This window comes from Mycobacteroides sp. H001, assembly GCF_001440005.1.
Taxonomy (GTDB): Bacteria; Actinomycetota; Actinomycetes; order Mycobacteriales; family Mycobacteriaceae; genus Mycobacterium; species Mycobacterium gwanakae.
Genome location: NZ_LJYH01000047.1, coordinates 1 through 57671 on the forward strand (window position 1 = coordinate 1; position 57671 = coordinate 57671).

Annotated in this window: 52 protein-coding genes, 3 tRNA genes and 1 pseudogene (1 of these 56 running past the window's edge); 23 read left to right on the forward strand and 33 right to left on the reverse strand. The window is 64.6% G+C overall.

Annotation, left to right across the window (positions count from 1 at the left end; translation table 11 throughout):
• Nucleotides 1-93: 93 nt before the first annotated feature.
• The 5 genes from AOT83_RS23370 to gyrA all read right to left on the reverse strand — a co-directional run bounded on the left by AOT83_RS23370 (nucleotide 94) and on the right by gyrA (nucleotide 4026).
• Nucleotides 94-164 (reverse strand) — tRNA-Ala (locus tag AOT83_RS23370).
• A 57-nt stretch (nucleotides 165-221) separates the two neighbouring features.
• Nucleotides 222-290 (reverse strand) — tRNA-Ala (locus tag AOT83_RS27955).
• A gap of 130 nt (nucleotides 291-420) precedes the next feature.
• Nucleotides 421-497: transfer RNA gene (locus tag AOT83_RS23375), tRNA-Ile, on the reverse strand.
• A gap of 48 nt (nucleotides 498-545) precedes the next feature.
• The gene (locus AOT83_RS23380) at nucleotides 546-1502 is read right to left on the reverse strand and encodes a DUF3566 domain-containing protein (RefSeq protein ID WP_057963586.1); all 957 of its coding nucleotides are present in this window, start codon (nucleotides 1500-1502) and stop codon (nucleotides 546-548) included.
• A gap of 10 nt (nucleotides 1503-1512) precedes the next feature.
• Complete coding sequence (gyrA, locus tag AOT83_RS23385; RefSeq protein WP_030098132.1) at nucleotides 1513-4026, reverse strand: DNA gyrase subunit A; 2514 nt, start codon at nucleotides 4024-4026, stop codon at nucleotides 1513-1515.
• Nucleotides 4027-4180: 154 nt separating this feature from the next.
• Here gyrA and AOT83_RS23390 point away from each other — a divergent pair, with 154 nt between their 5' ends.
• Complete coding sequence (locus tag AOT83_RS23390; RefSeq protein ID WP_057963587.1) at nucleotides 4181-5146, forward strand: class I SAM-dependent methyltransferase; 966 nt, start codon at nucleotides 4181-4183, stop codon at nucleotides 5144-5146.
• A 3-nt stretch (nucleotides 5147-5149) separates the two neighbouring features.
• Here the strand turns inward: AOT83_RS23390 and AOT83_RS23395 are convergent, their stop codons facing one another.
• Nucleotides 5150-5722: a YdeI/OmpD-associated family protein gene (locus tag AOT83_RS23395; RefSeq protein WP_057963588.1), complete on the reverse strand. Its 573-nt coding sequence runs from the start codon at nucleotides 5720-5722 to the stop codon at nucleotides 5150-5152.
• A 171-nt stretch (nucleotides 5723-5893) separates the two neighbouring features.
• On the opposite strand from AOT83_RS23395, the gene AOT83_RS23400 reads away from it, so the two are divergent.
• Complete coding sequence (locus tag AOT83_RS23400; protein WP_057963589.1) at nucleotides 5894-6730, forward strand: arylamine N-acetyltransferase; 837 nt, start codon at nucleotides 5894-5896, stop codon at nucleotides 6728-6730.
• A gap of 68 nt (nucleotides 6731-6798) precedes the next feature.
• On the opposite strand, the gene gyrB is transcribed toward AOT83_RS23400, so the two are convergent.
• The 7 genes and pseudogenes from gyrB to AOT83_RS27100 all read right to left on the reverse strand — a co-directional run bounded on the left by gyrB (nucleotide 6799) and on the right by AOT83_RS27100 (nucleotide 15587).
• Nucleotides 6799-8826 carry a DNA topoisomerase (ATP-hydrolyzing) subunit B gene (gene gyrB / locus AOT83_RS23405; RefSeq protein ID WP_030097703.1) on the reverse strand — a complete coding sequence of 676 codons (2028 nt, stop codon included), beginning with the start codon at nucleotides 8824-8826 and terminating at the stop codon, nucleotides 6799-6801.
• Nucleotides 8827-9039: 213 nt separating this feature from the next.
• Nucleotides 9040-9591 (reverse strand): DUF721 family protein, encoded by a 552-nt coding sequence (locus AOT83_RS23410; protein ID WP_046251969.1) that lies wholly within the window; start codon nucleotides 9589-9591, stop codon nucleotides 9040-9042.
• Complete coding sequence (recF, locus tag AOT83_RS23415) at nucleotides 9584-10732, reverse strand: DNA replication/repair protein RecF (protein WP_057963590.1); 1149 nt, start codon at nucleotides 10730-10732, stop codon at nucleotides 9584-9586. Before recF ends, AOT83_RS23410 begins: the two co-directional genes overlap by 8 nt.
• Nucleotides 10733-10750: 18 nt before the next feature.
• Nucleotides 10751-11644, reverse strand: a complete 894-nt coding sequence (gnd, locus tag AOT83_RS23420) for a phosphogluconate dehydrogenase (NAD(+)-dependent, decarboxylating) (protein ID WP_030097700.1) — start codon at nucleotides 11642-11644, stop codon at nucleotides 10751-10753.
• Nucleotides 11645-11693: 49 nt separating this feature from the next.
• Nucleotides 11694-12893 (reverse strand): DNA polymerase III subunit beta, encoded by a 1200-nt coding sequence (gene dnaN, locus AOT83_RS23425; RefSeq protein WP_057963591.1) that lies wholly within the window; start codon nucleotides 12891-12893, stop codon nucleotides 11694-11696.
• Nucleotides 12894-13584: 691 nt separating this feature from the next.
• Entirely contained in the window at nucleotides 13585-15060 is a 1476-nt protein-coding gene (gene dnaA, locus AOT83_RS23430) for a chromosomal replication initiator protein DnaA (RefSeq protein ID WP_030097698.1), read from the reverse strand.
• Between the two features lie 122 nt (nucleotides 15061-15182).
• Nucleotides 15183-15587, reverse strand: a pseudogene (locus AOT83_RS27100) (hypothetical protein).
• Nucleotides 15588-15660: 73 nt separating this feature from the next.
• Between AOT83_RS27100 and rpmH the strand changes: the two are divergent.
• From rpmH to AOT83_RS23475, 9 genes are all read left to right on the forward strand, one after another.
• Nucleotides 15661-15804 carry a 50S ribosomal protein L34 gene (rpmH, locus tag AOT83_RS27105; protein WP_030097696.1) on the forward strand — a complete coding sequence of 48 codons (144 nt, stop codon included), beginning with the start codon at nucleotides 15661-15663 and terminating at the stop codon, nucleotides 15802-15804.
• A gap of 24 nt (nucleotides 15805-15828) precedes the next feature.
• A complete protein-coding gene (gene rnpA / locus AOT83_RS27110; protein ID WP_079378704.1) occupies nucleotides 15829-16212 on the forward strand; it encodes a ribonuclease P protein component in 384 nt (127 codons plus the stop codon).
• Nucleotides 16209-16493, forward strand: coding sequence for a membrane protein insertion efficiency factor YidD (gene yidD / locus AOT83_RS23445; RefSeq protein WP_057980052.1), 285 nt, complete (start codon nucleotides 16209-16211; stop codon nucleotides 16491-16493). The genes rnpA and yidD overlap by 4 nt, the downstream gene beginning before the upstream one ends.
• Entirely contained in the window at nucleotides 16486-17571 is a 1086-nt protein-coding gene (yidC, locus tag AOT83_RS23450) for a membrane protein insertase YidC (RefSeq protein WP_030097693.1), read from the forward strand. Before yidD ends, yidC begins: the two co-directional genes overlap by 8 nt.
• Before the next feature lie 42 nt (nucleotides 17572-17613).
• Nucleotides 17614-18159, forward strand: a complete 546-nt coding sequence (locus AOT83_RS23455) for a protein jag (protein ID WP_030097692.1) — start codon at nucleotides 17614-17616, stop codon at nucleotides 18157-18159.
• 49 nt (nucleotides 18160-18208) lie between these two features.
• Nucleotides 18209-18922: a 16S rRNA (guanine(527)-N(7))-methyltransferase RsmG gene (gene rsmG / locus AOT83_RS23460; RefSeq protein ID WP_057963594.1), complete on the forward strand. Its 714-nt coding sequence runs from the start codon at nucleotides 18209-18211 to the stop codon at nucleotides 18920-18922.
• A gap of 22 nt (nucleotides 18923-18944) precedes the next feature.
• Complete coding sequence (locus AOT83_RS23465) at nucleotides 18945-19889, forward strand: ParA family protein (protein WP_030097690.1); 945 nt, start codon at nucleotides 18945-18947, stop codon at nucleotides 19887-19889.
• Between the two features lie 64 nt (nucleotides 19890-19953).
• A complete protein-coding gene (locus tag AOT83_RS23470; RefSeq protein ID WP_057963595.1) occupies nucleotides 19954-20937 on the forward strand; it encodes a ParB/RepB/Spo0J family partition protein in 984 nt (327 codons plus the stop codon).
• A 254-nt stretch (nucleotides 20938-21191) separates the two neighbouring features.
• On the forward strand, nucleotides 21192-21908 hold the full coding sequence (locus AOT83_RS23475) for a hypothetical protein (protein ID WP_057963596.1): 717 nt from the start codon (nucleotides 21192-21194) through the stop codon (nucleotides 21906-21908).
• A gap of 9 nt (nucleotides 21909-21917) precedes the next feature.
• Here the strand turns inward: AOT83_RS23475 and AOT83_RS23480 are convergent, their stop codons facing one another.
• Both AOT83_RS23480 and AOT83_RS23485 read right to left on the reverse strand, forming a co-directional pair.
• Nucleotides 21918-22829 carry an MBL fold metallo-hydrolase gene (locus AOT83_RS23480; protein ID WP_030097687.1) on the reverse strand — a complete coding sequence of 304 codons (912 nt, stop codon included), beginning with the start codon at nucleotides 22827-22829 and terminating at the stop codon, nucleotides 21918-21920.
• 38 nt (nucleotides 22830-22867) lie between these two features.
• Nucleotides 22868-23509, reverse strand: coding sequence for a TetR/AcrR family transcriptional regulator (locus AOT83_RS23485; RefSeq protein WP_030097686.1), 642 nt, complete (start codon nucleotides 23507-23509; stop codon nucleotides 22868-22870).
• A gap of 140 nt (nucleotides 23510-23649) precedes the next feature.
• On the opposite strand from AOT83_RS23485, the gene AOT83_RS23490 reads away from it, so the two are divergent.
• Genes AOT83_RS23490 through AOT83_RS23500 form a run of 3 tightly spaced genes read left to right on the forward strand, consistent with a single transcriptional unit; the run spans nucleotide 23650 to nucleotide 26356 of the window.
• Nucleotides 23650-24498: a hypothetical protein gene (locus AOT83_RS23490; protein ID WP_030097685.1), complete on the forward strand. Its 849-nt coding sequence runs from the start codon at nucleotides 23650-23652 to the stop codon at nucleotides 24496-24498.
• A 29-nt stretch (nucleotides 24499-24527) separates the two neighbouring features.
• A complete protein-coding gene (locus AOT83_RS23495) occupies nucleotides 24528-26132 on the forward strand; it encodes a cytochrome P450 (RefSeq protein ID WP_078285144.1) in 1605 nt (534 codons plus the stop codon).
• Between the two features lie 2 nt (nucleotides 26133-26134).
• Nucleotides 26135-26356, forward strand: coding sequence for a ferredoxin (locus AOT83_RS23500; protein WP_030097683.1), 222 nt, complete (start codon nucleotides 26135-26137; stop codon nucleotides 26354-26356).
• On the opposite strand, the gene AOT83_RS23505 is transcribed toward AOT83_RS23500, so the two are convergent.
• The 8 genes from AOT83_RS23505 to AOT83_RS23540 form a co-directional block, all read right to left on the reverse strand.
• Complete coding sequence (locus AOT83_RS23505) at nucleotides 26353-27540, reverse strand: N-acetylmuramoyl-L-alanine amidase (protein ID WP_030097682.1); 1188 nt, start codon at nucleotides 27538-27540, stop codon at nucleotides 26353-26355. The genes AOT83_RS23500 and AOT83_RS23505 overlap by 4 nt on opposite strands.
• A 135-nt stretch (nucleotides 27541-27675) precedes the next feature.
• Nucleotides 27676-28005, reverse strand: a complete 330-nt coding sequence (gene trxA, locus AOT83_RS23510; protein ID WP_030097681.1) for a thioredoxin — start codon at nucleotides 28003-28005, stop codon at nucleotides 27676-27678.
• Nucleotides 28006-28035: 30 nt separating this feature from the next.
• A complete protein-coding gene (gene trxB / locus AOT83_RS23515; RefSeq protein WP_030097680.1) occupies nucleotides 28036-29013 on the reverse strand; it encodes a thioredoxin-disulfide reductase in 978 nt (325 codons plus the stop codon).
• A gap of 128 nt (nucleotides 29014-29141) precedes the next feature.
• Nucleotides 29142-30041 carry a hypothetical protein gene (locus AOT83_RS23520; protein WP_057963598.1) on the reverse strand — a complete coding sequence of 300 codons (900 nt, stop codon included), beginning with the start codon at nucleotides 30039-30041 and terminating at the stop codon, nucleotides 29142-29144.
• Nucleotides 30042-30126: 85 nt separating this feature from the next.
• Entirely contained in the window at nucleotides 30127-30711 is a 585-nt protein-coding gene (sigM, locus tag AOT83_RS23525) for an RNA polymerase sigma factor SigM (protein WP_057963662.1), read from the reverse strand.
• 247 nt (nucleotides 30712-30958) lie between these two features.
• Nucleotides 30959-34396: a murein biosynthesis integral membrane protein MurJ gene (locus AOT83_RS23530; protein ID WP_081343829.1), complete on the reverse strand. Its 3438-nt coding sequence runs from the start codon at nucleotides 34394-34396 to the stop codon at nucleotides 30959-30961.
• Nucleotides 34384-36699, reverse strand: a complete 2316-nt coding sequence (locus AOT83_RS23535) for a DUF6049 family protein (protein ID WP_057963599.1) — start codon at nucleotides 36697-36699, stop codon at nucleotides 34384-34386. The genes AOT83_RS23530 and AOT83_RS23535 overlap by 13 nt, the downstream gene beginning before the upstream one ends.
• Nucleotides 36696-37505 carry an NUDIX hydrolase gene (locus AOT83_RS23540; protein ID WP_075908450.1) on the reverse strand — a complete coding sequence of 270 codons (810 nt, stop codon included), beginning with the start codon at nucleotides 37503-37505 and terminating at the stop codon, nucleotides 36696-36698. The genes AOT83_RS23535 and AOT83_RS23540 overlap by 4 nt, the downstream gene beginning before the upstream one ends.
• Nucleotides 37506-37567: 62 nt before the next feature.
• Here AOT83_RS23540 and AOT83_RS23545 point away from each other — a divergent pair, with 62 nt between their 5' ends.
• On the forward strand, nucleotides 37568-39004 hold the full coding sequence (locus AOT83_RS23545) for a CCA tRNA nucleotidyltransferase (RefSeq protein WP_057963664.1): 1437 nt from the start codon (nucleotides 37568-37570) through the stop codon (nucleotides 39002-39004).
• Nucleotides 39005-39010: 6 nt separating this feature from the next.
• Here the strand turns inward: AOT83_RS23545 and AOT83_RS23550 are convergent, their stop codons facing one another.
• A complete protein-coding gene (locus AOT83_RS23550; RefSeq protein WP_030097673.1) occupies nucleotides 39011-39757 on the reverse strand; it encodes a TSUP family transporter in 747 nt (248 codons plus the stop codon).
• A gap of 168 nt (nucleotides 39758-39925) precedes the next feature.
• On the opposite strand from AOT83_RS23550, the gene AOT83_RS23555 reads away from it, so the two are divergent.
• Complete coding sequence (locus tag AOT83_RS23555) at nucleotides 39926-40474, forward strand: hypothetical protein (protein ID WP_057963600.1); 549 nt, start codon at nucleotides 39926-39928, stop codon at nucleotides 40472-40474.
• On the opposite strand, the gene AOT83_RS23560 is transcribed toward AOT83_RS23555, so the two are convergent.
• The 3 genes from AOT83_RS23560 to AOT83_RS23570 are packed head-to-tail and all read right to left on the reverse strand — an operon-like array spanning nucleotide 40442 to nucleotide 43717.
• Nucleotides 40442-41596, reverse strand: coding sequence for an acyltransferase (locus tag AOT83_RS23560; RefSeq protein ID WP_057963665.1), 1155 nt, complete (start codon nucleotides 41594-41596; stop codon nucleotides 40442-40444). The genes AOT83_RS23555 and AOT83_RS23560 overlap by 33 nt on opposite strands.
• A gap of 41 nt (nucleotides 41597-41637) precedes the next feature.
• Nucleotides 41638-42417, reverse strand: a complete 780-nt coding sequence (locus tag AOT83_RS23565) for a TIGR03084 family metal-binding protein (protein ID WP_030097670.1) — start codon at nucleotides 42415-42417, stop codon at nucleotides 41638-41640.
• A complete protein-coding gene (locus AOT83_RS23570; RefSeq protein ID WP_030097669.1) occupies nucleotides 42401-43717 on the reverse strand; it encodes an MFS transporter in 1317 nt (438 codons plus the stop codon). Before AOT83_RS23570 ends, AOT83_RS23565 begins: the two co-directional genes overlap by 17 nt.
• A 126-nt stretch (nucleotides 43718-43843) precedes the next feature.
• Between AOT83_RS23570 and AOT83_RS23575 the strand changes: the two genes are divergently transcribed.
• Nucleotides 43844-44470, forward strand: coding sequence for a YqgE/AlgH family protein (locus AOT83_RS23575; RefSeq protein ID WP_057963601.1), 627 nt, complete (start codon nucleotides 43844-43846; stop codon nucleotides 44468-44470).
• Between the two features lie 2 nt (nucleotides 44471-44472).
• Here the strand turns inward: AOT83_RS23575 and AOT83_RS23580 are convergent, their stop codons facing one another.
• The 4 genes from AOT83_RS23580 to AOT83_RS23595 form a co-directional block, all read right to left on the reverse strand.
• Nucleotides 44473-45309 (reverse strand): DUF4393 domain-containing protein, encoded by an 837-nt coding sequence (locus AOT83_RS23580; protein WP_030097667.1) that lies wholly within the window; start codon nucleotides 45307-45309, stop codon nucleotides 44473-44475.
• 36 nt (nucleotides 45310-45345) lie between these two features.
• Nucleotides 45346-46722, reverse strand: a complete 1377-nt coding sequence (locus AOT83_RS23585; protein WP_030097666.1) for a hypothetical protein — start codon at nucleotides 46720-46722, stop codon at nucleotides 45346-45348.
• 126 nt (nucleotides 46723-46848) lie between these two features.
• Nucleotides 46849-47214 (reverse strand): hypothetical protein, encoded by a 366-nt coding sequence (locus tag AOT83_RS23590; protein WP_057963602.1) that lies wholly within the window; start codon nucleotides 47212-47214, stop codon nucleotides 46849-46851.
• Nucleotides 47215-47244: 30 nt separating this feature from the next.
• Nucleotides 47245-48225: an LpqN/LpqT family lipoprotein gene (locus AOT83_RS23595; RefSeq protein WP_030097664.1), complete on the reverse strand. Its 981-nt coding sequence runs from the start codon at nucleotides 48223-48225 to the stop codon at nucleotides 47245-47247.
• Nucleotides 48226-48472: 247 nt separating this feature from the next.
• Here AOT83_RS23595 and leuS point away from each other — a divergent pair, with 247 nt between their 5' ends.
• Complete coding sequence (gene leuS, locus AOT83_RS23600; RefSeq protein WP_057963603.1) at nucleotides 48473-51331, forward strand: leucine--tRNA ligase; 2859 nt, start codon at nucleotides 48473-48475, stop codon at nucleotides 51329-51331.
• Here leuS and AOT83_RS23605 read toward each other — a convergent pair.
• The gene (locus AOT83_RS23605; RefSeq protein WP_030097662.1) at nucleotides 51328-51993 is read right to left on the reverse strand and encodes an SDR family oxidoreductase; all 666 of its coding nucleotides are present in this window, start codon (nucleotides 51991-51993) and stop codon (nucleotides 51328-51330) included. The two genes, leuS and AOT83_RS23605, sit on opposite strands and share 4 nt — an antisense overlap.
• A 120-nt stretch (nucleotides 51994-52113) precedes the next feature.
• Here AOT83_RS23605 and AOT83_RS23610 point away from each other — a divergent pair, with 120 nt between their 5' ends.
• A complete protein-coding gene (locus tag AOT83_RS23610) occupies nucleotides 52114-53454 on the forward strand; it encodes a hypothetical protein (protein WP_057963604.1) in 1341 nt (446 codons plus the stop codon).
• Nucleotides 53455-53458: 4 nt separating this feature from the next.
• Here the strand turns inward: AOT83_RS23610 and AOT83_RS23615 are convergent, their stop codons facing one another.
• A complete protein-coding gene (locus tag AOT83_RS23615; protein ID WP_030097660.1) occupies nucleotides 53459-53932 on the reverse strand; it encodes an Lrp/AsnC family transcriptional regulator in 474 nt (157 codons plus the stop codon).
• Between the two features lie 163 nt (nucleotides 53933-54095).
• Here AOT83_RS23615 and pdhA point away from each other — a divergent pair, with 163 nt between their 5' ends.
• The 4 genes in view from pdhA to AOT83_RS23635 are tightly spaced (at most 51 nt apart) and all read left to right on the forward strand, a layout consistent with a single transcriptional unit that may run on beyond the window.
• Entirely contained in the window at nucleotides 54096-55175 is a 1080-nt protein-coding gene (gene pdhA / locus AOT83_RS23620) for a pyruvate dehydrogenase (acetyl-transferring) E1 component subunit alpha (RefSeq protein WP_057963605.1), read from the forward strand.
• Between the two features lie 11 nt (nucleotides 55176-55186).
• The gene (locus AOT83_RS23625; RefSeq protein ID WP_078284748.1) at nucleotides 55187-56155 is read left to right on the forward strand and encodes an alpha-ketoacid dehydrogenase subunit beta; all 969 of its coding nucleotides are present in this window, start codon (nucleotides 55187-55189) and stop codon (nucleotides 56153-56155) included.
• A gap of 16 nt (nucleotides 56156-56171) precedes the next feature.
• Nucleotides 56172-57422 carry a dihydrolipoamide acetyltransferase family protein gene (locus AOT83_RS23630; protein WP_057963607.1) on the forward strand — a complete coding sequence of 417 codons (1251 nt, stop codon included), beginning with the start codon at nucleotides 56172-56174 and terminating at the stop codon, nucleotides 57420-57422.
• Between the two features lie 51 nt (nucleotides 57423-57473).
• Nucleotides 57474-57671: the 5' portion of a sensor domain-containing protein gene (locus tag AOT83_RS23635; RefSeq protein WP_057963608.1), read on the forward strand. It continues 489 nt past the right edge of the window; only the first 198 of its 687 coding nucleotides appear in the window; it begins with the start codon at nucleotides 57474-57476; the stop codon falls past the right edge of the window.

Here is a 57671-nt window from a genome sequence, read left to right on the forward strand (position 1 = left end):
TACCGCCTGTGCATCCAGTCGTACCGCAGGGGTATGACACTTTTGCTCGTCGGCAAGGAGGTCTCGAATATGAAGTTATCTGTGTTCTATCGGTGGAGCCACGGGGAATCGAACCCCGATCTGAGCCTTGCAAAGGCCCCGTTCTACCGTTGAACTATGGCCCCGTCGTGGACATATCCGCGACAATAGCGTCGCAGGTCATCCCCTTTTTCCTCTCCCTCTCCTGCAGATAACAAACGAACTCCTGACATCTACCTTGCAAAGGTAGCGCTCTACCAACTGAGCTAAGGCCCCTCACCTGCTGCTGTGTGCCACACTTCCATGTTGTTGCGCGCCACGGTGATTGCTGTCGCGTAGGCCACGCCCAGCAATGTGAGCACCAGCAGCAGCACTCTCATGTGGTCGACCTCCCAACGAGTGTGGTGGGGCTAGGAGGACTCGAACCTCCGACCTCTTCGTTATCAGCGAAGCGCTCTAACCGCCTGAGCTATAGCCCCTGAACCGAAGGCAGAGATTACCGCACGGATGGGTTGCATCCCAAACCGTTAGTCGCGATCGGCCAGTGTGACCTCGATACCGCCGACTAGATCGGTGGTCAGGTTGTAGATGAACGCACCGATGGTGGCGGCCGCGGTCATCAGCACGATGTTCACCAAACCGATCAGTAGCGCGGTGCCGAAGATGGTGCCACTGGACACCAGCTCACCGCCGCCGCTGTTGGTGATGAGCTCACCGACGTTCTCGTTGAGCTTCGACCACACACCCATCGCGCCGAGCACCAGGTACAGCATCGCGACGGCGATCATCCAGACGAAGAAGAACACCACCGACAACACCAGCGACACCTTCAGGGTCGCCCATGGATCCACGCGCCTGATCTGCATGGCCGCCCGCAGCGGGCCGCGGCGCGAGGGGCCCACCGTCACTGCCGAACTACCTTGTGCCGCATCACTTCTGCGTGGAGGGCGGGGGACCGGGCCAGACAGGTCTGGCAGGTCATTGTTCTTGGGGGCGCGCACCGGCTCCTGCGCGCTCGCCTCGCCCCACGGGGTGCCCGAACGCACCGGCTCGGGTCGTTGGGGCCGCTCGGTTCTTTCGGGACGCTCCGGCACCTCGGGATGCTCCGGCGCCTCGTCGTACGGCTCCAGCTCCGGCACTGCTGCTTCGGGTTCGGGACGCTCCGGCGGGGTGTTGAATCCTGCCGGGGCCGCGGTGCCCGAGATGAACCGGCTGAGCCGGGCATCCAGGCCGGCCGACGGGCGGGGTCCGGGCCGCGGCGCCGACGTCGGCGCGGTCGGAGGCGCGGTGGCGTCGTCCACGATGGGGATGATCTCCGTCGGGGCGCCGCCAGGGCGCGGTTCCCTGCTGGGAATCCGCTGCGGGCCGGTGGCGGCGGCGTGTGAACCACGCCGCCGCTCCGCACGCTGCCAGGGAGGCAAGTCCGCCTGGTCCACGGGGCGTTCGTTGGCGCCAGACTCCCCCGGATCGTTCGGTGAACTCACCTACAGCTCCTTACTCGCTTGCGCCGGCTGTGTCGTCGTCAGGGTCAGCATCACCCTCATCGGCATTATGCGCGATTGCCAATAAGGTGTCGCCCTCGCCGAGGTTCATCAACCGCACGCCCTTGGTCTGGCGGCCGGCCTTACGAACCTGTTTCGCGATGGTGCGGATGACGCCGCCGCCCGAGGTGATGGCGTAAAGCTCGGCCTCTTCGTCCACGATCAGCGCACCCACCAGAGAGCCGCGGCGCGGGTCGTACTGAACCGTCAGCACACCCTTACCACCACGCCCCTGCACCGGGTACTCCTCGATCGCGGTGCGCTTGGAGTAGCCGCCCGACGTGGCCACCAGCAGGTAGGTGCCCTCGCTGACGACGTTGAGCGATAACAGCTCGTCCTCGCCGTTGAACCGCATGCCCTGCACACCGGAGGTGGCGCGGCCCATCGGCCGCAATGCCTCGTCGGTCGCACTGAACCGGATGGACTGGCCATGCGCCGATACGAGCAGCAAGTCGTCCTCGGCCGCGCACAGCACCGCGCCCACCAGTTCGTCGCCGTCGCGCAGGTTGACGGCCACCAGGCCGCCGCTGCGGTTGGAATCGAAGTCGGTGAGCTTGGACTTCTTGACCAGACCGTTCTTGGTGGCCAGCACCAGGTACGGCGCGTCCTCGTAACCCTTGATCTGGATGACCTGCGCGATGCGCTCCTCGGGCTGGAAGGCCAGCAGGTTCGCAACATGCTGGCCGCGCGCGGTGCGGGCGGCCTCGGGCAGGTCGTACGCCTTGGCGCGGTAGACGCGACCCTTGGTGGTGAAGAACAGGATCCAGTCATGCGTGGAGCACACGAAGAAGTGCTTGACGATGTCGTCCTGCTTGAGGCCCGCCCCCTGCACGCCCTTACCGCCGCGCTTCTGGCTGCGATACAGGTCGGTCTTGGTGCGCTTGGCGTATCCGGTTTCGGTGATGGTGACGACGACGTCCTCACGTGCGATGAGGTCTTCGTCGGCGACATCGCCGTCGGCGGAGATGATGCGCGTGCGGCGGTCGTCGCCGTACTTCTCGGTGATCTCGGCGAGTTCGTCCTTGACGATGGCGCGCTGACGCTCCGGCTTGGCCAGGATGTCCTCGAGGTCGGCGATCTCGGCCTCGATCTTGGCCAGGTCGTCGACGATCTTCTGCCGCTCCAGGGCTGCCAGGCGACGCAGCTGCATGTCGAGGATGGCCTGGGCCTGGATCTCATCGACATCGAGCAGCTCGATCAGGCCCTGGCGCGCGATGTCGACCGTCGCCGAGGCGCGGATCAATGCGATCACTTCATCAAGGGCATCAAGGGCTTTGACCAGACCGCGCAAGATGTGGGCACGCTCGTTGGCCTTGCGCAACCGGTACCGGGTACGCCGAACGATGACGTCCAACTGGTGATTGACGTACAGCCGGATCAGCTGATCCAGGCGTAGCGTGCGCGGCACGCCGTCGACGATCGACAGCATGTTGGCGCCGAAGCTGGTCTGCAGCTGGGTGTGCTTGTAGAGGTTGTTCAGCACCACCTTGGCAACGGCATCGCGCTTGAGCACCACCACAATTCGCAGGCCGACACGGTCGGAGCTCTGGTCTTCGATGTTGGAGATGCCCGCGATCTTGCCGTCGCGCACCTGCTCGGCGATCGAAGTGATGAAGTTGTCGTGGTTGACCTGGTACGGCAACTCGGTGATCACCAAAGACGTTCTGCCCTTGGAGTCTTCCTCGATCTCGGCGACACCGCGCATGCGGATGGAGCCGCGCCCGGTGGTGTACGCGTCGTGAATCCCTTGTGTTCCAACGATCAAGCCGGATGTCGGGAAATCGGGGCCGGTGATCTTTTCGCAGACCGCCTTGAGGGTGGTCTCCTCGTCGGCCTCGTGGTTGTCCAGCGCCCAGTACACGGCCTCGGCCAACTCACGCAGGTTGTGCGGCGGCATGTTGGTGGCCATACCGACGGCGATACCGCCGCTGCCGTTGGCCAGCAGGTTCGGGAACCGGCTCGGCAGCACGGTCGGCTCCATGACCCGGCCGTCGTAGTTGGGAATGAAATCGACTGTCTCCTCGTCGATTTCACGCAGCATTTCCATGGCCAGCGGTGTCAGCCTGGCCTCGGTGTAACGCATGGCGGCGGCGGGATCGTTACCCGGCGAACCGAAGTTTCCTTGGCCGTCCACCAGCGGGTAACGCAGCGACCAGGGCTGCGCCATACGCACCAAGGTGTCGTAGATGGAGGCGTCGCCGTGTGGGTGGTAGTTGCCCATGGTCTCGGCCACCGAGCGCGCCGACTTGGCGTGGCTGCGGTCGGGCCGGAACCCGGAGTCGTACATCGCGTAAAGGACGCGGCGGTGCACGGGCTTGAGGCCGTCGCGCACTTCGGGCAGGGCGCGGCCCACGATCACGCTCATGGCGTAATCGATGTAGCTGCGCTGCATCTCCTGCTGGATGTCTACCGGTTCGATCCGGTCGACGGCGTCGTCACCGCCGGGGGGCAGCGTTGTGTCGGTCATGTGCTCCTCGTTCATGCTGCGCCCGGAGAAGGCCGGGCAACCCCACCAGCCTAGTCACTTCTGCGATGGGTTTCTCGGATCCAGGCCCGTGCGTCGTTCTCAGCGGCTTTAGATGCCGCTATCCCAAGTATCCGGTACTGTTTGTTACGCAGGCGTGAGCCGCAACGAGGCGGCCAGGGCCGAAAGGGAGCTGCCAGCCATGACCACTCTGACGTCCGATTTCACCGAGGAATCCACTGGCAAACGGCTACGCCGATGGGCCGACGAGTGGCGGCGCATGGCTGCGGTCGCGGCGTCGAACGCCGACGGCCCCAAGACCGGAATGGTCTACGACATCGTCGGTCCACAGAACTTATTCGGCGAAGAGTCGCTCTTCATCAACTTCGGGTACTGGCGCGACCACCCGACAACCCTCGACGAGGCCAGCCGCGACCTTGCGCGCCTGATTGCCTCCAGCGCGGGGTTCACCTCGAAAGATGTGGTGGTGGACTGCGGCTGCGGATACGGCGATCAAGACATTCTGTGGGCCAACGAGTTCAAGGTGAAGAAGATCACCGGGGTCAACATCGCCGAGGAGCAGATCGCGATCTCGACTCGACGGGTCGCCGAGGCCGGTCTGTCCGACACGATCTCCTACGTCAAGGCCTCGGCCACCGATCTACCGTTCGGCAACGAGTCCTGCACCAAGGTGGTGGCGCTGGAGTCGGCCTTTCATTTCCCGTCGCGCATCGACTTCTTCCGGGAGGCGCTGCGCGTGCTCAAGCCCGGTGGACGGCTGGTGACGGCGGACATCGTCCCGCGGCGTACCGCGCTGACCGCGCTGGCACGTAATCAGGTGGCGCGTCGCGGCTGGCAGGGTGCGCCGCCGAGCGCCGTGCCCTGGGCCGTCGATGTACAGGGATACCGGGATCTGCTGCTGGACATGGGCTTTGCCCGGGCCGAGACATGGTCCATCGCCGATGATGTCTATCCACCGCTGTCCAAGTTCCTGGCCAAGCGGTTGCGCCAACCCGACATGAAACATGTCAACCCGCTGCTGCGCGCGCAGTTCAACTCGGTGGGTATGCGGCTCTTCTCGCTCCATTCGGACTACATCGTGTCCGTTGCGCACAAGGCCTGAGCGCTAGCTCAACGTCTTTCCCTGCGCCAGTAACTCGACGTACTGCACGATCCGCCGGGCACGAGTCTCTGGTCTCTTGATGGTGGTGAGGCGGAACAGGAACGGCCAGCGCGCCGTCTTGGTGAGGGAGTCGAAGAACTGCTGCGCGTTCGGCTTGGCGCGCAGTGCCCGCGCGAAGTCCTCGGGGACTTCGATGGTGGCCTGCGAGCTGTAGGCGGCGTCCCAACGGCCGTCAGCCTTGGCGGCGTCTACTTCTCGTAGGCCTGCAGGCCTGAGCCGGCCCTCGCCGGTGAGCCGTTCGATATGGCCGACGTTGATCTTCGACCAGGTGCTGCGGGCGCGGCGTGGGGTGAACATGCGCAGGGTGTACTGCTCGTCGAGGGATTTGGCTTGTCCGTCGATCCACCCGAAGCAGAGTGCTTCCTCCAGGGCTTCCTTGTGGTTGAGACTGGGGATGCCGCTGGCCTTCTTGGCCATCTTGATCCAGACGCCGGGGGAGTCCGCGTGGTTCTCTTCCAGCCACTCTTCCCAGTCTCGTTGTGACGCAAAGTAGATGGTGGGGCGGTCAGCGGCCATGCGGTCAGCGTACGGGTGGGCGGTGACATGACAGACCAGTGCCCATCGGCGTCCTCACCGGCGACGAAACGCGTCCGATTGGTGTCGCGACCAGCACCGTTCCACCGTTCTGCCAGATATGGTCCACGGCGCTACAGCGATACCCAGGGCTGCTAGTACGTTGTCCACACCATGTGGAACGGAGACGAGCTCGCGCTCGACGAATACCTGGCCTTCATAGGCTTCGACGGCGCCCGGGCGCCGTCCCTGGACACCCTGCGGCGCCTACAGCGTGGGCACGTCCTGAACGTCAAGTGGGAGAACCTCGATGCGGTGCTGCACAAGCACGTCGCACTGGATATCCCGGCGGTTCAGGCGAAGCTGCTGCGCGGGCCCCGCGGCGGCTACTGCTACGAGCACGTCGCCGTGTTCGCAGCGGTTCTTGAGCGCCTCGGCTTCGACTTCTTCGGAATTCAGGGGCGCGTGCAGATGGGCGCCACCACCATTCGGCCGGCGACGCACGGCATGCTCGTGGTCCGGCTCGACGGACAACAGTGGCTCTGCGATGTCGGATTCGGCACCAGCCCTCTGGCCCCGATACGCATTGTCGACGAGGCCACCATCGACGACGGATCGTGGACGTACCAACTGCTGCGCGGCGAGGTCACACCCGGCGCCGACGGCTGGACCCTGTCCGAGGCCGCCGAGGACGGAACGCTGCCAGGGTGGATGAGCCGGTACACCTTCGTGCTGGAACCGCAGTACCCGATCGACTATCGCGCCGCGAGTTACTTCGTCGCATCGAGTCCCCATTCACCCTTCAGTACAAGGGTTTTCGTACAGAAGATCACGCCCGATCACGCATACATCCTGGACCACCGCGAGTTGCACTACATCCGCCCCGCCATAGGCCGCAAGACACGGCAGCTGACACCCGAGGAAGTCGTGGTGGCACTGCGCGACATCTTCGGTATCGAGCTGAAGGACGCTGACTCGTCACTGCTGTTAGAACGGCTGGCACAGCACTAACGTCGATACCTGCCCGAGGCCGTTCCGTCGAAGACGCGGCAACTATCTCGCCGGTTGGGCGAGCGCCACTACACGTCGAGGAAGCGCACGTCCCTGGCGTTTCGGGTGATGAAGCTGCGGCGCGCCTCGACGTCCTCGCCCATCAGAATCGAGAACAGCTCGTCGGCCGCGGCCGCATCGTCGAGTGTCACCTGACGCAGCACACGCACGGACGGGTCCATGGTGGTCTCCCACAGTTCCTTGGCATCCATCTCACCAAGACCCTTGTAGCGCTGGATGCCGTCGTCCTTGTTGATCTTCTTGCCGGCCTTGAGCCCGGCCTCCATCAGCCCGTCGCGCTCACGGTCGGAGTACGCGAACTCCGGCTGGCTGCGCTGCCACTTGAGCTTGTACAGCGGCGGCTGCGCCAGGAAGATGTGGCCGTGCTCCACCAGCGGGCGCATGAAACGGAACAACAACGTCAGCAGCAACGTCGAAATGTGTTGGCCGTCAACGTCGGCGTCGGCCATCAACACGATCTTGTGATACCGCAGCTTGGCAATATCGAACTCGTCGTGGATACCCGTGCCCAACGCGGTGATGATCGCCTGGACTTCGGTGTTCTTCAAAACCCGGTCGATACGCGCCTTTTCAACGTTAATGATCTTGCCGCGCAGCGGCAGGATGGCCTGGAACATCGAGTCGCGGCCGCTCTTGGCCGAACCACCGGCCGAGTCACCCTCCACCACATATAGTTCCGACTTCGACGGATCGGTGGAGCGGCAGTCGGCCAGCTTGCCGGGCAACCCACCGATGTCGGTGGCGCTCTTGCGGCGGACCAGCTCGCGCGCCTTGCGCGCCGCGATCCGCGCCTGTGCCGACGAAACCGCCTTATTCACAACGGTTTTTGCGTCGGCAGGGTTCGAGTCGAACCAATGCTGCAGCTGCTCGTTGCACACCTTCTGCACAAACGACTTGACCTCGGTGTTACCCAGCTTGGTCTTGGTCTGACCCTCGAACTGAGGCTCACCGACCTTTACCGAGATGACCGCTGCCAATCCCTCACGGATGTCATCACCGGTGAGGTTGGTGTCCTTCTCCTTGAGAAGTTTCTTCTCCTTGGCGTACTTGTTGACCACCGTCGTGAGCGCCGCGCGAAATCCTTCTTCGTGCGTGCCACCCTCGTGGGTGTTGATGGTGTTGGCGAAGGTGTGCACCGACTCGGAGTAGCCCGCATTCCACTGCATCGCGATCTCGACCTCGTGGCCTTCACCTTTTCCGGAGAAGTCGACGATGGTGGTGTGGATGGCTGATTTTGTGCGGTTGATGTGCTTGACGAAGTCGACCAGGCCATCGGGGTAGTGGAAGACGCGGTTCTTAACCTTATGCGGCGCAGCCGATTCCGCGGCCTGCTCCTCGGCGCTCTTAGGCGCCTCGGCAGTGTCGCTGACCACCTCGTCGGTCACGTCGGCGTTACTCACACGCTCATCGGTGAGCTTGATGGTCAGACCCTTGTTGAGGAAAGCCTGCTCCTGGAGGCGCCTGGCGACCGTCTCAAAGTCGTAGGTAGTGGTCTCGAAGATCTCCGGATCCGCCCAGAACCGGACCGTGGTGCCCGTCTTCTTGGTGGCCGCGCCCTGCTGCAGTGTGCCCGGCACTGAGGCCGTGTACACCTGCTGCCACTCGTGGCCATCGCGCAGGATCTCCAGCTCGACCTTGGTCGAGAGCGCGTTCACTACGGAGATACCCACACCGTGCAGGCCGCCCGACACCGCGTAGGAATCCGAGTCGAATTTGCCGCCGGCGTGCAGCTGGGTCATGACGACGTCAACGGTGGGTATGCCGGAGGCATGCATGGCCACCGGGATGCCGCGGCCATCGTCCTTGACCTGGATGCCGCCGTCCTCAAGCATCGTCACCTCGACGGTGGTGGCGTAACCGGCCATCGCCTCATCAACGGAGTTGTCGACAACTTCCCAGATCAGATGGTGCAGACCGCGTTCACCGGTGGACCCGATGTACATGCCGGGACGTTTCCGGACCGCTTCGAGCCCCTCTAGAATGGTGATCGAGTCGGCACTGTATTCGCTCTTGGCACTCTTCTTCGGCGCAGCCACGATCGACTTTGTCTCCTGTCTGGAAGTAACGACTCTCGCGGGCCACAGACCCAGCGAACCGTGTTACCAACATCCTACTGGTCTGTACCGGCGGCACCTAGCTTCAGGGCATGTTTCATCCCCTCCATTTACGCCGTCCGTCGCATATCTCGGATCAGGCCGTGTCAGGACGCTCTAGACACCGGTTCTACGGCATGACGCGGCGATGAGCCCTCAACCATAGGTATCGCGCGGGCCGCGTCCGGCGATATGTCGGGGACCCTTACGCCAGGAGGGCGCGGTCGGCCCGGAGATCTTCAGACTCGTCACCACCCCGTCTCCCACCGCCGCGGCGATCTTCGCTAACAGCTGCGCCTGCACCAGCCGCAGCTGCGTCGCCCAGGCTGTGGACTCCGCCGAGACTGTCAGTACTCCCTCGTTCAGGGCGGTCGGGGTCGCATGTGCGGCAATCTGCTCGCCGACGACGGCCTCCCACCGGCCGAACACCGCGCCCTCGGAGACTCGCGAGGACCAGCCCCGGCGATTGGCCAGATCTCCTGCCGCCCTTCCCAGCAGCTGCGGATCCCGCGCATCCGGTCCCGGACCTGACCAGGTGCGGCGCCCCCCTGCGACCCGTCGACGCTGCTGCGGTGATCTGCCGCCTCTGCCGATGTCTTTACCTTGCTGTTTGGCCGCGCCACGTGCCTCTTCGAGCACCCGGCGCACCAAATCCATCCCTGTCACCCCGGCCAGATGCTCCGGCGGCCAGGCCTCTTCCTCACTCATGCGCCACCGACTTTCGTCCCGAAGGATCTTCCTGTACGTCGACGGTAACCGTGCGCGCCGACAATTCCTCGGGAACGTCGTCGGGGACCGCGGCGGTCACAAGTACTTGCTCCGCGTCGGCCGCGACAGTGGCCAACGACCTCCGCCTGGCGCCATCGAGTTCTGCGAACACATCGTCGAGCATCAGCAGGGGGTCGGTGCCGTCGGAACGGAGCAGGTCAAACGCGGCAAGCCGCAGGGCCAAGGCAAAAGACCACGATTCCCCATGACTGGCGAAGCCTTTCGCAGGCCCATCGCCGAGCCGCAGCTCCAGGTCGTCTCGGTGTGGTCCCACCAGGCAGACTCCGCGTTCAATCTCTGCCGACCTCTTGGCAGCCAGCCCGGCGTGCAGTGCCTCCGCAAGGCGTTCCACCGAAAGTTCTCCATCGACGCCCTCGACACTACTGCGGTACGCGATATCGGCCAGCCGCGATGCGGGCGCCAGCAGCTGGTACGACTTTTCCACCAGTGGCCGCAACTCACCCACCAATTCGATACGCGCAGAAAGTAATTCGGCGCCGTGTGCAACCAGGTGCCCGTTCCACACATCGAGGGTATCCAGCACACTCTGATCATTCCGCTGTCTCAACGCCGCACCTGCGGTCTTGAGCAGCGCGGTGCGCTGCCGGAGCACCTTGTCGTAGTCGGCACGTACGCCAGCCATCCGGGGACGGCGCTGAATCAGCAGATCGTCGAGAAAACGGCGTCGATCAGACGGGTCGCCGCGCACCAAAGACAGGTCCTCGGGTGCAAACAGCACGGCATGCAGAATTCCAACGATCTCCCGTGGGCTGCGCACTGGGGAGCGGTTTATCCGTGCCTTGTTCGCCCGCCCGGCCGCGATCTCCAGATCGATCGCCAGTTCCCGGCCGTCATTGACGACGATGGTCGACACCACCGCCCTTTCGGCACCGTTGCGTACCAGGGGAGCGTCGGTGGCGACTCGGTGCGAACCCAGGGTTGACGAATACCAAAGGGCCTCAACAAGATTAGTCTTGCCGTAGCCGTTGGGGCCGACGAACACGGTGCGCCCGGGTTCGAGCTCCAGGTCAACTCGTTCCCACGACCGGAAGTCTCGCAATCCCAGCTGTCGTACGTACACGTCGGTCCGCGCGCGTCCTTATCCGGAGAGACCGACGCGCTTGACCGCGTGGCCGCCGAACTGGTTACGCAACGCCGATACCGCCTTCATTGCAGGTGAATCTTCCTGCCGCGAAGCAAATCTCGCGAACAACGACGCGGCGATGACCGGCGCGGGCACCCGATGGTTGATGGCCTCCTCGACCGTCCAACGTCCCTCTCCGGAGTCTTCGGTGTATCCGGAAATCGCGTCGAAGCCGGGATCTTCCTTCAACGCCTTGGCCAGCAGATCCAGCAGCCATGACCGCACCACGGTGCCCTTGGTCCAGGCCTGCAGTACGGCCTGCACATCGGTGATCAGCGGTTCGGCCGCCAGCAGCTCGTACCCCTCGGCATAGGCATGCATGAGACCGTACTCGATACCGTTGTGAATCATCTTGGCGTAGTGACCCGCGCCGACCGGGCCGGCATGTACGAAGCCGTCCGCACGATCACCCTCGGGACGCAGCGTGTCAAAGATCGGCAACGCCCGCGCCACATCGGCGTCGCTGCCCCCGACCATCAGCCCGTAGCCATTTTCCTTGCCCCATACCCCGCCGGATACACCCGCATCGATGTATCCAATCCCCTTGGCCGCCAACAGATCCGCATTCGGCTGGTCTTCGGTGAACCTCGAGTTACCGCCGTCGATCACGAGGTCGCCCTCGGACAATTCCTCGGCAAGCTCAGCGATCGTCTGTTGGGTAATCGGACCCGACGGCACCATCACCCACACCACACGAGGCGCCTCTAAGGCATCGGCCAGCCCTTTAAGCGAGGGCACATCGGTGACCTCCGGGCGTGGGTCGTATCCGATGACCTCATGCCCACCGGCGCGCAGCCGATCGCGCATGTTGAAACCCATCTTGCCCAGTCCAACCAAACCCAGCTGCATGACCTATAACCTCCGATGACCAGTACCTATACCACTTGGGGCGCGAGCCCTAGCCGGGCAGGCGCACCGGCATCAATAGATAGACATAGTCAGTTTGCGCTGCCGTAAACGGCCCGGGGCCTTCTGGCGAGCTTTGATCGTCTTCCGCCGGACGAAGTACGGCCGGACGGCTGGGAGTCGTGAAGCCGAAAGTCACCCGATTCGAGTGCAGCGATCCCAGACCATCGGTCAGGTACGTCGGATTGAAGGCGATGGTCAGCGGTTCACCGACGAAATCCACTTCGAGTTCTTCCTCGGCACGGCCCACATCATCGGCACCTGCCGACAACCGCAGCAGTCCCGGCTCGAATTCCAGCCGGATCTGCGCTCCACGGTCGGCAACCAGCGCAACACGTTTGATGGCTTCCACCAACTCGGCGATACCGACGGTGGCCAGTGCGGTGTGCTCGGTCGGCAGCAACTGCCGGAACTTGGGGAACTCGGCGTCCAGCAGGCGGGTCGTACTGCGCTTGCCGTTGCTGACGATGCCCAGCAGACCTTCGGATCCGATCGCCGAACCCGCGCCCAGCGCGAGCTGCACGTCTGATCCACTGGACGCAGACTTTGCCGCCTCGGACAACGTCTTGGCCGGAACCAACACCGCGGCGCTTGTCTCACCTGATCCGGATGTCCACTTCAGCTCGCGAACAGCCAGACGGAAGCGGTCTGTTGCCGCCAAAACCACTGTGTCGCCGTTGATTTCAACCCGGATACCGGTCAGCATCGGGAGCGTATCGTCCTTACCCGCAGCGACCGCGACCTGGCCGATCGCCTCGGAAAACACCTCCGACCCCAGGGCACCGGTCTCCTCCGGCAGCGAGGGCAATGCCGGGTAATCCTCGACCGGCATGCTCGGCAGCGAGAACTTCGCGCTTCCACAGCTGATCAACAGGCGTGTACCTTCCAACGCCACATCGACAGGCTTATTGGGCAGCGACCGGGTGATATCCGAAAGAAGTCGGCCCGACACCAGCGCACTACCGGAGGCGGCAACCTCCGCCGGCACCTGCACCTGCGCGGAAACCTCGTAATCGAAGCCGGAGAGGGTCAAACCCGTGTCATGCGCGGTCAGCAGCACACCAGCCAAGACCGGAACCGTCGGCCGCGAGGGCAGACTCCGCGCCACCCACGCCACCGAATCGGCGAAGTCGTCGCGCGCGACCCTGAACTTCAGGCTGGTGTCTGCGGCAGTGGGGCTCGCAAGATCCATGAATACCCTTCGCTTCCTCGTTGTCCAGGTCGGACTGTCTGCACACAAAAATCCGTGATAGCCATCGTGGCACGCCCGGGTGACAGCGTTAACAGCGCATCGGACGACCCCCGGCACGTCACCGGGGCACCGTGCACAAGTTCTGTCACTCGGAGTGGGAAGTCTCAGGCCATGCGACTTCCGAAGCACAACCGTAGATGCTTTCGACGCATCGGGAAAGCGGATCCGTCTCTCCGACGATCCCTGAAGTCCACTGCCGGGTTACCGGCTGGACGGTCCTTGTTGACGCGTCCATCCACACAGCTGCTTTTAGAGAGAAAGATTAGATAGAGATCTAAGCAGTATTAGTAGGTGCTGTGGAATCTGTGGACAGACAAGTGTTGTCGCACGACAGAGGCTCAGCGGGGTTGTCAGGAGTTTGTGGATTCCGAAGAGGGTTGCGGCCCGCGGATGTGGAGGACATGTCATTCGTTCAGCAACCCCCAACCGATCGTAGGTTTGCCCCACGGCAGTCCACAGTCCTGTGCACAACTTCGATTGGTGTGGATGTGACGTGTGAGCCACACGAGGTGACAAAAAATCATCGAGAAAAATCTCGAAAAGTCTTGAAATGGGTACGTGTTGGGGGCCCGGCGCGGTGCGGTGAGACAAAAAAACCCGGCCGCGGGGGCCGGGTGGGGCAGGAATTAGGTCAGTGCCGGGAACGCTGGCGGATCCGGGCGGTGAGTTCCTTGACGTGATCGAAAACCTCACGCCGCTGAGCCATTTCGCCACGGACCTTCTTGTCGGCATACATGACGGTGGTGTGGTCACGGCCAAACGTCTGGCCGATCTTGGGCAGCGAGAGGTCCGTGAGTTCGCGGCAGAGGTACATGGCGATCTGGCGCGCCTGCGCCAGTGCCCGTGTCTTGCCGGGCCCACGAAGCTCTTCCACGGTGGTGTCGAAGTACTCCGCGGTGACCGCCATGATCGTGGCGGCGCTTATCTGAATGGAGTTTGAGTCGGGGATGAGGTCGCGCAGCACAATCTCGGCCAGCGACAGCTCGATGGGGGACTTGTTCAGCGAGGCGAAAGCGGTCACCCGGATGAGCGCCCCTTCGAGTTCCCGAATATTGCGTTCGATCCGGCTTGCGATGAGTTCCAAGACGTCATCGGGGACGTCCAGCCGATCCATCTGTGCCTTCTTGCGCAGGATCGCGATCCGCGTTTCCAGTTCGGGGGGCTGAACATCGGTAATGAGGCCCCACTCAAATCGGGTGCGCAGCCGGTCCTCAAGAGTGGCCAGGCCCTTCGGAGGCCGGTCGGAGGAGATCACGATCTGCTTGTTGGCGTTGTGCAGGGTGTTGAAGGTGTGGAAGAACTCTTCCTGGATACCTTCCTTGCCCTCGATGAACTGAATGTCGTCGACCAAGAGAACGTCGATGTCGCGGTAGCTGCGTTTGAAGGCGACTCGACGGTCATCGCGCAAAGAATTGATGAAGTCGTTGGTGAACTCTTCGGTGGAGACGTACTTGACGCGCATACCGGGAAACAGGCGCTGGGCATAGTTCCCGGCGGCGTGCAGTAGATGTGTCTTACCCAACCCGGATTCGCCCCAGATGAACAACGGGTTGTACGCGCGGGCGGGAGCTTCGGAAACTGCGACGGCGGCCGCATGCGAGAACCGGTTGGATGCTCCGATAACGAAAGATTCGAAGGTGTAGCGCGCATTGAGGCTCGTGTCAGGGGTCTCGGCCTTGTCGGCCCCGCCCGGACGGTTGATGAAATAGGACGGCCACGATTCGTGTGCGCTAGCAAGCGCCTCGGTGGTCTCATCGACCTCGTCGAGCTCGAGTTCGGGCGTGGGGCCGGCGACTTCCAAATCTTCGCCAGGAGCCGGCGCCGCGATTCGCACGCCCAGCTCGACGTTCTCGCCGAGGCGACGGGAAAGTGCCTCCACGATGGGTCCGCGCAGGTGCCGTTCGATCTCGTTTTGCACGAAGCTGGACGGCACGGAAAGCAGTGCGAAACCTTCGGCCATGGTGAGTGGCTTGACCAATGTGAGCCAGGCGCGCTGCTGAGGCGTGAGTGGCGGAAAACTCGACAAATATTGGTTGTCGTCACCATTGAGCTCTGCGACGACGGTATTCCATACCGCCGTGAACTGGGAATTCAGTTCATCAGTCAACGGCGAGCATCTCTCTGGCAGTAGGGGACACGTCGACAGTAGCCCCTTTTCAATGATCGGTCGTGGGTTTCCACACGGTTATCCACACCTGTGGACAACAAAGCAGACCACCCCTGTGGTGGTCAGTGTGCGCATACCAGGAGATCACGTCGGATCACCTGCTCCGGGGGACCGGCTAGTCGGTGTCCGACCGCGATCGGCATCGGCCCGCGTGGGTGGTTCCGATGCATTCGCCCGGTGGAAACGGCATTCGCAGAAGCTAACAGTTTTTGTGCCGCCCCGCCAACCTATCCCGTGACTACCGTGACAACTTTCGTAAAGGTGACGGACTGCTGTGCAGAGGGGATACGCGTGTGACGGTTGAGATCAGTTTGACCGGCGACGAGCAGGTCAGTACCCTCGAACAGTCGCCCGAACGTTGGCGGCACGGCCGCGACCCGCACGTCATCAGGGGTGAAACCCGAGATTCCGTAGGCACCGCGCCGGTGGCGAGTAAGCAGTACCAACGGACTGATGCGTCTCAGCACATCGCATGCGTCGTGAACGGGCGGCGTGAGTGATGTCAGTTGAGCACGTGACGGATATAAAGGAGTAGTAGCGGTGGCAAAGGGCAAGCGGACCTTCCAGCCAAACAATCGGCGTCGCGCGCGTACCCACGGGTTCCGGTTGCGCATGCGCACCCGTGCCGGACGCGCAATCATTGCGGTCCGGCGTCGTAAGGGCCGCAAGGAACTGACCGCCTGAGTTTCGGGCGCAGGTAGGTAGTCGGTGTTACCGACTCGACACCGGATGACCAAATCATCCGAATTCCGGCAGACCGTCAAGCGTGGAGTTCGAACTGCCCACGCCGACTTGGTGATTCATCTGCAACGTGGCTGTGTGGGTTCTACACCAGCCGAGGCTGAGGGTCCCAAGGTCGGTTTGATCGTCGGGAAATCGGTAGGCGGCGCGGTAGTGCGCCATCGGGTGTCTCGTCGACTCCGGCATGTTGCCGCCGAGGTGCTCCCCACACTTGAACCCGTGGATCGCATGGTGATCAGAGCGCTGCCCAGTAGCAGCACCGCACTCTCGGCGAGTCTGCGTCAGCAATTGCGAGACGGAGTCCACCGGTCGATACACCGGTTGGAACCCGCACCAGAGCGGCAGCCATGAAAAGCCGTCCCGCACGCGCGGTGATCTTCCTGATTCGCCTGTATCAAACCTGGGTCTCGCCGATGCGTCTGCCCAGTTGCCGGTTTATGCCGACCTGCAGCCAGTACGCGGTCGAGGCGTTGACCGTGCACGGACTGGTCCGCGGCGGTTGGTTGGCCACGATCCGCCTACTGAAGTGCGGGCCCTGGCACCACGGTGGATGGGATCCGATTCCTGAACGCCATACCAAGCACGAAGACGTAGAGCACGTGAGCGTGCGGAGGAGTACAGCGGATGTTTGATTGGTTCAGTCTCGGGTTCATCTACTACCCCGTCTCGGCGATCATGTGGGTTTGGTACAAGCTGTTCGCGTACCTGCTGGGCCCCAAGAACTTCTTCGCATGGGCGCTGTCGGTGATGTTCCTCGTGTTCACCCTCCGCGCGATTCTGTACAAGCCGTTCGTCCGCCAGATTCGGACCACCCGGCAGATGCAGGAGCTGCAGCCACAGATCAAGGCTCTGCAGAAGAAGTACAAGAACGATCGTCAGCGCATGGCACTGGAGATGCAGAAGCTACAGCGCGAGCACGGTTTCAATCCGATCCTTGGCTGCCTGCCGATGCTGGCCCAGATTCCGGTCTTCCTGGGTCTGTTCCACGTACTGCGTTCGTTCAACAGAACTACCGGTGGCTTCGGTCAGGTGCATATGTCGGTAGAAGCGAACCGCGCCACGGGCAACTACATTTTCAGTGCCGGCGACGTGGCCAACTTCCTGGACGCGAACCTGTTCGGTGCCCCGCTGGGCGCCACGATGATCCAGACAACGGGTCTGGACGCGTTCACCGAATTCAACAGGTGGGCTGTCGCGGGAGTCTCGATACCGTTGATGGTCATCGCGGGTATCGCGACCTACTTCAACAGCCGGGCCTCTATCGCGCGGCAGAGTCCTGAGGCCCAGGCCAACCCGCAGACCCAGATCATGAACCGGTTGGCGCTGTACGTGTTCCCGCTCGGTGTGGTCGTGGGTGGTCCGTTCCTGCCGATCGCCATCATCCTGTACTGGGTGTCCAACAACATTTGGACGTTCGGTCAGCAGCACTACGTCTTCAACCACATCGCTAAGGAAGAAGAAGAGAAGAAGCAGGCGGATCTGGAGCGACGGGCCGCGAATGCCCCGAAGCCAGGTGCCAAGCCGACGCGCGGCGGGAAGAACCAGCCGGCGAAACAAGCAGACGAATCCGATAGCACCGAGATTGTGGAATCGGGTGGCACGGACGAGGACACCGGGGGACAGGCTTCCCCGGACTCCACCAATGGATCAGGTACGACGAGCCGCACCCCGAAGCCGGGTGCTCGGCCCGATCGTCGCCGCAAGCGCTAACCGCCCGCGATTCTGCACGGGCGTGACAGAGGGAGAAGAACGATGACCGATCTGGACACTCAAGCCGAAGAGACCACAACCGAGGTCGACGCCGCACCCGAGGGTGAGACGCGCACGGTGGATCTCGAGGAACGTCTGGTTGCCGAAGGCGAGATCGCCGGCGACTATCTCGAGGAGCTCCTCGACGTCCTGGACTTCGATGGCGATATCGACCTCGATGTCGAGGGAGACCGCGCGATCGTGAGCATCGACGGCGGGGGCGACCTGTCCAAGCTCGTTGGCCGCAAGGGCGAGGTGCTCGACGCGTTGCAGGAATTGACCCGACTGGCGGTGCAGCAGAAGTCCGGTGAGCGCAGCCGCCTGATGCTGGATATCGCGAACTGGCGTGGCCGTCGTCGCGACGAGCTGGCGGCGCTGGGCACGAAGATCGCCAAGCAGGTGCTGGAGTCCGGTGAGCGCGAGGAGCTCGCGCCCATGACTCCTTTCGAGCGCAAGATCGTGCACGACGCCGTTGCGGCAATCGACGGTGTGCACAGCGAGAGCGAGGGCGTGGAGCCCTCGCGTCGTGTCGTCGTCCTGCACGACTAGTCGCCACCAAATCTCATCCATGTAATTCAGTGGCCGCGCTCCGGGAGGAATGTTTCACGTGAAACACGGCGAGACCCTCCCGGTGCCGGAGGCCGCAGCCGAGGTCTTCGGCGAGCGGCTGCCTCTAGCGGTCGACTACGTTGACGCACTCGCGACGATTGGTGTGGAGCGCGGTCTGATTGGCCCACGCGAGGCCGATCGATTGTGGGAGCGCCACATCCTCAACAGCGCTGTGCTGGGGGAGTTACTCGACTCCGGTGAGCGAGTGATCGATGTCGGAAGCGGTGCGGGTCTGCCGGGTGTTCCGTTGGGTATCGCACGCCCCGACGTCGATATCGTTCTGGTCGAGCCGATGCTGCGCCGCACCGACTTCCTCCGTGAAATGATCGAGCGGCTGGGCCTCACCAACGTATCGGTGGTGCGCGGCCGGGCGGAGGAACCAAGTGTTATCGCGGAGGTTGGCGGGGCGGACGCGGTCACGTCTCGGGCGGTCGCGGCACTGGACAAGATCGGTCGGTGGTCCCTTCCGTTGACGCGGGTCGGCGGACGCATGTTGGCGATCAAAGGCGATCGGGCCGATGAAGAAGTGCAGCAGTACGGTAGTGCGCTGAGCCTGCTCGGCGCTGACGATGTGAGGGTGGTGCAGTGTGGCACGCGGTACCTCGATCCGCCAACCACGGTGGTGGTCGCGCGGCGGAAAGAATGCGACGGAGGCCGTCGACGGGGAAGCTCCCGCGACGGTACGCGGAAGCGGAGCCGATGAGCATCCGATCAAGGAGACGACAGTGACTAGCGACGATGTTTCACGTGAAACCGGCGCAACGGGTGACGGCCACCGCTCGCCCGCGAACTTTGAGGAGTCGGAGACCCCGATCGGTGCAGCCGCTCAGCGTGCCACCCAGATCAAGCAAGGATCGGTCCGTCTTCCGAAGCCGGCGCATCGCCGGATGCTGACGATCGCCAACCAGAAGGGTGGCGTCGGCAAGACCACAACCGCGGTGAACCTCGCCGCCGCGATGGCGATGCAGGGTCTCAATGTTCTGGTGATCGATCTCGATCCACAGGGCAATGCGAGCACCGCGCTGGGTGCCGATCATCGTGCGGGCACCCCGTCGTCGTACGAAGTCCTACTCGGTGAGATCCCCATCAAGGACGCGATCCAATCCAGCCCACAGAGCGAGCACCTCTTCTGCGTTCCGGCGACGATCGACCTGGCCGGTGCCGAGATCGAATTGGTTTCGATGGTGGCTCGTGAGGGTCGGCTGCGTGGCGCGATCGCCGGGCTACCCGCCGACGCGTTTGACTTCGTATTCATCGACTGCCCGCCCTCGCTGGGCCTGCTGACGGTCAACGCACTCGTGGCGGCGAACGAGGTGCTGATCCCGATCCAGTGTGAGTACTACGCGCTGGAGGGCGTTGGTCAGCTGCTGCGCAACATCGAACTCGTCCAGGCTCACCTGAATCCCGCGCTGCATGTGTCGACGATTCTGTTGACCATGTACGACGGTAGGACCAAGCTCGCCGACCAGGTGGCGGACGAAGTGCGTAGCCACTTCGGTCCGAAGGTGTTGGGGTCGGTCATCCCGCGTAGCGTCAAGGTCTCAGAGGCTCCGGGATATGGAACCAGCGTCCTCGAATACGACCCGGGTTCACGGGGAGCCCTGAGCTACTTGGATGCCGCACGCGAACTCGCGCAGCGGCCGAGCCCGTCGGCGAGCGATCCACAATGAGCGCCGTGCACTACGAGAAGATGATCATGAGCGTACAGCGGATGCAAAAAGGGAGAAGTAACCGATGAGTCAGTCGCCACCATCACGGCGTAAGGGCGGACTCGGCCGAGGCCTGGCATCCCTGATCCCGACGGCACCGGTGGACGGTGCACCCACCCCCGCAGGCCCGCGCCTGGGTGACGCGGCCGCCGATGTGATCATCGGCGGCGGCCCAGCGGCTCCGTCTGCACCGGCCACCGATATCGGCGCGGTGTACCGCGAGATCGCGGTGACGACCATCAGGCCCAACCCCAAGCAGCCGCGCCAGGTCTTCGACGAGGAGGCGCTCGCGGAGTTGGTCCACTCCATCCGCGAGTTCGGTGTGATGCAGCCGATCGTGGTGCGTGCGGTCGAGGGCGGTGACTACCAACTCGTCATGGGGGAGCGGCGGTGGCGTGCTACCCAGGAGGCCGGTTTGGAAACGATCCCGGCGATTGTCAGGGAGACGGCCGACGACAATCTGCTTCGAGACGCGCTGCTGGAGAACATCCACCGGGCACAGCTGAACCCTTTGGAAGAGGCGGCCGCGTACCAACAGCTTCTCGATGAGTTCGAAGTGACGCATGAAGAGTTGGCGTCCCGGATCGGTCGATCGCGCCCGGTGATCTCCAACATGATCCGACTGCTGCGCCTACCGATCGCGGTACAGCGCAGGGTCGCGGCGGGAGTCCTATCGGCCGGCCATGCACGAGCACTACTCGCTCTTGAGGGTGGCGCCGAGGCGCAGGAGGAGCTTGCCGCCCGGATCGTGGCCGAGGGAATGTCGGTGCGTGCCGCCGAGGAAGCGGTGACGCTGGCGAACCGCAGCGATGCTCCCAAGCCGGCGCCGCGGCGCAAGCCGATCCAGATGCCGGGCTTGCAGGATGTCGCCGAGCGACTGTCGGGTACCTTCGACACCCGCGTGACGGTGAGCCTGGGCAAGCGCAAGGGCAAAATCGTTGTCGAGTTCGGCTCGGTGGAAGATTTGCAGCGAATTGTCGACATGATGTCCGGCGAAGCCACGTCCTAGCCCACGGGGGAGAAACGTCACTGTGACGCGAAAACCCGCGAAGCGCGGCCTCCGCGCGAAAACGCTTGGCAAGTAAGAAATTTCGGCTCCACAGGGGAATCATCGGCACGGCGACGGCTCCGGCCGCGCATTCCAGGTATCGCGGCAAGGTCGCCGGGTGCCAAACCAGAAATTTCGCATATCCTTGAAGGGTTGCCGGACGCTCGAGGCGTTCCGTGCACCATGTGGACCTGACGTGGAGGCGTACAAGACCAGTGTCGGCTCGGATCGTTCCTTTGCGGCTCGATGGTTTCGAGCAGCTGCCCAAGCACGCCCGGCGGTGTGTCTTCTGGGAAGTGGACCCCGCTACCGTCGGAGACAGCCAGCACCTGTCGGACCCAGAGTTCGAGAAGGAAGCATGGCTGTCGATGGTCATGCTCGAGTGGGGGTCATGCGGTCAGGTCGCAATAGCCGGCCCGCAGTCCCGGCCCGCGACGGTGGGATACGCGTTGTATGCCCCGCCCGGGGTGGTGCCTCGTGCGCGGTTGTTCCCAACCGCCCCGGTCAGCGCGGATGCAGTCCTGCTGACGTCCTTGGGTGTGGAGCCGGGTCACGAGTCAGACGGATTGCCGCACAGCATCATCGCCAATGTGGTCGCCGAGTTAGTGCGCCGTGGTGTGCGCGCGCTGGAGGCCTTCGGCCGGACCAGCGAGGCGCTGGATCTTTGCGAAGGATCGTTGGCTAGGCATACGGAAGCGGCAGATGTACTGGGGGAGTGCACCATCGAGCAGTGCATGATCGATGTCGACTTCCTGAAGGATGTGGGTTTCACGGTGGTCGCACCACACCAGCATTTCCCGCGACTGCGGTTGGAGCTTGACAGCGGGCTCGGCTGGAAGGCCGACGTGGAGGCCGCGTTGGAGCGACTCCTGGAGTCGGTGCGGATTCCGCAACCAGCGGGGGCCGGCCCGGTGGTGGGCGCCGCGTTCTAGCGGCAGGGCTCATTGCCCGGCCGGAGGGTCCGTCCATTCGAACGTAGTGCCGCTGCGGCGGACACCCATCGGTAGATGTGCGGGGAAGTGGGCGGTCACCAAGCGCAAGTCTTCGTCGGCACAGCGTCCGAGCAGTGCGCGACGAGCAGCGGTACCCATGACAGGATCGGCGTCCGCGAAAAAGGGCAGATCTGGAAACTGGGCCTGCATGGGGTGATGCAGCGCGTCGCCGGAGATGATCACACCGGTGCCCGGAGCAATGATTTCGATGGCAAGGTGCCCCGGTGTGTGCCCGGCTGTGTCCAGGGTGGTGATGCGCGTGGAGCCGTGCGCGTGGATTTGATGCCCCGGGGCGACGAAGCGGTGCGGAGAATGTTCGAGGACCGGAAGGACACTGTCCTGATAGACCCAGCCGCCCCCCTCGGCCCACTCACCTGCCGGAGACGACTCCCATTGTGCCTGAATGTATTTGAGCTCAGTGGCGTGGAACAGGTACGTGGCGTTTGAAAAGGTGGGCTGCCAGGTGTCGTTGATCAGCCGGGTGTTCCACCCGCAATGGTCCAGATGGAGATGGGTATTGATGACGATGTCGACGTCCTCGGGATCAAATCCTGCGTGCTTGAGGTGAGTCAGGTAGTCGGTATCGAGCATGTGGAGGTCTGGGAACAAGGGCCGGTTCTTGTGATTGCCCGAGCAGGTGTCGACCACCACGACGGTGTCGCCCAGCTCGATGAGGTAGTTGTGGATGGAGAAGATCAGATCGGCACCATCTGCCGAGATGGCCGACGGTGCATAGGTGGCTCGGGCGAACGCGAGCTGTTGCTCGCTGATGGCTGGATACCAATCGTGTGGCGGGATCGGCCACACCGCAAGTTCGGTGAGCTGTGTGACTGTCGCATCACCGACGGTGAATGTGTTCACAGCGGCCGGAAACGCTCACCGGGAGCGGCGTATTCCCGCTAGGGGGCGATCCCCCGGCAGACGAGGTCGGCGGTTGCGCGTACGCGTGATGCGAGAATGTCCTGATCGGGTTCGTGCCCGTAGCGGGCAAGTATTCCCAGCGGGATGCCGGCCACCGAATCAGCGACGGCCTCGACGTCGATACCCGGCCGGACATAACCAGATTCGATCCCGTCACGTAATAGGCCAGCCAGAACCGAAGCCCCGGCGTCGAACACCTGGCAGAACTGCGCAGTCATCTCCGCATCCACGGCGGCACCCTGTTGCAGCATCAAGCGCGACAGTCGGGGATCTGCTACCACCAGCTCGATGTAGGCAAGTCCGAGATTCACTGCAAAATCGTGGAATTCGTCGAGCGACGTAATGCGGCCGGGCAGCGTGTGACTGAGTGTTTCGACGGTGCGCTGGGTGGCGTGCTGTACCACGTGCTCGAGGATGTCGCGTTTGTTGGTGAAGTATCGATAGAACATCGAGTGGCCGGTGCCGAGCCGTTCCGCGATATGCGCGATCGATGTCTGGTGGTACCCGCGCTCGGAGAATTCCGCCAGGGCAGCCTCCACCACCTCTTCTTTGACGAGCTCGCTGCGTCGAGCGCGCTGCCGGTCTGCCATGCGGATCGGCGGTTCCGCGGGGTCCTCCATGCGGCTGAGAATAGTCGACGCCGCAGGCTAACGATGAGGCGTGTCGTCTTACGGAATGATTTGTCTCGAAATGATTGACTTATTCTCAAATCAGACATTAGTGTCCGAATGAACCGCTTGCCGACGGCGAAAGGACACTTGTGACGAGACGATGGAGTACGGGTGCGCAGTGGGGTCCACCACCAGTCATTCACGGTGAGCCGTGGTGGGCATGGACCGTCGTCGCGATACTTGTTGCTTGCCTGGCGATTTCGCTGATTTGGGTGGGATGGATGACCCTACGGAGGCACGAAGACGCGCTGATGTATTGGCTAATCATGCTCAGCGGGGTGACAGTCCTGCCCTACTTCGTCGAGCCATGGCTCGACGTCATTGGTGCCACCACCTATATGACCAACGCCTTGCCCTACGTCACGATCGCCGACCGGCCCCTTCCGATCTTCGTTCCGCTGGTCTGGGTGGGTACGGCGCCGACGGCGCTACTCGTCTACGAGATGATCAAAAAGGGTTGGGCCGCTTGGACACTCATCTCGTTCGCGGTGATCTTCGGGATTGGTGAATGCATCGGTGAGATGGTCAACAGTCATTTCGGCCTGATGAGGTACTACAGCAACAACGCACTGGTGTACGGAGTGCCATTGCCCAGCCTCGTGCAGAACGGCGGATTCCTGGTGATGATCGCCTGGGTACTGGTAGTGATCCGGCCGCATATGCGCGGATACCGTTGGGCAATAATCCCATTCGTCGCACCTGGGGCATATCTCGCCTACACCATCATCTGCACGCTGCCGAACTACTTCGCGATTCATCTGGGACTCGGGCCCGGACCGTCGTGGGCGATCGCCAGCCTGTGCACGGCCCTCAACCTCCTGGCTGTTGTGATCGCGGCGTACTCACCTACGTGTCAGCGTTACCGCGATGCGGTCGGAGCCACGGTGTTGGGACCGGTGCGTGGCGCACCCTCCAAACAGCCCGTGCCCGTGGCGTAGTCACCCCTCGGAAAAGGAGACCAAGGAGCATGCCGCAGCCACCCACTGCCGAGAACAGGACCGATGCTTGTCCATTCGAGGCTTCCGCAGGGACGCAATCCCGCGCAATAGATGTGTCGCTGCCACGTGAGCTGACGGGAGATTGGGGGCCATTGCCGCTCAATCCGACGGTGCGCGAAGTCAACGAGATTGGTAGACGGCACGGAGGATCTGCCTTCGGTAGGCATGATCCATGGCGGATCACCCGCGCAGGCATTCCTCTGGCGGCTAGCGCCGTGCGGGGAGTGGGGAGAGCGGCGCTCACTCCACCGGGTCCCGTTGGCCGACCGTTCGTCGGGAGTGTCCCGGAGATGCGGCGTGAACCCTTCGAGTTCTTCCGGCGCTGCGCAAAGGAGTTCGGTGACATCTATAGCGTTCCATTTCCGTTGGGCGGCAGCATTATTGTGGTGAACCATCCGGATTACGCCAGCCAGGTGATGGACGATCCTGTCGGTCGGTACAGCATGATCGGGCCGGGCCAGGCGGCAATGGGCATGATCGGTGCTGCGATTCCGATGCTGGAGGGAGACAAGTTCCGGCAGCGGCGCCGGATGCTCATGCCGATGTTTGGACGCCGCCATCTGGCGCGGGTGGCAGAGGTGATCGCCGACGAATTCGTGGGCCGAGTCGACAGCTGGGCACGGTGGGCAGACACCGGGCAGGAGGTGGACTTGCAACACGCGATCGCACAGGTGACCTTACCCGCGTTCCTGCGCGCGATGTTCTCCTCGTCGATCACCGCGCAGGAGATCCACGAAACCGACGTGGACTTAAGGACTTTCATGTCGCTGATGGCGTCGGTGACGTTGATGAGCCCCCTACCGAACCTGCTGCCGCTACCCGGGCGCGAGAGCGCGCCCAGGTCGATGTGGAGACTGTGGCGATTGACGAGAAGGCTGATCAAGGACCGCCGCAAGCACCCGGTCGAGACCCCGGATCTGTTGAGCCTGTTGTTGGAGGCGACCTACGATGACGGAAGTCCGTTGTCGGAGCGGGATCTCAGCATGGAACTGATGATCCTGATGGCGGGTGGATACGAGACGGTGGTGGCGTCGCTGTCGTGGACACTCGCGCTACTACTGGCACATCCGGATCACCTCAACCGGCTGTACGCAGAGGTTGACGCACTGCACGGTGCAGTGCCGACGCCGGATGATCTACCCAAGTTGTCTTGGGCGAAAGCGTGTTTCGACGAGGGGCAGAGGTTGCAGGGCCACCCGCTCAATCCTAGATTCGCGATGGAAGACGACGTGATAGGTGGGTACCTCATCCCGCGATACACCATCGTCGGCCCGTCGTTGTACTCGATGCACCGTGATCCACGTTGGTGGGTGAACCCGGACTCTTACGACCCGAATCGATTCATGGATCAGGCACTTGTCAGGGAGCGTCCGAGACTGGCATTCATGCCGTTCGGGTCGGGCAGACACCACTGCCTCGGCACCGGCATGGCCTACATGAACGCGCAGTTCTTGTTGGCGATCATTTTCCAGAGGTATCGGCTGACGCTCCCGCAGACCTGGAAGCCTAAGCACCACTTCAACTTTTCGGTGACGCTCGATGGTGGGCTGCCCGTTACCCTAACGAGGGCGTGACCGTGGACGGGGCCCACGCAAGGTTCAGTGTGATCGTCGATCAGGATCTGTGCATGGGGTCCGGATACTGCGTTGCGCAGCACCCGGAGTTGTTCAGTGCGGATGCGGATGGCACTGCCGTACCGAGGGCTGCTGGGGTGCTGAACGAGGACCAGGTGGCGAAGGCCGATGAGGCAGCGCACCTCTGTCCGGCAAGCGCGATCGAGCTGGTGCGCTCGGACTAACTTCCGGCGGACAGCTCGTGGGCCAGCAGCTCATCGAAAGTGAATGTGCCAGTAGGCCGGTCGTTCTTACCGAGCAGGTACACACGCTTGACCGCGGCCAGAATCGACTCGGCCACCACATCGCGATAGTGGGCGGCGCTCAGAATGGAGACATCGTTCGGCGAGGTGATGTACCCGATGTCCACCTGCACGGTGGGCATCCGGGTGAGGCGCAGCAGGTCCCACGTCCGGCCGTGTGCTCTGCAGTCGCGTAATCCCGTGCGAGCAGCCACTTCTCGCTGAATAAAGTCGGCCAGCATGTGTCCAATGGTGGACACCGAGCCATGCAGGTTGCCGAAGTGATAGGACGCGACGCCGCTGGCGGCCACCGTCGGTTGCGAGTCGAAACGCAGGCTGATCATCAGATCGGCACCCACATTGTTGGCGTAGGTGGCGCGGTCGATATCGGTGGGGTTGTTCTGGATGGCGCGCGAGATGTACGTGTCCATACCGATCGCTGTCATCCGGCCCTCGAGGCGACTGGCCAAGTCCCACAGGATGTCTGCCTCGCTGGTCGGGCCCTCGCGACCCGGAACGATGACTCCGCGGTCGGCGCCGCCGAGACCGGGATCGATCACGATGCGCTTGCCTGACAGCTGTGGGCCGGCGTTGCGGACGTGTTCGGTCTCACGAATCGCGTGCGCGGATCCACCGGTGACGTGTCGACCCAGCAACTGGAACGAGCGCAGGGTCTCGGGTCCACAAATACCGTCCGCGGTCAGCCCGTACTCCCGCTGGTACGACATGAGCGAGTTGTAGGTCTGCAGCCCGAAGTTCCCGTCGACCAGGCCCGTGTAGAACCCAAGATCTTGCAGGCGCTTCTGCAGAGTCGCCACATCGTCGCCGTACATGGGTGCGGAGAACTGGTGAAAAAGGGTGCGAGCCCCGAGCCGATAGGAAGCTTCCTTCAGGGTGCGATAGGTCGCGGGTCCGACGACACCATCGACCAACAGGCCGCGGCGCTGCTGGAACGCGCGCACGGCGTCGTCCAAGGTCGGGTCGAAGTGGTCGGGCATGACGTGCCGACCGGTCGCAAGCACCTCATCGGGATCCTCCAGGAACCCGAGTGCGGTGAGCACCTCGCGTACCTCGCTGACGGCGGGGCCTCGATCGCCGCGGCGAATGTTCGACGCGCCTGTCGTCATACTCCGCCTTTCGCAAGAAACCGCACTGTCACCGACCGGACACGGGCTGCCCGTCGTCGGGACGGCACTATTGTCTCAGATGCCTAGGCGATGAGAGAAACTCCCGGCCGAGTCAACCGACCGGTGTCGAACCGGTTAGACGACCCCGTCCAGCTCACGCAGCAACGCCGACTTGCTCTTGGCGCCGACGATCCGCTTGGTTGCCTCGCCGTTCTGGAAGAGAATCAGGGTGGGGATCGACGTCACCTGGAAGGCGCGTGCGGTCTCCGGGTTGGCATCCACATCGAGCTTGGCGATGGTCAGCGTTTCGCCATGGTCCTTGGCGATCTCCTCCAGCACGGGGGCCACCATCTTGCAGGGTCCACACCAGGTCGCCCAGAAATCCACCAGCACGGGCTTATTGCTGGAGACGACATCCTGCTGGAATGAGTCGTCGGTGACGGTAACGGTCGCGTGGTCGCTCATGGGTTCTCCTTGTGATGGGTGGCGGTGAGGCTAGGCCTCGACGAGGGTCTGGGAATGCGCCGTCTCGGCGAGCCAGCGCTCGGCGTCGATGGCTGCGGCACAACCACTTCCGGCGGCGGTGACGGCTTGCCGGTAGGTCCGGTCAACGAGGTCGCCCGCAGCGAACACGCCTTCCAGTGAGGTGTAGGTGCTTCTGTCGCGCACCAGTACGTACCCGTCTGAATCGACGTCGACGACATCCTTAACGAGTTCGCTACGGGGATCGTGCCCGACGGCGACGAACATCCCGGTGACGGGCAGCTGCGAGGCCTCCCCGGTCACGGTGTTCTCGAGCTTGAGCCCGATCACCGAGTCGGTGCCCTCGACCCCGAGGATCTTGGTGTTGGTCAGGACGTTGATCTTGGGGTCCGCGTACGCGCGCTCCAGCATGATCTTGGACGCGCGGAACTCGTCGCGGCGATGGATGAGTGTCACGCTGCGGGCAAACCGTGTGAGGAAAGTCGCTTCTTCCATCGCGGAATCGCCGCCGCCGATGACGGCGATGTCCTGATCCTTGAAGAAGAAACCGTCGCAGGTGGCACAGGAGCTCACGCCCCGGCCCAGCAAGGTGTCCTCGCCCGGTACCCCCAGATACCGCGGAGCGGCGCCCATGGCCAAGATCACCGCGCGGGAACGGAAGACCTCGCCACCGACCGTGACAGTCTTCACAGGGCCCCGCAGGGAGACCTCGTCGACATCCTCGGTGCGCAGGTCGGCACCGAAGCGAATGGCCTGCTCACGCATCTGGTCCATCAGGTCGGGACCCATGATGCCCTCGCGGAAACCCGGGTAGTTCTCGACCTCGGTGGTGGTCATGAGTGCCCCGCCGAACTGGGTGCCCTCGAAAACGATCGGCTTCAGCTGGGCGCGGGCTGCGTAGACCGCCGCGGTGTATCCAGCGGGTCCTGAGCCGATGATGATGAGCTCATGGATGTCCGATTCGGACTCGGTCGATACAACCTCCGACATGCGGTTCCCTTCTGATCCGATCTGAGTGCCTGTTGGAGACAAAGGCCATGCGAGTGCTGAAACAACAGCCTAGAGCGGGATGTTCCGTACCGGGCGGGCGGTGGGAGATACGGGTGCTGTCCGGCCTTCTAGCGGGCGGGTGACGCGCCGATTCGGGTCTGTGCCACCCGCTGGGGATCGGACTGGCTGCAACCGGGCCGGACGGCCACCGCCAACAGTTCACCGGGACGTTCGGCGGGCAGCACCATCAACACCGCGGGACCGTCGACGTCCAGGGTCTGCGCTCCGAGCACGGGCGTTGAGGCCGGGAAGCCGAGGCCGGTGAGGCAGGACGCGCGCAGTGCGGGGTCCTCGAGGGTGCCGAATGTGGGGGTGCGGCCGACGAGTGCGGTGATCTCGTTGCCAGAAATCGGGAAGGCGGTCTGGCCCAGGGCACTCTGCGGCGGCAATTCCGGCGCCATGGGCGCAGCGGTCTTGGGCGCGATGTACTGCGATAACGACGGGCCCGCCACGGTGGCGGTGGTCTCAGAGGTGCGCTGGTTGTTCTGCGCGACCACGGTGATGGCCACCGCGATACAGGCGGCCGCGGCCAACCCCGCGCCCGAGAATACGAGCCAACGGCGCTTTGCCGCGGGGCGCCGGCGATGGTCCAGGGGAACCGGGCCGGTCACCAGGTTGAGGCGCGGGTCCGCGGGCCGGACGGCATCCGCAGCTACCACGGGCAACGTCGACTCGGCCGACTCGGCGTGCAATGCGGCAACGATGCCGTCGACGACAGACGCGGGCGCATCGGGGGCGGGGCTTTCCCTCCACGCCACCAGGTCGTCGCGCACACGGTCGAGGGCGGCGAGTGTCGTGCGCGCGTCCGGATCCTGCTCTGCCCGTTGCCGAAGTATCTCGGCGTCGCGTGCGTCATAGACGCCTGCGTGTAGGTCGGCCAGGACGTCGAGTGACAGCGGTACCTCAGCGAGGTTCACCTTGTCGAGGTTACCTTCGCCATCGGCGGTGTCCGGCGGATTATTGACCATGTGAATCCATCATCCTCGTACCCAGCTACCGCTGGCCACCCGCGTTACCCAATTCGCAGGCGGATCATGACACGGCGGCATACGGTTAGTGGTCGATGGTTTCCGGTTCGACGGAGCCAGCCTTGTCGAGATAGTGCAGGGCGACGGCCAGACGTGCGCGGGCTCGGGCGCAGCGGCTCTTCACCGTGCCCTCGGGCACGCCGAGCAGCTCAGCGGCATCGGCCACCGAATATCCGTGCATGTCGACGGCGATGACCGCGGCGCGCTGTTCGGCGGGCAGCCTGAGCAGGGCTTTCTGGATGACGATCGAGGTGTCGATATCGGTCGAGGGGTCTTCGAGGGTGTAGACATCCTCTTCGAGTTCGAGCGGGCTGTGCACCTTGGTACGACGCAGTCGGTCCAGACAGGCGTTCACGACAATGCGGTACAGCCAGCTGGTGACCGCGGCATCGTTACGGAAATTGGCGGCTCCACGGTGCGCTGAGAGCATCGCTTCCTGCAGCGCATCGGCGGCGTCTTCGGGGGTGCGGCTGGTGGCCCGAGCGAGCCGGTAGAGGCGACGGTGGTGACGGCGGAATAGCTGCTCGAAAGCGGAAGGGTCGCCGGCGACGTGGGCAGCCAGCAGCTCGGCGTCCGAGTGTTGAGGAGCGGTGAGAACCCCCTGAACCATGCCCACACGCGCACACTAATAAGAAAGGGGGGTGACGTCGACCACAAAGTCAGCCCATAGCAAACGGTCGTACAACTTTCAACGATAGGCGGCAGCGATACCGGTAACTGAACAACATGAACCGCAGTACAGTCGCTAAACAATAGGTTGCCATCGGGTTTCAACCATGCTGAAAAAGACGACTTGAGCTTGTGGACCGATACTGAAAACCGTTCGATAACCGCTCGACGGTCAGGCGTTCCTGCAGCTAGGAAGCAGTGGTGACGGTGATCTCGCCGATCTCCGCATGGTGATCACCGTTGGTGGAGCCCAGTTTGTTGATCCACACCAGCACATGAGAGACCTGCGAACTGCTGGTGATCGGGATCGTCGTTTTGCCGGGCTGCAACGTCGTAGAAGCGGAGATCTCCTTGGTGTCGTTGAAGGAGCCGGGTGTGGCCGAGTCGGCAGAACGAATCTGCACTTGCGTTCCGACACTGTGAGATTCGATCGTGACGCTGCTCAGAGCGCTGGCCGACTGTAGATCGAGCAGTAGTCCAACCCCTGGCTTGAAGATCACCGGGAAGGGATCGGCGTCGGTGTAGGTGTCGGTCGACCATGACGTGGAAGCGTTGCCGTCCACCGCCAGATTCGCCTTGCCGGGTTGGTCGGCGTCCGGGCCCGGAGGGAACACGGTCGCCTGCACGATCTTGGCCGGGCTACCGGGCTTGGCGGCGTCACCGTTGGCGGACTGGGTGGGTAATCCGATACCGATGTTGATCTTGTCCAACGGGCCGACATCGCCGAAGATCCGCGTGACCCAGACCCCCAGCGCGATGCACAGCGAGATGACCAGGACACCGACCACGCCGAGCCCGATCAGGAAGATCTTCCGGTGCCGGGCCGCTTCCTCGGGGTCCTCGTCTTCGTCGTCCTCGTCGTAATCGTCCTCGTCCGCAGGGTCCCCGGAATCCTGGAAACCCTGGGGGCGACCGATGCTGAACGACTGTGTGGGTGCTGCGGCGGCAGGCTCCAACATGGTGGTGTGATCGACGCTCGCGATGGCCGATTCCAGGCCGTCGAGCAGGTCCGCGGCAGAACCGGGATCATCACCGAGCGCGCGAGAGGCCACATCCGAGATCTCGGCGGGGATGGTCGGGACGATGACTCGTGGCTCAACGGGGCGACCGTCGGGCGCGCGGTTGGCGCCGGGCAGCCCACTTGGCTGACCGGTTTCGGCCAGCGGCCAGCGGCGGGTGGTGAGTGCGTACAGGGTGGCGCCGAGGCCATGGACGTCCTCGTCAGCGCTGGCCGAGGAGAGTGTGGCGGGGAACGCGAGCACGGCGTCGCCGTCGATGCTGATGCGTACGCGATCGGGGTGGTCGATGCTCAGCGCCGACCCGGCCTCGAAAGCAGCATCGGCGGCCTCGGCCAGGGATCGAACCGCCCGGCTGGCGCCCACGGCGGAGGGTTCGGTGTCGGCAACTTCGCGCAGCGAACCGCCGCGGACCCACTGCGCGACGATGATGCCGCCGGTTCCTTCGCGTACGGCGTCCAGCACACGCGCGAGGCCTGAGGACCCAATCTTGCTGAGCCGCAAGGTATTCGACAGGATGTCCTGCACCTGATCGGAGCTGAAGGCAGCACCGTCAATGATGGTGAGCGCTACCGGGCGATTCAGCTCGGTATCGGTGGCCTGCCAGAACTGCAGCCCGTCCGGGCCCCCGTGCGAGGTGAGCAGACGGTAACGGCCGTCCGCGATGCTGGCACCCGGCATCACGGAGGTGGGGACTGCGCCCCCGGAGGGGGACTCGGTGGAAACAGACCGGGTCGATGACCCTGGGGTGTCTGTCACGGCCCTGCCCTTTCTCGTATCAGCGCCGCCCCCGTGCACTGATTTGTTTGCGGTTGTCAGGCCGACAGCGTCGCCGCCGCCGACTCGATCACCCGAATCAGGGTACGGCAGGGATGGCGGTGGGGAGTTGCCCATGACCGAAGCGTGATCTTGGATGCCGATGCCGAGCCGGCTGCCCAGGCGGCGCTGCAGCAGCACGACGATGCTCAGTGCCTCGGGAAGCTTGACCGCCACCATGGCCGCGAAGGTGACGGTGAGCATCACGGTGCCGAGGATGACCAGCCGCAGAATCGAACCGAGGCCGCCGCCTGCCCGGGTGAGCAGATCGAGGTCGAACCCTCGGTCGATGCCCAGGCCGACGGCCGCCGCGGTACCCGAGGTGGCGAGGGCGATCAGCACCGTACGGACCACGCCCGGGCCGATGAGCGGCCCTGCCGCGCGCCCGATGCTTCGGCGCAACAGCAGATACCCACACACGGCGCCCGCCACGAACCCGAGTCCGTTGGCGGCACCGAGATAACCGGCGACCAGGCTGGGATCGTCGGTGAGGTGCGGGGCGATCACCGAGCAGACAATCTTCACCGTGGTGATCACGATGACTATCAGCGTGGGTGTCCACGCCTCATGGCGCGCATAGAACACCCGAAGCTGAAGCAGTACAAGGGCATACGCGATGAGAGTGAAGGAAGAAAGCGAGATTGAGAGCCCGAGGTAGTGGGCGTCACCGAGGGTGAAGTGCCCGTATGCGGACAGCGCCGGACCCATCGCCGGACCGGCGACGGTCATCACCGCAACGACCGGGATCAGGACGACCATCGTCAGCCGCGTGGCCAGAGATATGTCGCCCACCACCGCAGAGGTGTCCTCGGCAGCGGCGTTGCGGCTGAGCCGCGGCATGATCGCGGTCAGGATGGTCACGCCGACCACCCCGTAGGGCAGCTGCAGGATCATCCAGGTCTGGTTGTAGATGATGGGACCGGAATCGGCTGCGCCGGCGGCGATCCGGTTGGTGATGACGAGCCCCAGCTGGCTGATGGCGACGTACGCGAACATGGCTGCGGCCATACCGGCGAACTGCTTGAGCCGGTCATCGACTCCCCACAGGGGGCGCAGGGGGATCCCCTGACGACGAATGGCGGGAATCAGCACCGTGGCCTGGGTGACCACGCCGAGCGTGGTGCCTATGCCCAGCACCAGGAGTTTGGGATCGCTCATCCGGGTCGGATCGAGGGTGAGTTCCCCGGGCATCAGCCAGAACAGAATCAGCGCGGCGATCGCGACGACGTTGTTCCACACCGGAGCCCACGCGGGTGGTCCGAACACATTGCGGGTGTTCAGGATTGCCATGAATACCGAGGACAGTCCGTAGAACAGGATCTGCGGGAGCAGTAGGTACGCCAGCGCGGTGGTCAGCGGCGTGCTCACCTTGGGGTCATCGCCGAGCATCAGCGCGGCCAGCAATGGCGCAGCCAGCACCGACAGCACCGTCGCCACCACCAACACCGATGTGGCGATGGTCAGCAGCTTGCGCATGAATGCCTGACCGCCGTCGGCATCCTCCCGCTCGGCGCGCGTGAGCACGGGGATGAATATGGCGGTGAAGGTGGCCTCGAGCACCAGCGCGGCAATGATGTTGGGCAGCTGGTTGGCGGTCGAGAATGCACTGGCGGACGCGGCGCCGAGCGCAGCGGTGATCAACAACAGCTTGATGAATCCGGTGATCCGGCTGACCAGGGTGGCCACCGCCATCGAGCCGGAATGCGCTACGACGGCCGCATCCGAGAGCTCTTCGATCGTGTCGTCGGATTCCGGATCGGGTAGCGGGTCCAGCGACTTTCTCACGGCTGCCACGGGCTGCCCCTCCCGCCGGCGGAAACCTCATCCTCGCGGTCGAGATCGGCGCGGTCGGGTTGGCCGCGGAAGCGATGCCACAGGCGCCGCCCCGTCAGCGCGAAGAGCACCGTGGCCGCGCCGATGGTGATGAAGAACAGCGGTTTCCCATACGCGTTGGAGTGCACCGACAGGCGTACCGGGTCACCTAGGGGCAGACCATCAGGGGTGTGCAGCGTTACATCGACAGCCATGCGCTGGGAGACATTGACCTCCACGGGCACCTTCACCGGCAGGAAGCCGGGCGGAATCTCTTGTACGCCAACATCTGTGGCACTCATACCGGCCGGCGTTTCGACGCGCAGAGCGACCCGGATGGGCACCGGAAGCTCGTTGCGCAGCACCAGCGGTAGCGGGCTGTGTTCGGTGGCCAACGTGTAGGAGCCACCCGGATTGACGACGGTGACAGCGTTAAACAGGTCACCGACCGTGCGGCGGATGGCCGAGAGCCGTTCCTGCGCCGTGTCGTCGCGAGCATCGGGTGGAACGCTTTGGCTCACCGCGCGCAGGGCGTCCTGGCGTAACGGATCGGTGTACTGAACACCGGTGAGTCCGGTGCGGGCGTCCACGGTCAGCGCTGCGGTGAGGCCCCACAGCCGCCGGACCTCGTCGCCCAGCCCGAGCGACACCCCATCGTCCACGGCGCCCGGCGAATCCACGCCGAACGCGGTGTCCACCGGGTTGGGCTGGGCACTGGCGCGCGCCTCGCCGATGACGGTCGGCAGCGGGCGCGGTATCGCGAGTCCGGCGTGCAGAAGCGTGGACGTGGTGGAAAGGATGGCGCGGGCCTCGCCGTCGGACAGGTCCCAGGTGGCGTCCGGCAGCAGAATCGTCTGGCGGGGAGTCTGCTGGGGTGTCAGCGCCTGCCAGGCCATCGCTCCGAGCGCGTCCTGCATCCGCGCTACGCGCGAATCATGTTGCAGGGTAAAGCGAAGTGACCGGGGCACGTAATCGGGCGTGGTGGGGGTGCGTCCGGCGGCGCTTAGCGCGGCGCCCACCGATGGGTCGAAGGGTGCCGCCACGACGGTGTCGGATACCCGGCGCGGGTTGAAGTCGGGCGGAGTCTCCTGATCCGCGGGTAGGGCCGACACCGCGACGGTGGGGCCCTGCCCGGTGAGCAGACCTATGCCCGCCTTCGAGAGATGACCGTCGCCGAGGAGGGTGGCACCGCGCAGGCTGTTGATTCCTAGAATCTGGTCGAGCACATCTGCGGTGCCGGTGGTGGCCTGATGGGCCAGACCCTCATCGGCCATCTGAGCAACAGCATCCAGTCCGGCCTGTGCGTAAGGCAGCGGTGTGACGCAGGTGCGCTTGGCCAACGCCCGCAGCCTGTCGAGCCAGGCGGCCGCGAGTCCCTGCCCGGTGCCGGGGTGCACCGGACCGGCGGGATCAGCCGAATTGTCGAGGACCTGGTAGCCGAGTGTCATCTCGTTGACGGTCACCAGCAGATCGGGGTCGACGGCCAGGCAGACCGTGCGGGCCAAATCTGCCTTGGGGTCGACGACCGCCTCAGTCGCGAACTCCAGGGCTCCCAGCAGCGCGTCCAACCGGCCTCCGGGTGACAAGGAGCGTTCGAGCTGATCGTCGAGCAGCCGCACCGGCGCCGGCCCACCGGGCTGACCGGGTGCCAGCCGCGGGCGGTCGGCCAACGGCCACAACAGCGTCAGACCCACGGGGCGAGAGGTGTCGGGTGCGACCTCGGGTTCGGCGGCGGCACCGGCGGGGGGCGGAACTCCGAGAACCGGCAGCAGGAAGCGCGCGTCATCGAGCCGGGCAGCCGCCCCGTAGTCGGGGGTGCCGTTGACGTTCACCAGGGCGGGATACACCCCCGGGGTGGAGATGTTCCAGGTTGGTCCGGTGCCACCCCGCAACGGGAAGGCGAGCGTGAAGGGGCGCTGCTGGCCCTGCTCGAGAGTGCCTGCGAGAGCGACGAAATCACCGATCGGCTGGTACTGATCGTGGCGGCCATGAAGATTGGCGCGTAACTCGGCGCTGGTCGCGACGGCCTCGGCGCGCTCCAGCCGAACGACCACGTCGGTCACCGGGCGATCGCCGACGTTGACCACCGTTCCCCGCACCGTCACGGTTGAATCGACGGTGGTGACGGTCTGCGGGGTGACCTCGTCAAGGACAACCTTGAGGAACTGCCCGTCCCGATAGGCGTGGGCGCGGGGTGCGGCCCAAGGAGCACCCAGCAGGACAAGTGCGAGGACGGCAAGTACCGCCGCCACACGCGTCGCGTTGCGAAGCGTGATTCGAGTCATTGCTGTGGTCCACGCCCGGTTCGTCGGCCCGGTGTCCTGTGGGTGCTGGAGTGCGTCTGCGGGCGGCGTCTCGGGGTGGACGGAGGCAAGGGGGGCAGCGATTCGGGCCCGTCGGTGTGCAGTTTGTCGATGAGGTCGCCAGCCACTTGGGCCAGCCGCCGCTCATCGGCGTACGCCAGCCGGGTGGGCAGTTCCTCGAGGGGGACCCAGGCGACCTCGGTGACTTCGACATCGTCATCGGAGAGCTCTCCGCCCAGCGAGCGCATCAGATAGTGGTGGACGGTCTTGTGTACGCGTCGCCCCTCGGTGACGAACCAGTAGTCGATGCTGCCGAGTGCGGCCAGCACGCTTCCGCGGATACCGGTCTCCTCGGCGACCTCCCGGATGGCAGTCTGTTCCGCCGTCTCGCCCTGTTCGATATGGCCCTTGGGCAGTGACCACAGCATTCGGCCACGCCGGTCCGTCCGCCCGATGAGGGCGGCCACCTGGCCGTCCTTGGGGCCGTCGATGCCTGCGATGACCAGGCCACCGGCGGAGGTCTCGCGGACGGTACGTAACGAGGTTCCTGCGGCGCCACCCTTCGGGCGCCCGCGCCCGCGGCCCTTTGCACCCGCAGCACCGGTTCCGTTGGTTGCGTGAGGAGCGCCCGCGGCAGGGGAGGCCGCCGGAGTGCCAGCGCCTTGCGCCCGGCCCTGCGATCGGTTGCGCCGACCGCGTCGCGACCCCCTGCCGCGCGCTGAGGCGGGGTTCGAGCCGGGTTCATCCGACGACCCACCCGTGCGGGAACCGCCGGAGGAGTCAGACACCCATGTGATAGTAGTTCCCGCTACTGAGAGCCCCCGTGATACGCGCCGGTAGGCTGCCCGACGTGCCCGAATCGATACCGTCCGCCGAGCTGCTGGCCACCGCCGCAGTGACCCTGAACCGGCACAAGAAGATGCTGTCGGAGCTGGGTGCACTCTTCGATTCGGCAGGCTTTGACCTGTATCTGGTGGGCGGTACCGTCCGTGACGCCTTGTTGGGCAAGTTGGGCACCGATCTGGACTTCACCACCGATGCCCGCCCCGGGCAGGTGCAGGAATTGGTGGCCGGCTGGGCCGAGGCCATCTGGGATGCGGGTATCGCCTTCGGCACCCTCGGCGTGGTGCGCAAGGGGCAACGGGTGGAAATCACCACGTACCGCAGCGACAGCTATGACCAGCAGTCGCGCAACCCCGAGGTGGTGTTCGGCGACAGCCTCGAGGGTGATCTGGTGCGCAGGGACTTCACCGTCAACGCGATGGCGGTGAAAATCGGGCCGGACGGGCCGGGAGAGTTCTGCGATCCGCTGAACGGACTGGAGGCCTTACGCGCCGGGGTGCTGGACACCCCGTCGGCTCCGGAGATCTCTTTCGGTGACGATCCGTTGCGCATGCTGCGCGCGGCCCGCTTTGTTTCCCAGCTGGGTTTCACAGTGGCGCCCCGGGTGCTGAAGGCGCTGGATGAGATGGCCGGCCAGCTGGGACGGATCACTGCCGAACGGGTGCAGGCAGAGCTGGACAAGCTGATCGTGGGCGCCAATCCGGTCGCCGGAATCGATCTGTTGGTGGAAAGCGGCCTCGGCGCGGTGGTGCTGCCCGAGGTCGGTGAGATGCAGCTGACCATCGACGAGCATCACCAGCACAAGGACGTCTACCGGCACTCGCTGACGGTGTTGGAGCAGGCGATCGATCTCGAAGACGATGGCCCCGATCTGGTGCTGCGGTGGGCGGCGCTGCTGCACGACATCGGCAAGCCGGCCACCCGTCGGCACGAGGACGGCGGCGGGGTCAGCTTTCACCACCACGAGGTCGTCGGGGCCAAGATGGTGCGCAAGCGCATGCGTGCCCTCAAATACTCCAAGCAGATGGTCGACGATGTGTCGCAGCTGGTGTACCTGCATTTGCGGTTCCACGGCTACGGGGATGGCAAGTGGACCGATTCGGCGGTGCGCCGGTATGTCACCGATGCCGGCCCGATGTTGCCGCGGCTGCACAAGCTGGTGCGCGCGGACTGCACCACGCGGAACAAGCGGCGAGCGGCGCGGCTGCAGGCCAACTATGACGGTCTTGAGGAGCGCATCGCCGAACTGACCGCCAAGGAGGATCTGGCGCGGGTGCGGCCCGACCTCGACGGCAACGAGATCATGGAGCTGTTGGGCGTTCCGGCCGGGCCGATCATCGGCCAGGCGTGGCGGTTCCTGAAGGAGCTGCGGCTGGAGCGTGGACCGCTCGATCACGACGAGGCGGTTGAGGCGCTGCGCGAATGGTGGGCGAGCCGTACCTGAGCGCGCTCAGCCGATCATGTCGTAGCCGAGCTTGCCCACCATCACCACGACGACCACCAGCAGCACCACGCGGACAAATCCTGCGCCGCGACCCAGCGCCATGTGCGCGCCGAGCTGAGCTCCCGCGATGTTCGCGACACCGAGCGACAGGCCCAGTAGCCAGAGCACGTGACCCTGCGACGCGAAGACGATGAGAGCGCCGACATTGGTTCCGGAATTGAGCACCTTGGCGGTGGCAGAGCTTTCCAGGAAGGTCATTCCCGCGATGGCGGTCAGGGTGATGATCATGAACGTTCCGGTGCCCGGGCCCATGATTCCGTCGTAGAACGCGATCAAGATGGCCGCGACCGCGAGCGCGGTGACAGTGGTGGCCCTGGTGCGCGCGGTGCCCTCCGTCGCGGTGCCGAACTGAGGACGGGTCGCGACGAACACTCCGACGGCCACCAGCAGCACGAGCACCACGGGTTTGAAGACCGATACCGGTAGCCGCGAGGCGGTGTAGGCGCCGGCGCTGGAACAGGCCGCGGCGAGCACGAATGCGCCCAGGAGCGCACGCCAGTTCAACGGGGTGCGCGGAAAGAGCCGGACGGCGGCCGAGGACGTGCCGGCCAGCGCGGCGAGTTTGTTGGTTCCCAGGGCGGTCGCGGGAGTCATCCCGGGAAAGACGAGCATCAGCACGGGGATGAGGACGAGCCCGCCACCACCCACCACCGCATCGACCCAGCCTGCGGCGGCTGCTGCACTGAGAAGCAGCGTGAGTGTTGGGGCATCCACGGGGTCAGAGATTACGGAGGGAACCGATTGCCCCCGAATCCACTCCTACGTTATGTGAACCGGTATCAGCGCAGTTTCTGTCTCCGTGGTTATCCACATGCCCCAAGAAGGCGGAACGCCCGGAGTCGCCGCGGCCTCGTATCGGGTATGGATTACTGCTTTGGTACCGGGGACGGGAGCGTCACCGCCTGGGACGTACCACCCAACGCCGATCTGGACGGCGATGGAGTCATGGACGCGGTGCGCCTGGATTTCGACGGTGACGGGTTGTTCGACGACGTGATGTGGGACGCGGACGGTGATGGTTCGGCAGACCACAGCGTCCTTGACGTGGATAACGATGGCAGGCCGGAGACGTACTTCACCGATGATGGCTTGGGTACCTGGGCGTTTCACGTGGAACGAAGCGGATCCATCAGCTGGTTCGGTCTTGACGGGATTGAACACGCCGGTGGCACAGCAGATATCGATGGGGACGGGAAGCCCGAGCAGCTGGTCGACGCCGACAACGACGGAGATGCTGAAAGAGCTTTCCGGACAACTGATTCAGGTACCTCCGTGTATGCGGACACCACGGGTGACGGCCGCTGGGATGTCGAACTCACCGATGCGGACGGCGACGGGATTGCCGATGCCGCCCGGCCGCTCGGACCGCCGCACCCGTCAGCGCAGAATGCGGTCGAAGGCGCGCCCTAGCGCCTCCGTCCACCCGATGGTGGGGTCGGACTCGTCGGCAACCCAGGCGGGATGATCGATACTGAGCCGTCCGTCACAGGTGGTGATGAAGAAGCTCGGTGGAAGTGTCGTGGCGCGTAACCCGATATGCCGACCGCGGACGGTGGCGCGGAAGTCGTGTACGCGCAGTCCCTCCGGCAGTCGCAGCGCAGGTATCGGACCCCAGTTCGTGACCATGAGTGGATTCTCGATGCGCGGTTGCTGTCGCTGCGGTTGGTGCAGAAATACTTGGTGCACAGTGTGATCCGCGAGGCCGCTAGCCAGAGAATCCAGTACGGCACGAGCCAGGCGCAGTGGGTCGTCATCGGGTACGACAGCCAGAATCGCGGTGTCGGCACCCTGGATTACTGTCCCTTGCGCCGCGGTGATGGGTGCCGCTGTTCGTGTGCGCAGGTCCACCGATGACGTCAGGCCAAATGTGACCGCGCCTTGCGACCGCGAAAGCGTATGAGCGGCCGCCAGAATCGCGGCACACACGACTCCGTGCACGGTGAGGCCTGCCGCGTGCGCCACATCGAACAACCGCGTGGTCTGCTCGCGCCCGAGCCGGGTGCGCCCGTGCCGAACCACGACCGTCGCGTCGACCGTCGTTTCTGCTCGTGGTGCCGGGGGCTCGCCGGCCTCGGGTATGACGTAGCCGCGCGCGGCAAGGAACTGCTCTAGGGAGAGGGCGAGTGGATGCGCACGGATGGTCCCGGCCGACCCCGTCTCGACCACGCGGGTGTAATACGTGCACAGCACTTCCAGATAGCGCAGCGCGGCCCCTGCGTCGGCGATGCTGTGATGGGTCAGCAGCGTCAACCGAAAGTCAGTGCCGGTCTGTGCCACGTCGATGGCACAGACCGCGTCGAGGTCGGCGATGGTGAACCCTGCCCGGGGAAGGGCGGTGGATGTACCGATCTGCAGGGCGGGCGGATGGGCGGCGTATTGCAGCGCGTACCCGTGCCCGGCAGAAACAATCTGCGCGGAAAGCACCGGGTAGCTTGCCAATAGGGCGCGGAAAGCCGTTGTCAGAGCACCGATTTTGAGAGCGCCGCTGCCGAACGCCGAGTACGCCACGGTGCTGCGATTCCCGGCGAACATCGCTTCCGAGGGATACAGCGGGCGGATGGTGGCCCCGGCGTTCACCCCCGGCCGGTGCCGGGCGGGCCGGCGAAGGCCTGGGCGATGGAGAGCCACTTCTCTGCGTCCGCGCCGGTGGCCTGCAGATCCAGCTCGGCGCGCGGACGCCGTTGGGTCACCAGGTAGCAGAAGTGCAGTGCCGATCCGGTGACGCGCTGTGCGGCATCGTCGGGGCCCCACGTCCACGTATCGCCGTCGGGTCCGGTCAGCTCGACGCGGAACGGCTCAGCCGGGGCAGCCAGCGAGTGCACGGAATACGCGTAGTCACGGGTCCGAACACCCAGGTGTGCAATCGATTTCAGGCGCGCGGTGGGCGCCGGGACCACGCCGAGCGCGTCCGCGACATCAAGGGCGTGGGCCCACGTCTCCATCAGGCGCGCGGTGCCCATGGAGGCGGAGCTCATGGGAGGCCCATACCAGGGGATCTTCACGCCATCGGGCACCGCGCGCAGCGCCGCGTGCAGTTGGTTGCGGGTATCGCGCCAGTGGGCCAGCAGCTCGGCCGGGGGAGTCTGGGCGGTCTCTTCGGCGGCCTTGTCCACGAATCCGAAGGGATCGGCCATCGCCTTGGGCAGCTCGTTGGCGAAGCCTTCGGGATCGGTGACCGCCAGCAGGGACTGCGCGTCGGTCCAATGCAGATGGGCGATCTGATGGGCGATGGTCCAGCCGGCGGCCGGGGTGTCGCGGGCCCAGCCCTCTGCGGACAGCGGAGCTACCAGTGTGTCGAGTCCATCGCTCTCGTCGCGCAGGTCATCGATGACAGCGTCAGCGGTCGAGGTCACGGGCGTGTCCTTCCGGGTCGGATTGGCTGGATTCGGCCGGGCTGGGCCAAAGAGTTCGGGTCATGTGCACGATCAGGCCGATCAAGTAGACCACTGCCCCGGAGAAGGCCAGCCAGTGCGACTGCGTGATGAAGGCGGCGGCCACGCTCATCGCTCCGGTGAAGGTGACCCAGAACAGCGAGTCCTGCACGGCGAAGACGTGTCCTCGCAGCGCGTCATCGACATCGGTCTGCATGCCGACGTCGGCGCACAGCTTGATCACCTGCCCGGCCATTCCGAGTCCGAACGCGGCAACGAGCACGATCGGTACGTACAGACTCGAGGCGATCAGCTGCAGCACGACGGCGCTGCCGAGTGCCATCCCGAGGGTGCGGCCACGGCCGAAGCGCCGGAGCAAGGCAGGGGTGGAGACCGTTCCCAGGAACGAGCCGATGCCGGTGCACGCCAGGAACAGGGCCGCGGCCCCGATCCCCGCGAACAGCGAGGCGTTGTTGCGCACCAGCACCAGAACCAACAACGTGTTGATGCCGAAAACCATGCGGTGGGCGGCCAGACCGATGAGCGCGTCGAACACCGAGGGCGTGCCGACGATGGTGCGCGCACCATGCAGCCACCCGGTGGCCACCGCATAGAAGGCCGAGCCGTGCACGGCGCGCACACTGTCGTCGGGACCCAGTCGATCGCCCGGAAAGCCGGTGGCCACCCATGCCGCGGCGAGGGTCGGCACGATCACCAGGAAAATGACTGTGGCAGAACCCAAGTCCCCCGCCCCGAAGACTGCCCGCAACATCAGCATGAAGTTGGCGCCGACGAAGGTGGCGGTGGCGCCCACCGCGGTGGCCACCGAGTTCATGGTCGCGACCTGGTCGCGGGGCACCACGTGGGGGAGTGCCGCCGAGAGACCCGATGTCACGAACCTGGTGACCCCGTTGACGATCAGCGCGCCCAGCAACAGCACCACATCGTCGGCGCTGAAGGCCAGCTCGATACCGACGAGGGCCACCAGCAGTACGCGGATCAGGTTGGCACAGATCAGCACCGTGCGCCGGTCCCAGCGGTCCAGTAGCGCACCGGCGAAGGGACCGATTGCCGAGTAGGGCAGGAACAGCACCGCGAACGCACCGGCGATGGCCCACGGCTCGGCCTCGCGTTCGGGGTTAAACAGCAATGCCCCGGCCAGCCCGGCCTGGAAGAGACCATCGCTGAACTGAGTGAGCAGCCGCACCCAGACCAGCCGCCCGAAGTCGGGGAGATCGTGGATTGCGTGCCACAGGCTCAGCGGCGAGTGGCGCGCAGTCATGTGAGTCTCTTTCGTATGTCTGGATCGGGCTACGGAAATAGGCGGAGCGCTTACGCCCACACTACAAATGTGTAGCGGTTGGCCGAGCACAAGTCATGAAACGGCAAACGGTGTCATGATGTTCAGGTGGCGCACGGGGACGAGCCCGATGAGGGCGAGGCATATGGCGAGGGTTATATGGCGCCGCCCGCACACCGTCTGCGGGCGGGTACCTTGCTGGTCGCCAACACCAATCTGTTTGAGCCGACGTTTCGGCGCAGCGTGATCTTCATCGTGGAGCACAACGACGGCGGCACCTTGGGTGTGGTCCTCAACCGTCCGAGCGAAACTGCCGTGTACAACGTGCTGCCGCAGTGGGCCAAGCTCGCCGGCAAGCCGAAGACGATGTTCATCGGCGGGCCGGTCAAACGCGATGCGGCCCTGTGCCTGGCGACCCTGCGGGCCGGTGTCAGTATCGACGGTGTGAAGGGTCTGCGTCACGTGGCGGGCCGCATGGCCATGGTTGATCTGGATGCCGAGCCCGAGGACATCGCCCCGCTGGTGGAGGGCATCCGGGTCTTCGCGGGCTATTCGGGGTGGACTATCGGTCAGCTCGAGGGTGAGGTCGAGCGCGACGACTGGATCGTGTTGTCCGCGCTGCCGTCCGATGTGCTCACCGATGCCAGTGGTGACTTGTGGGCAAGGGTGCTGCGTCGTCAGCCGTTGCCGTTGTCGCTGTTGGCGACGCACCCGATCGACGTGAGCCGAAACTAGGCCTACAGGTCGTCGCCCACCGACGGATCGGAGGGGATGACCGCCCGGCAGAAGTCCTCACCGAACGGCGTCAGGTGGATGCTGCGGCGAACGGTCTTATGCGCGCGGCCCGCTCGGCGGCAGGCCGCCACCACGTCCGGTTGTACCTCCAACACCTGATAACGCTCGGCAGCAACTGATTCCGGAGACGCCCGGACCAGGCCGAGCCGTACCAGATTGTTGGTGTAGGCGTTGTTGCGGTCGGTGTAGCGGCAGCCGGAGCGTTCGGCCACCATCGAGAGGCCCTCGGCGATCATCTCCGAGCCGACGTCGAACGGGCGGCTGGTACGGACGTCCACCACCGGTTGCGCGCCGTGCGCGGCCAGGAACCGCAGGATGCGCGCCTCATCGGGTGCCAGCTGATTGATAATCCGCGCGTAGGCCGGATGGGTGTCCTCTACGTCGGTGACATCGGCTGAACGCCGCAGCAATTCGGCACCGCGCCGGCGCAGTTCATCGCAGTCGGCGGAGCCGGACTCGGTGATGTCGATGGTGACCCGCGACGGGGCGGGCCGTTGCGGTTTGGCGAGAGTGATCCCTGCGGAATCGTTGGCCGGCAGCTGCAGCGCGTCGCGCACGGCTCCCAGCACATGCTCGGTGGCCGACAGGGCTATGTCGGTGGCCGAGCGGCCCGCCCGCACATCGTCGATGATCTTGGTGCCGGTGGTGGTGGCGATATCGGCCGACCACTTCACCCCGCGCCACCAGGTTTTCGCGGCCAGCATCGCGACCCCTTGGACCACGCGATCGGGCCGGAGCTCACGATTGTTGTGCGCGGGAACGGGCGTGTTATCGGTCATCGGGCATCATCTTGTCAGGTCGATTCGGGTCACGTGTCACCCCGCTGGCGGGAAGATCAGCAGGTGCGCCAGGCCGCCGGCCGCGCCAAGGACCGCACCGTGCACGAACAGCAACCACTCGTCCTGTTTGACCGCCGAGCGCAGCAACTCGTTGAAATCGTCGAGTGAGAGCTTGTGCATCTGGGTCGAGACGAAGGCGCCGATCTTGCCTTGGCGTTGCTTGTTGAACTCGGGGTCGGAAAACGCAAGGGGCGCAAAGCCGGTTGCCTCGATGGTGACCGATTCGGTGATCTGGTCGTATTGGCGCCGGCCGACGGCTACCCGGATGGCGCGCCGTGCGGGCCCGAGTGCTTGCTCCAGTGCCGGCCGGATGCCGTCGGCCAGCATTTGTCTGGTGCGGTCCGACCGCGGCCCGTTGAGCATCTCGTTGCCGATGTTTTCCAGGGTGATGACGTTCTCGGAGATGGTGCGCGCGTACTCCTCGGAGATCTCCGACTTGCGCTTGATGAACAGGCCCTGGCGCCACGGCACCCACTTGTTGGGATGGACGGGTTCGAAAATCATGGTGATGCCGAGGTAATTGACGATGTACCCGATGATGATGCCGCCGAGCGGCAGCACGATCCATGGAGTCCACCAGTGGTGCGGAACCGAGTGCAGGATCGCCACGAGTACGAAGCCCATGGGATAGCCGAAGTAGAAGCCGAAGTTCTGCATGAACTGCAGTTCCTTGTGCCCCATGGTCCGGAATATGTCGTTGAGCAGCTTGGGATGAGCCGTGAGATACCGGATGATCATCAGCTTGGCGTCGACGAGTTGCCCGATGTTCTCGCCGATTTGATCGGTCATGTTCTTGACGATCTGCGGCAGCTGATTCTCGATGCGCTTGAACATCATCTCCCGCAGGGCCGGCGGCAGGTTGTGCCACAGCTGCGGATCCTCGCGCTCCATGATCTTGGTGATGACGCTGCGAATCTCTGATTTGGCAATCAGTGCAAGGTGATTGGCTATGAGGTCCGGTTCGAGCTGCTCGTAGAAGTCCGAGATGCTACCGAGCTTGGCAAGGCTCTTGTCGACGGCGATGCTGGCCATCTTCTCCGCGCGTGATGGCACTATGCCCTGCCACCCGAATCGCCCGTCGGAGGTGATGGCGGGGATCACCTGTACTCGCCGGGGCAGGAACGCGTACAGCGTGCGCAGCCCGGGGATGCGCCAGCCGTAGAAACGCAAGGGTGCGAACAGCATCAGCACGCCGGTCCAGTTGGTGATGTAGCCGATGATGCCGGTGAACAACGGCACCGTGAGCAGGTCCACGATCAGCTGATCGTCGCGATAGATGTACGCGGCGATAGCGGAGGCGAGCGTGAGAACACCGACGAGGATGAACTTCACCATCTGCTTGGTGTCTTTCACGGCTCCCTTTCTGACCACGCCTGTCTACGAGTGCCCGGGAACATAACACCAAAAAATGGGTCGACATGGGCGAATACGGATCACATTCAGATGAGGTAGCGCCGCGGTGTCTAAAGATTGGACACGTCAGGGCCGAGCGCACACCGAGGAGTCGGCCCGCCCCGCGCTGGGGCATCCGCCGCAGGAACTGCCGCATCCGCCGCCCGAGGACGACATCTGTTGTGCGGCGGTGGTGTAGCGCGCCACCTGCCAGGCGGCCGCACCCACCGTCACGATGGCGGCAGCGCCGCACACCATCAGTCCCACCAAACCGATTGCGGTGGAACCAAATAAGGCTGCGAGCGCGCCCGCCGCGAGAATCAGCGCGGCCGCGGCCTGAGCGGGCGCGAGCATGCGCTGAGGGCTGCCGTGCGGTGCCCGCAGAAACGCCGTCGCCGACAGCGCGCCCAGCAGCCCGGCGAGGGCAATGGTCACGATGGCGGCGATCAGCACCCGCTCAGTTTAAGCGGGACGGGAGTGCGCTTATGCCGCGGGCGGTGCCGGCGGCACCAGCGGAGGCAGGGTGGGCAGCGGTGGCAGTCCCGGGACTCCCGGCGCCGGCGCAGCCGGAGCGTTGGGGTCGGTGCCCGGAGCAGGGGTTACGGGTGCCGCGGGCAGCGCATCCGGATCGGCGAGCGCGTTGGGGTCGGCTACCGGGGCGGTGACCGGGGCGCCTTCGCCGAAGCGCAGGCCGTTGACGATGAGGTCGGTGGCAGGAGCCTCGGAGATGGCGTTTCCGACTGTCGTGGTGACGGCCAGCTGAACCAGGTACCGGTCCTTGCCCTGCGTGATGATCACGGAGCGCCGCGAGGTGTTGAGGGTTTCACCGTCTTGCCGGAAGGTGCCTTCCACGATCGAAGAGGGGAAGCCCTGATAGGTGACCAGCGAGGCGTCGGTCGGCTGCCAGCCCTGCAGTGTTTTGACCTCGACGGGGCCGTGCGAAACGGCCTCATTGGTATCGAACTCGCCGACGAGCTTGCTCATCGTGACCTGCGCGTTGGACTGGTACAGCCCGGTGCCGTTGGCCTTGCTCACGATCACCTGGTACGCGTTGGGAACGTTGGGATCTGGCACGTTCGCCCAGTTCGCCGGAATCGGGATGCTGACGCGCGGTGCCCCATGGCTGTTCTTGGTCAGCGGCTCCAGCTTGACGTTCTTGGAAGCGAAGAACTCCGTGAGCGTGCCGTCGGCGGCGGGCGCGACCCCGTTGATCGGCGGGGCGGGCTGGAGGGGGTTCGTAGACGCGGTCGGTGCGGTCGCCGGAACGGCGGCGTTCGGGGTGGCGGGGGCGTTGGGGGCCGCCGCCGGTGCGATGGGTGCCGAGGTGGCTGCGTTCGGAGTGGCCACCGGTGCTGGAGGCGCCGGCTGTGGGTCCGCCAGTGCGATGGCGGTGGTCCCGGCGAGCAGTGCCGCGACGGAGGCCGTGGCCGCCGCGAACCTGACTGAATACCGTGTGGTCGTCACCTTCTCTGTCCTTCCGGCTCTGTCCAATGCGTGGTGTGTGAGTTGTGGACGACAACCGTGAGCGCGGGCACGCCGACCGCTATGTCGACAGTGGGCTCTCGGTTGTAGCGGTCCCGAAGTTAATAAGCGCAGCTGAGAAAGCACCCCGGACACCCCCGGAAGTGGCCGGATTGTGACCAGAGTGATTAACTCTCGTCGCCAAACCGGCGATTTCTGTTCGCTGAGCTGCCGCATTTACCCTTGATGCGTGACTGAAGCCCAGCAAGACGCCACCGATACCCCCGAGCATCGCTACACCGCGCAGCTCGCCGGGCAGATCGAGCGTCGTTGGCAACAGAGCTGGGCCGACCGCGGCACGTTCCACGTACCCAATCCGGTGGGCTCACTCGCACCGGCCGATGGCACGCCGATTCCCGCTGACAAGATGTTTGTGCAGGACATGTTCCCGTATCCCTCGGGTGATGGGCTGCACGTCGGACATCCGCTGGGCTATATCGCGACGGACGTATATGCCCGCTTCCACCGGATGCGTGGCGCCAACGTGCTGCACGCGCTCGGGTTCGACGCGTTCGGTCTGCCGGCCGAGCAGTACGCGGTGCAGACCGGTACCCACCCGCGGGTCCGTACCGAGGCCAATATCGTCAACTACAAGCGTCAGCTTGGCCGGCTCGGATTGGGCCACGACTCGCGCCGCAGTTTCTCGACCACCGACGTCGACTTCTACAAGTGGACGCAGTGGATTTTTCTGCAGATCTACAACGCCTGGTACGACGTCGAGGCCCAGCGTGCCCGCCGGATCGACGAGCTGGTGGCCGAGTTTGATTCCGGTGCGCGTACGCCGGCCGACGGCACGGTATGGGGCGAGCTGAGCGACGGCGCGCGCGCCGATCTGGTCGACTCGTATCGCCTGGTATACCAATCGGATTCGGTGGTCAACTGGTGCCCGGGACTGGGTACCGTGCTGGCCAACGAGGAGGTCACCTCGGACGGCCGCAGCGAGCGCGGTAACTTCCCGGTCTTCCGTAAGCGGTTGCGGCAGTGGATGATGCGGATCACCGCGTACTCCGACAGGCTGATCGACGATCTTGAATTCCTGGACTGGCCCGACAAGGTCAAGACCATGCAGCGCAACTGGATCGGTCGATCGCAGGGTGCATCGGTGTTGTTCGCCGTCGCCGGTGTGGGCGATATCGAGGTGTTCACCACCCGGCCCGACACGCTCTTCGGCGCCACCTACATGGTGTTGGCACCCGAGCACCCACTGGTGGACAGCCTGACGGGTGACACCTGGCCGGAGGGAACGGACGCGCGCTGGACCGGCGGGCAGGATTCGCCGCGCGCGGCGATCGAGCAGTATCGCCGCTCCATCGCCGCCAAGAGCGACCTGGAACGTCAAGAGAACAAAGAAAAGACCGGCGTATTCACCGGCGCTTACGCCACCAACCCGGTGAGCGGTAAGCCGGTGCCGGTCTTCATCGCCGACTACGTGCTGTTCGGTTACGGCACCGGGGCCATCATGGCGGTGCCCGGCCACGACCAGCGTGACTGGGACTTCGCGCATGCGTTCGGTTTACCTGTGCAGCAAGTCATTTCCGGCGGCGATATCACCGAGTCCGCGTACACGGGCGACGGTCCGCTGGTGAACTCCGATTACCTGAATGGGCTGGATATCGCCGCTGCCAAGGCGGAGGTGACGCGCCGGCTGGTGCAGGATGGCCGCGGCGAACCGCGCATCGAATACAAGCTTCGCGATTGGCTTTTCGCACGCCAGCGCTATTGGGGCGAGCCGTTCCCAATCGTCTATGGCGAGGACGGGCGACCACGCGCGCTGGGTGAGGGTGCGCTGCCCGTCGAGCTGCCGGAGGTCGAGGACTACGCACCGGTGTCCTTCGATCCCGACGACGCATCGAGCGTGCCGTCGCCGCCGCTGTCGAAGGCCACCGACTGGGTAAACGTTGAGCTGGATCTGGGCGACGGACTCAAGCGGTACACGCGCGACACCAACGTGATGCCGCAGTGGGCGGGCAGCTCGTGGTACGAGCTGCGTTACGCGGACCCGGATAATGGGGACGCGTTCTGCGACAAGGAGAACGAGGCCTACTGGCTGGGGCCGCGCCCGGCCGAGCACGGCCCGGACGATCCCGGGGGCGTTGACTTGTATGTCGGCGGCATGGAGCACGCCGTACTGCACCTGCTCTACTCGAGGTTCTGGCACAAGGTCCTTTACGACCTCGGACATGTCAGCTCCCGCGAGCCGTACCGGCGGCTGCTCAACCAGGGCTACATCCAGGCGTACGCCTACACGGACGCGCGCGGAATGTACGTGCCCGCCGCCGAGGTGGTCGAGGAGAACGGAACGTTCTCCTGGCCCGGTCCCGACGGGAAAGTCGAGGTGAAGCAGGAGTTCGGCAAGATCGGCAAGAGCCTCAAGAACTCGATCTCGCCGGACGACATCTGTGACAACTACGGTGCGGACACCCTGCGGGTGTACGAGATGTCGATGGGTCCACTGGAGTTGTCGCGGCCGTGGGCAACAAAGGATGTCGTTGGCGCGCACCGGTTCCTGCAGCGGGTGTGGCGCGTGGTGGTCGACGAGGAGACCGGCAAGATCCGGGTAACCGAAGGCGACCTGACGAGCGAGGACACCCTGCGGGCGTTGCATAAGACGATCGCCGGAGTCACCGAAGACTATGCGGCTCTGCGCAATAACACCGCAGCAGCCAAGTTGATCGAGTACACCAACCACCTCACCAAGGAGTACCCGGAGGGTGCCCCGCGTGCGGCGGTGGAACCGCTGGTGCTGTTGCTGGCTCCGCTGGCGCCGCACCTGGCCGAGGAGCTGTGGAGCCAGCTCGGACGCGATGAGACCTTGGCGCACGGCCCCTTCCCGGGATTCGATGAGCGATGGCTGGTGGCCGACACCGTCGAATACCCGATTCAGGTCAACGGCAAGGTGCGCGGCCGGATCACGGTGGTTGCCGACGCACCGGCGGCCGATATCGAGGCGGCGGCCCTTGCCGAGGAGAAGGTGCTGGAGTTCCTGGCGGGCGTTGTCCCCAAGAAGGTCATCGTGGTGCCCGGGCGCATGGTGAATCTGGTCGTCTAGTTCTGGCGCACCACAATTTGGTGCACACGCGCGTCGCGCGGCAGCCGCACGGCATCGACGATCAACTGAGCGACAGACTCGGGACGCATGTACTCATCCGGGTTGTAGACGCGCCCTTCATGTTCGGTGAGTTCCTGCTGCATCGGGGTGCTGATCCGGCCGGGATGCACCGAGGTCACCCGCAGCAGCGGCTCCTCCGCCCGCAGCACATCGGCCACGCCGCGCAATGCGAACTTGCTCGCAGAGTACGAGCCGATGCCGGGGTGCGCGTTGATTCCCGCTCCGGAGTTCACGAACACCACGTCGCCCTGTGCCGCGCGTAGGGCGGGAAGCAGGGCCTTGGTCAGTGCCACCGGCGCTAAGACGTTGACATCAAAGGTCTTACGCCAGTCCGCCAACTGCGAATCGGCGATCGTCGCCGGATAGGACACCCCGGCGTTGTGCACCAGTACATCGAGTTCGTCGATGCCGGCGGTGGCCGCCAGCAACGCGCTCTCATCGCCCAGGTCCACCGGCCATGCTGTGGCCTGCAGTTCACCGGCCAGTGCGTCCAGCCGCGTGGACGGGCGGCCTCCCAGCAGGAGTGCATGGGTGGGGGCCAGGGCACGCGCGATGGCAGCACCGAGACCGCCGCTTGCGCCGGTGATGAGAGCGAGTGGCATGCGCGCCAGGCTAGCCGCCTCCCGGCGAATGTCGACTTTTGGCGGCGTCCAGTCGCACTTTCACACCAAAAGTCGACTTTCGGCGAGAGGGAATGGCCGGGTACGCCGCACAATGGACGAATGCCGTCCCACCCGATGTTCACCCCCACGCAGTTGGCCGCACGTGCGGCATACCTGCTGAGGGGAAATGACAGGGGGACGATGACCAGTGCCGCCCCCAAGTTGTACCCACATATGTGGAGCTGGGACGCGGCTTTCGTGGCGGTCGGCCTGGCGCCGCTGAGCGTCGAACGCGCCGTCACCGAATTGGACACCCTGCTTTCCGCGCAATGGGCCAACGGGATGATCCCGCACATCGTCTTCGCGAACGGGGTCGACGGCTACTTTCCCGGGCCCGCGCGCTGGCGCACCTCGGAACTGGCGGTGAACGCGCCGTCGAATTACCAGACATCGGGCATCACCCAGCCACCGGTGCATGCCATAGCGGTGCAGCGCATCTTGGATCATGCGCGCCGCCGTGGCCGGAGTGCGCGCGGCATCGCGGAAGCCTTCCTGGACCGGCGCTGGGCAGACCTGATGCGGTGGCATCGATGGCTCGCCGAGTCCCGCGATCAGAACCAGCACGGGCGCATCACCCTCTATCACGGGTGGGAATCGGGAATGGACAACTCGCCGCGCTGGGATGGCGCGTACGCCAATGTTGTTCCCGGAGAGCTACCGCCGTATGTGCGGGAGGACACCGCAATCATCACCGACGCCTCGCAGCGCCCCAAGGATGCCGAGTATGACGTCTATCTGTGGCTGCTGGAAGAGATGAAGTCGGTGGGGTACGACGATGCCCGGCTGCCGGACGTCATGAGCTTCGTCATGGAAGACGTGTTCGTCTCGGCAATCTTCGCGGTGGCCTGCGAGGTACTGGCCACCATTGGTGAGGAGCACGCGCGCCCGCGAGCCGATGTGCGTGAACTGCACGGCTGGGCCAAGCGGTTCCGTGCCGGGGTAATCGATACCACAGAAGAACGTAGCGGTGCCGCAAGGGATTTCGACGTCAAGACCGGCAAGTGGGTGGCGACCGACACGGTGGCCATGTTCGCACCGCTGCTATCTGGAGGGCTGCCGCGTGCGCAGGAATTGGCGCTGCTGCGGCTGCTGGAAGGACCACGTTTCTGCGGCCACCCGGATCTGCGGTACGCACTGGTGCCGTCGACGTCGCCGGTATCCCGGGACTTTCGTCCGCGCGAGTATTGGCGGGGCCCGGTGTGGCCGGTGCTCACCTGGCTGTTCTGTTGGGCGTTCGAGCGGCGTGGATGGAGTGAACGGGCGTTCCTGCTCCGGCAGGAGGGTTTACGGCAGGCGGGCGACGGCTCCTTCGCCGAGTACTACGAACCGTTCACCGGTGCGCCGCTGGGCAGCATGCAGCAATCCTGGACGGCTGCAGCGGTTCTGGACTGGCTGGGCTGAGCGCTCAGTCTTGTCCGGCGAGGCGCCGCAGCAGTGGCGTCATCCGGAATGCCACCAACTCGTGCATGGCGATCGCGATCGACGTACGAGTGATGCCGGGGATGTCGAGGATGTTCCCGGCGATTCGGTATAGATCGTCGCTGTCGACGGCCACCACCTTGATCATCAGATCGTCCGCGCCCGCCAGACCGTGCACCTGCACCACCTCCGGCACGTCGGCTAGCGCCACGCCAATCCCCTTGAGCTGATGTTGGTCGATGCGTGCGGTGACGTAAGCCGTCATGGGATAACCCATCGCGCGCGGCACGATCTGGTGGTCGATACCGGCCAGCGCCTCGTGCTGGTCCCAGCGGGTCAGCCGCGCTTGCACGGTGTTGCGGGACAGATTCAGTCGCTGCGCCAGCTCCACGCCGGACGCGCGGGGTGTTTGCGTGAGCGCGAGTAACAACTTCGCATCAGTGGCATCCAGAGTGGTCATAGAGCGCAGTATCGCACAGAATTGACCCATAAATCTGAGCACTATGCACAATGTGACACGCATCGGTTGCGCAGTATGACTATCTGATGCACTGTGAAGCAAGACACACCTCTGCGGTGACGGTCAGGCATGGACAGTGCATCAGATGGTTAGCGAGGCGGGTATGGAAACCATCCAGCTTCTGGATCCGGAAGGCAACCGGGTCGAGGATCCGGCGTATGGGCCGCTGGTCGCGGATATCGACGACCAGCAGCTTGTCGCGCTGTATGAGGACATGGTGGTGGTCCGCCGCATCGACACCGAGGCCACGGCACTGCAGCGTCAGGGTGAGCTCGCGCTCTGGGCGCCGCTGCTGGGTCAGGAGGCCGCTCAGGTCGGTTCCGCGCGTGCGCTGGCACACGATGATTTCGCCTTCACCAGTTTTCGCGAGCACGGCGTCGCCTACTGCCGCGGTATCGAACCCACCGCCATGCTCCAATTCTGGCGCGGCTCAACGCAGTCGGGCTGGAATCCGCGCGACCACAATGTCACCGCACCCGCGATCATCGTCGGTGCGCAGTCGCTGCACGCCACCGGATACGCGATGGGTGTCAAATTCGACGGTGCCGACTCCGCGGTCATCGCGTACTTCGGCGATGGCGCGACCAGTCAGGGCGACGTGTCGGAGGCTTTCGCCTTCGCATCGAGTTTCGGTGCGCCCGTGGTCTTCTTCTGCCAGAACAACCAATGGGCCATCAGCGAGCCGGTGCGGGTGCAGAGCCATCTGCCGCTGGCCGCGCGCGGCACCGGATTCGGCGTGCCGGGAATCCAGGTGGACGGCAACGACGTGCTCGCGGTGATAGCGGTGACCCGTGCGGCGCTGCGGCGCGCGCGCGAGGGTAGCGGGCCCACTCTCGTCGAAGCGGTCACCTACCGGATGGGGCCGCACACCACGTCCGATGATCCGACCAAGTACCGCAATTCCGCCGAGCTTGAGGAGTGGCGCGCCAAAGACCCGCTGTCGAGAGTGGAAAAGTATTTGGAAAGACTTGGAGTGCTGACAGATTCGGAGAAGCAGCGCATTGTGGCCAAGGCCGATGCGGTGGCTGCCGAAATGCGCGCGGGATGTCTCGGCACCATCGAGCCGACCGCCGCCGACATGTTCAACCACGTGTACGCGGAACCACATTCGCTTGTTGCCGCGGAACGGCGCGACTATTTGGAATATCTTGCCGGCTTTGAGGATGAAGGGATCGCATCATGACCAGAATGACGATGTCCGGTGCCCTGAACGCGGGTCTGCGTGCATCCCTGGAAGACGACGACAAGGTGATCGTCATGGGGGAGGACGTGGGCAAGCTCGGCGGCGTCTTCCGGGTCACCGACGGGCTGCAGAAAGACTTCGGTGACCATCGAGTCATCGACACGCCGCTGGCCGAATCCGGAATCATCGGCACCGCGGTGGGCTTGGCCATGCGTGGATATCGCCCGGTGTGCGAGATCCAATTCGACGGCTTCGTGTATCCGGCTTTCGATCAGATCGTCAGTCAGGTGGCCAAGCTGCACTACCGCACCAAGGGTGCGGTGGGCATGCCGCTGACCATCCGCATCCCGTTCGGCGGTGGAATCGGTGCGGTGGAACACCATTCGGAATCGCCGGAGGCCTACTTCGCCCACACCGCGGGCCTACGGGTGGTGGCGTGTGGATCGCCGCAAGATGCCTACGACATGATCCGCCAGTCCGTGGCGTGCGACGACCCGGTCATCTTCTTCGAGCCCAAGCGGCGCTACTGGGAGAAGGGTGAGGTCAACCTGGAAGACACGGCGGCCACGGCCCTTTCCCTGTCGTCCGCCCGCATCGTCCGGCCTGGTACCGCGGCCACGGTGGCCGCATATGGCCCGATGGTCGCCGTCGCCACCGCGGCGGCGGAAATGGCCGCGGCCGAGGGGATGTCGATCGAGGTCGTCGATCTGCGCTCCCTTTCGCCGGTCGACTTCGAGACGCTGGAGGCCTCGGTACGCAAGACGGGCCGGCTGGTGGTGGTCCACGAAGCATCGGTGTTCATGGGATTGGGCGCCGAGATCGCGGCACGCATTACCGAGCGGTGCTTCTACCACCTGGAGGCGCCGGTGCTACGGGTCGGTGGTTTCGCTCTCCCGTACCCCGCCAACAAGGTGGAGCATCACTTCCTGCCCGATGCGGAGCGGGTGATGGACGCCGTCGACCGCGCTATCGCCGCGTAGGAGAGGTGCGAAATCCATGGCAGTCAAACAGTTTCTGCTTCCGGACCTCGGTGAGGGACTCACCGAAGCTGACCTGATCGCCTGGAAGGTGAAGGTCGGCGATGCGGTGAAGCTCAACCAGGTGCTCGCCGATGTGGAGACCGCGAAGGCGATGGTCGAGCTGCCGTCGCCGTACGAGGGAACGGTGGTGGCCCTGGAGGCGGCGGAGAACTCGACCCTCGCGGTCGGGTCGCCGCTGATCTCGATCGAGGTCGCCGGTGCCGAACCTGACGAGCCCGCGAACCTGGTCGGCTACGGCCCGTCGGAGTCGACGGGCCAGACCCGCCGTCGGCGTCGCGCGGGCTCGGCCGCCCTCGCCCTCGTCGAACCCGAAGTACCGGTTGCCCCACGGGAACCGGTGCGGGCCGCCGCGAAACCGTCGGTGCGCAAACTGGCCGCCGAACTGGGCGTGGCCCTCGACCTGATCAGCGGCACGGGGATCGGGGGCAGCATCACCCGTCAGGATGTGGAGGCCTATACGCGCAGTCTTACCGCGCGCGCTCCGCAGGCTGAGCCCCCGGTCCCGGCCCCGGTGGGCGGAGAGACGCGGATTCCCATCGCGGGCGTCCGCAAGCATACGGCGGCCGCCATGGTGCGCAGCGCCTTCACCGCGCCCCACGTCACCGAGTTCCTCACGGTCGATATGACCGCGACGATGGAGCTACTGGCCGAGTTGAAGGCGAAGTTCCCCGACCTCAAACTCACGCCCATGACGTTGGTCGCGCGGATGGTGCTGCTGACTCTGCGGTCGCACCCCTCGCTGAATTCCACCTGGGATGAGCAAGCCGGCGAGATCGTCATCAAGCATTACGTGAATCTCGGTGTGGCGGCAGCGACCGAGCGCGGACTGGTGGTCCCGAACGTGAAGAACGCCAACGGGATGTCGCTGCGTGAACTGGCGATCGCATTCGCGCAGTTGGTGACTACCGCACGCGAGGGAAAGACCGCGCCCGCCGACATGTCCGGCGGAACGTTCACGCTGACCAATATCGGAGTGTTCGGCGTCGATGCGGGTACCCCGATCATCAATCCGGGCGAAGCGGCCATCCTGGCACTGGGCTCGATTGCCAAACGCCCCTGGGTGGTGCACGGAGAACTCGCCGTCCGCGACGTCACCACGCTCGCGCTGTCCTTCGACCACCGACTGGTGGACGGTGAGCAGGGGTCCAAGTTCCTCGCGGATCTGGGTGCGCTGCTTACCGACCCTCGCATGGCACTGGTGGTGTAGCTTCGCTTCTAGCAAACCTCGGGTGGGGATGCTGGGATAGGGGGTGCGGTGATGCGGGCGGCGGCGGTGTTGATCTGCGTGATGGTTGCCTGTGGCGGCTGCTCCCGCGTAGCCGACGGACTCGCCACCCCGCCGCCCGAGCGTGTTGGCCTTTATCCAGAACTGCATGCCATCGGCGGCAAGCTTCCCGGTGGCACGCTGCTTACTGGCTCGCAGATTCGCGAGATATCGGAGTTGCCACGACTAGAG

What these genes read in the sequence shown, in the direction of transcription:
- gyrA (WP_030098132.1), bottom strand. Translation starts at nt 4,026, where the DNA reads ATGACCGACACAACGCTGCCCCCCGGCGGTGACGACGCCGTCGACCGG.
- AOT83_RS23395 (WP_057963588.1), bottom strand. Translation starts at nt 5,722, where the DNA reads ATGGCCGCTGACCGCCCCACCATCTACTTTGCGTCACAACGAGACTGG.
- AOT83_RS23400 (WP_057963589.1), top strand. Translation starts at nt 5,894, where the DNA reads ATGTGGAACGGAGACGAGCTCGCGCTCGACGAATACCTGGCCTTCATA.
- AOT83_RS23410 (WP_046251969.1), bottom strand. Translation starts at nt 9,591, where the DNA reads ATGAGTGAGGAAGAGGCCTGGCCGCCGGAGCATCTGGCCGGGGTGACA.
- gnd (WP_030097700.1), bottom strand. Translation starts at nt 11,644, where the DNA reads ATGCAGCTGGGTTTGGTTGGACTGGGCAAGATGGGTTTCAACATGCGC.
- dnaN (WP_057963591.1), bottom strand. Translation starts at nt 12,893, where the DNA reads ATGGATCTTGCGAGCCCCACTGCCGCAGACACCAGCCTGAAGTTCAGG.
- yidD (WP_057980052.1), top strand. Translation starts at nt 16,209, where the DNA reads ATGAAAAGCCGTCCCGCACGCGCGGTGATCTTCCTGATTCGCCTGTAT.
- yidC (WP_030097693.1), top strand. Translation starts at nt 16,486, where the DNA reads ATGTTTGATTGGTTCAGTCTCGGGTTCATCTACTACCCCGTCTCGGCG.
- AOT83_RS23455 (WP_030097692.1), top strand. Translation starts at nt 17,614, where the DNA reads ATGACCGATCTGGACACTCAAGCCGAAGAGACCACAACCGAGGTCGAC.
- rsmG (WP_057963594.1), top strand. Translation starts at nt 18,209, where the DNA reads ATGTTTCACGTGAAACACGGCGAGACCCTCCCGGTGCCGGAGGCCGCA.
- AOT83_RS23470 (WP_057963595.1), top strand. Translation starts at nt 19,954, where the DNA reads ATGAGTCAGTCGCCACCATCACGGCGTAAGGGCGGACTCGGCCGAGGC.
- AOT83_RS23485 (WP_030097686.1), bottom strand. Translation starts at nt 23,509, where the DNA reads ATGGAGGACCCCGCGGAACCGCCGATCCGCATGGCAGACCGGCAGCGC.
- AOT83_RS23495 (WP_078285144.1), top strand. Translation starts at nt 24,528, where the DNA reads ATGCCGCAGCCACCCACTGCCGAGAACAGGACCGATGCTTGTCCATTC.
- AOT83_RS23505 (WP_030097682.1), bottom strand. Translation starts at nt 27,540, where the DNA reads ATGACGACAGGCGCGTCGAACATTCGCCGCGGCGATCGAGGCCCCGCC.
- trxA (WP_030097681.1), bottom strand. Translation starts at nt 28,005, where the DNA reads ATGAGCGACCACGCGACCGTTACCGTCACCGACGACTCATTCCAGCAG.
- trxB (WP_030097680.1), bottom strand. Translation starts at nt 29,013, where the DNA reads ATGTCGGAGGTTGTATCGACCGAGTCCGAATCGGACATCCATGAGCTC.
- AOT83_RS23520 (WP_057963598.1), bottom strand. Translation starts at nt 30,041, where the DNA reads ATGGTCAATAATCCGCCGGACACCGCCGATGGCGAAGGTAACCTCGAC.
- sigM (WP_057963662.1), bottom strand. Translation starts at nt 30,711, where the DNA reads ATGGTTCAGGGGGTTCTCACCGCTCCTCAACACTCGGACGCCGAGCTG.
- AOT83_RS23535 (WP_057963599.1), bottom strand. Translation starts at nt 36,699, where the DNA reads ATGACTCGAATCACGCTTCGCAACGCGACGCGTGTGGCGGCGGTACTT.
- AOT83_RS23555 (WP_057963600.1), top strand. Translation starts at nt 39,926, where the DNA reads ATGGATTACTGCTTTGGTACCGGGGACGGGAGCGTCACCGCCTGGGAC.
- AOT83_RS23560 (WP_057963665.1), bottom strand. Translation starts at nt 41,596, where the DNA reads ATGTTCGCCGGGAATCGCAGCACCGTGGCGTACTCGGCGTTCGGCAGC.
- AOT83_RS23570 (WP_030097669.1), bottom strand. Translation starts at nt 43,717, where the DNA reads ATGACTGCGCGCCACTCGCCGCTGAGCCTGTGGCACGCAATCCACGAT.
- AOT83_RS23580 (WP_030097667.1), bottom strand. Translation starts at nt 45,309, where the DNA reads ATGACCGATAACACGCCCGTTCCCGCGCACAACAATCGTGAGCTCCGG.
- AOT83_RS23605 (WP_030097662.1), bottom strand. Translation starts at nt 51,993, where the DNA reads ATGCCACTCGCTCTCATCACCGGCGCAAGCGGCGGTCTCGGTGCTGCC.
- AOT83_RS23610 (WP_057963604.1), top strand. Translation starts at nt 52,114, where the DNA reads ATGCCGTCCCACCCGATGTTCACCCCCACGCAGTTGGCCGCACGTGCG.
- AOT83_RS23615 (WP_030097660.1), bottom strand. Translation starts at nt 53,932, where the DNA reads ATGACCACTCTGGATGCCACTGATGCGAAGTTGTTACTCGCGCTCACG.
- pdhA (WP_057963605.1), top strand. Translation starts at nt 54,096, where the DNA reads ATGGAAACCATCCAGCTTCTGGATCCGGAAGGCAACCGGGTCGAGGAT.
- AOT83_RS23625 (WP_078284748.1), top strand. Translation starts at nt 55,187, where the DNA reads ATGTCCGGTGCCCTGAACGCGGGTCTGCGTGCATCCCTGGAAGACGAC.
- AOT83_RS23630 (WP_057963607.1), top strand. Translation starts at nt 56,172, where the DNA reads ATGGCAGTCAAACAGTTTCTGCTTCCGGACCTCGGTGAGGGACTCACC.